The organism is Streptomyces sp. NPDC005963 (assembly GCF_040638655.1).
GTDB lineage: Bacteria > Actinomycetota > Actinomycetes > Streptomycetales > Streptomycetaceae > Streptomyces.
In genome coordinates, this window is the sequence record NZ_JBEXVD010000035.1 from 1 (window position 1) to 57,671 (window position 57,671).

The window sequence follows — 57,671 nt, forward strand, 5'->3', positions numbered from 1 at the left end:
TTTGGCACGCTGTTGAGTTCTCAAGGAACGGACGCTTCCTTCAAATCCCTCTCAGGACTCTCCGGGCTTTTCCCTCCGGTCTTGCGTTTCCAACCCTACCAGACCTTTTTCTCACTCCGTTTCCGGACTTCGAATTCGATCCAGCACCCGATTGGAAGGGCTTTTCGCCTTTCGGCTGAGCCGACTTTATCATTCCATTTCCGACTTGCTGACCAATGCTTTACAGGCATGCAAAGCAACCAGTACAAGTGGATCCAGGATTGACGAGCCGCTGCCGGCCCTCGACGGAACGTCGCAGCGGGCCCAGGCAGGAGACCGACAGTACCGGGCGCAGAGAGGCCGAGGCAAATCGCCACCACGGGGCGACGGCACCTCTGGTCATGTGCTCCACCACCCGGAAGGTTCCGGGCGGAAATAGGACTTCACATGACATACGCTGCTGAACAGTGCGCCGCCGCATACACATAGTGACGGTGTGAGACCGATTCCCCGCCTCTAGGAGGCTCCATGACCACAGTGACGTCCCCGATCGCCGGACGTGCCATCGGCCTCGCGGCGGTGCCGGACCCCGTGTTCTCCGGCGCCATGGTGGGACCGGGTACCGCAGTCGACCCGCTGCGTGAGCCTTCCGTGGCCGTCGCTCCGGTCGACGGGGTCGTCGTCTCCCTCCACCCGCACGCGTATGTCGTCGTGGACAGTGAGGGGCACGGCGTTCTGACCCACCTAGGGATCGACACGGTCCAGCTGAACGGCGAGGGATTCGAACTGCTCGTGAACAAGGGTGACACCGTCAGTCGGGGGCAGGAGATGGTCCGCTGGAACCCGGTGGCCGTCGAAGAGGCGGGAAAGTCCCCGATCTGTCCGATCGTGGCGCTGGAAGCCACCGCCGACGCTCTCTCCGGCGTCGTGGAGAGTGGGGACGTCAACGTGGGGGAAGCACTTTTCGGCTGGCAGTGACGGAGGGCATCAACCAGTGCGACGGCGCGGGCCGTCGCTCGATCGAAGACGGGTGACATGGAGACAACTCTGCGAGGCGTCGGGGTGAGCCACGGCGTGGCGATCGGCGAGGTCCGGCACATGGGTACGGCGGTTCTGGAACCGCCGGCGAAACAGAACCCGGCACAGGACACCGAGCGCGAGCAGGGGCGTGCCCACCAGGCGGTGAAGGCCGTGTCCGCCGATCTCATCGCGCGGGGGAACCTCGCCGGGGGCGAGGCTCAGGCCGTCCTCGAAGCGCAAGCGATGATGGCGCAGGATCCCGAGCTCATGGCGGACGTAGAACGTCGCATCGCCGTGGGCAGTACCGCTGAGCGCGCGGTCTACGACGCGTTCGCCTCGTACCGCGCGCTGCTGGCCGGTGCCGGGGAGTATCTGGCCGGGCGGGTCGCCGACCTGGATGACGTGCGGAACCGCATCGTGGCCCGGCTGCTCGGGGTGCCGATGCCCGGTGTACCGGACAGCGACGAGCCCTTCGTGCTGATCGCCAGGGACCTCGCCCCCGCCGACACGGCGCTGCTCGACCCCACGCTGGTGCTCGGTTTCGTGACCGAGGAGGGCGGACCGACGAGCCACAGCGCGATTCTGGCCAGGGCTCTCGGAGTTCCCGCAGTGGTGGCGCTGCCGGGTGCGGGGGAACTGGCCGAGGGGACGCTCATCGCCGTCGACGGCAGTTCCGGTGAGATCTTCGTTGAGCCGAGCGCCGAGAAGCGCTCCGCTCTTGAGCGGGTCGCGGCCGAGCGGAAAGCGGCCTTGACCGCTTCCAGTGGGCCCGGGACCACCTCGGACGGGCACAAGGTGCCGCTCCTGGCGAACATCGGCGGCCCGGCGGACGTACCGGCGGCGGTTGAGGCCGGCGCCGAGGGCGTCGGCCTGTTCCGCACCGAGTTCCTCTTCCTCGACGACAGTGAGCGCGCTCCCTCGGAGGAGAAGCAGGTCGAGGCGTATCGCCAGGTGCTGACCGCCTTCCCGGAGGGCCGGGTCGTCGTACGGGTGCTGGACGCAGGGGCCGACAAGCCGTTGCAGTTCCTCACGCCGGCAGATGAGCCCAACCCCGCACTGGGCGTACGGGGGCTGCGCAGCCTCCTCGACCATCCGGAGGTGTTGCAGACCCAGCTGACGGCGCTCGCCCGTGCCGCCGAGGGCCTGCCCGTACATCTGGAGGTCATGGCGCCGATGGTGGCGGATCGGATCGATGCACGGGCGTTCGCCGAGGCGTGTCGGGCGGCAGGGTTGCGGGCGAAGTACGGCGCGATGGTCGAGATTCCGTCCGCTGCGCTGAGGGCTCGGTCAATCCTGCGGGAGGTCGAGTTCCTCTCGCTCGGCACCAACGACCTGGCGCAGTACACGTTCGCGGCAGACCGCCAGGTGGGAGCCGTTTCGCGGCTCCAAGACCCGTGGCAGCCGGCGCTGCTCGATCTGGTGGCAATCGCGGCCGAGGCTGCGAAGGCCGAGGGGAAGAGCTGCGGGGTCTGTGGTGAGGCGGCCTCCGACCCACTGCTCGCCTGTGTCCTGACGGGCTTGGGCGTGACGTCGTTGTCGATGAGCGCGACGGCGATTCCCTATGTGAGGGCGGCACTGGCGACGTACACCTTGGCCCAGTGCGAACGGGCGGCGGCTGCGGCCCGTGCCACCGACACGGCCGATGAGGCGCGTACCGCTGCGCAGGCGGTCCTGTCCGGCGAGTAGGCGTTCTGAGACGGAGGGGACCCACAGCTCTTGGGCGGGTCCCCTCTTCGTGTGCCTCAGTGGTGGGTCTGCGGATCATCGTCGGGGATGTCGAACCCGGCGCGGTAGTCGACGCCCGGTTCGGGCGGCACCGGATCACCGGTCTCGATGTCCGTGCAGTAGGCGCTGAAGACCTGTGCCTCGGTGAGGGCGAGGAGCCGGCCGTGGTGGAGTCGCCAGCCGTGGAGGCGGTCGGGTGCGGCCGGGGTCTTGGTGCGCAGGACGAGCCCTCCTGTGGTGTTGAGGGCGATGCCTGCCGCGAGGACGGTCACGAACTCGGCGACGTCGGACGTGTCGGGTTCGGCGGGTGGCGACGGTGTGGTGGTGGGGCCCTCTGCGTGGAGCACCGCGAAGATCTGTCCGCTGGGCGTGCGGACGCTACAGACGAGGTGGTGGCTTCCGGTGCCTGCCGCGTCCAGCAGGCGGGCCAGGGTTCGGGACGCTCTGTCGAAGGCGGCTCGACCGATGTGCCGGCCGCAGTCGGAGCACTCCCCCGCTTCGGCGAGGAGGCTCGACGCGTAGTACCGGGTGGCCCGGCGTACGGATCGGTCGATCAGTTCGGGCAACAGGCTGGTGAGGGGCTCGCCGCCGTAGGTCAGGGTGCCGAAGCGCTCGGCGGCGTGTGCCGTGTAGCGGCTGCGGCTGAGGGGGGTGTCGGGATCCAGACCCTGTTCGGAACAGAAGGCGGCGAAGTCCTCCGGGTCGAAGAGGACGATGCCCGTGTGTCGTTCGTCGGTCGTTTGGGAGCGCAGGAGGGCCTGGAGGTGGCGGAGGTATTCCGGGTGGTCGTCGAAGACGAAGGTGGGATAGCGGCGCATGGCCCGGAAGTCGACGTCGTCGGCGATGACCCCGATCGTGGTGACGGCCTCCTGCCGCAGGGCCCGTCGTGGCGAGGGCCGGTTCCCCGGTCGGTTCGTGGCCCGAGGTCCACCGCGGGGGCCGCGCGTCTTGCGGCCCGGCCGTGGCGTGTGCCTGCTCAAGTTGTCGTCGTGTGCCATGTCTCCCCCTGCGGTCCGTCACTTCTCCATGACTCACCGTAGAGGGCCGCACTGACATCGCCGCCCGAGGCCGGTGCTCAGCCCTGTCTGGTGCGCCCGAGTTCGGCGTAGAAGGTGAGCAGTTCGGGATCGTCGACGGAGCCGGGGTTCACCGCCTTGGTGAGGGGCGTGCCTTGGAGCAGTCGCTTGACGGGGACTTCGAGGCGTTTGCCGGTGAGGGTGTGCGGTACTGCGGGGATCGGGATGATCTCGTCGGGCACGTGGCGGGGTGAGAGTTGTTCGCGGATGGTCCGCTTGATCCGGTCCCGCAGGGAGTCGTCGAGCGTCGCTCCGTCGGCGAGTTGGACGAACAGCGGCATCCAGTAGCCGCCGTTGGCTTCTTCCAGGCCGATGACGAGGGACTCCCTGATTTCAGGAAGGCGTTCGACGGCTTCGTAGATGTCGGCTGAGCCCATGCGTACGCCCTGCCGGTTCAGGGTCGAGTCGGAGCGGCCGTGGATGACGACGGAACCGCGCTCGGTGATGGTGATCCAGTCTCCGTGTCGCCAGACGCCGGGGAACATCTCGAAGTAGCTGTCGTGGTAGCGGCTGCCGTCGGGATCGTTCCAGAACCGGATGGGCATCGACGGCATGGGGCGGGTGACGACGAGTTCCCCGACCTCGTCGATCAGGGGGCTGCCGTGCGGGTCCCAGGACTGGAGGTCCGTGCCGAGGCAGGCGGCCTGGATCTCCCCCACGTACACGGGAAGGGTGGGTACCGCACCGGCGAAGCAACTGCAGACATCGGTTCCGCCGCTGACGGAGGCGATCCAGATGTCGTGCGCGAACTCGTCCCTGATCCAGAGGAAGCCGTCGGGGGGCAACGGTGAGCCGGTCGTCGCGATGCAGCTGATGCGGGAGAGGTCGTGGTCGCGGGCGGGGTGGACGTCGGCCTTGCGGCAGGCCATGACGTACGCGGCGGAGGTTCCGAAGAAGGTGGCTCCGGTGCGTTCCGCGATGCCCCATTGGGCGCCGATCTCCGGGTGGCCGGGGCTGCCGTCGTAGAGAACGACGGTGGTGCCCGTCAGCAGGCCGGAGACGAGGAAGTTCCACATCATCCAGCCGGTGGAGGTGTACCAGAAGAACCGGTCCTCCGGGCCGAGGTCGCAGTGCAGCGCGAGTTGTTTGAGGTGTTCGAGCAGGATGCCGCCCTGGGACTGGACGATGGCCTTGGGCAGACCGGTGGTGCCGGAGGAGTAGAGGACCCACAGCGGGTGGTCGAGGGGCAGTGGTTCGAAGTGCGGTTCCACCGTCGCCGCTGTGACGTCGCTCCAGGTGAGCGTGCCTTCGGGGGCCGGGGTGCCCAGCAGGGGGACGTGGATGACCGCGCGCAGGGTGGGCAGTTCACGGCGGAGTTCGGCGACGGTGTCGGTGCGTCGGTGTTCCTTCCCGCCGTAGCGGTAGCCGTCGACGGCGAAGAGGACGACGGGTTCCACCTGCTGGAAACGGTCGAGGACGCTGCGGGCGCCGAAGTCGGGGGCGCAGGAGGTCCAGACCCCGCCGACGGCCGCGGAGGCGAGGAGGGCGACGACGGCCTCGGGGATGTTGGGCAGATAGCCGCTGATGCGGTCCCCGGGCCGTACGCCGAGTGCGCGCAGTTCGGCGGCGAGGGCGCCCACCTGGCGGCGGAGTTCGGACCAGCTGACGGCGGTCTGCTCTGGGGTCTCGTCCACGCAGATCAGTGCCGGCTCGTCGGGGCGTTCGGCGGCGGCGCGCAGGGCGTGTTCGGCGTAGTTGAGGGTACCGCCGGGGAACCAGGTGGCGCCGGGCATGGCGGCGTCGGCGAGGACCGTTTCGTACGGAGTGGAGAAGCGGACGCCGGACCATTCGGCGAGGGCGCGCCAGAAGGTCTCCAGTTCCTGGACGGACCACCGGTGCAGTGCGGGGTATCCGCCGTCGGCCGGGGCTCCGTGGTGTTCGGCGGCCCATGCCTGGAAGCGGGTGATCCGTGCGGTGGCGATCCGTTGGGGGTCCGGTTGCCACAGGGGCTCGGGGTGCGCGGTCGCGGTCATGGGGGGTGCTCTCCCGGGTGGCTGTGCACGGTGTGTCGTTCGGCGTCGGTCGTGATCGGGTGCACGCCGGCTGCGCGTGACCCGGTTGACAGGACGATGCCATGTGATCGTCTTCGGCACCAGGCCACCCTCCGTCGGGCGCGGGAGGGTGTCGCGGAGGGCCCTCTCTCCGCTGCTGGCAGGCGGACCGGAGCATCGCCGGGGGCTCGCCCGGAGCGGGTGAACGGACGCTGAACATCCCCACGCATATGCCGCACCGGTGGCAGGGTGAGGCCCATGAAGGGTCGTGGACTGCTGCGCGCAGGTGTGGGTTTCGCAAGGCCCGGAGGATGGCGTGCGCTGGTGTCGGGGTGGCGCCACCGTCGGTTGGACGCCCGGGAGGTTCCGGGTCGGGGTGCGGAGCGCGCCAGGGTGCCGGGGGTCGTGGTGGACGCGGAGCCGCGGCCGGGCGGCGGGGACATCAGGTTCGCACGGTCCGAGTTGCGTATCCGGGTGGTGGCGGGCGGTGCGGTGTTCTGGGGGTGGGACGGGGCCGGTCCCGAGCCGTCGTACGCACTGGCCGGTGGCGTACCGGAACCGGATCCGCGGGCCACGCTCGAACCGGACAAGGACGGGGGCTGGCGCGTGGTGTCCGAGCGGCTGACGGTTCAGGTCTCGCGGGAGGGCGCGGTCGAGGTGCGCACGCCCGGTGGGGTGGTGTTGCGCAGGGATCTGCCGCCTCGTTGGTGGGAGCGGGCGGACGGCGGGGCGGCCCGGTGGGCGGTGCGCTCCGAGGTGCCCGCGGACGCGCGGTTCTTCGGTTTGGGCGGTCGCGCATCGGGGCCGCGGCTGCGGGCGGGGACGTACCGGCTGTGGAACACCGATCCGGGCCGACCGTTCACACCGGGCGACGATCCGCTGTACATCACCATGCCGGTGCAGTTGGTGGTGGCGGACGCGGGGACGCACCTGGCGTTCTACGACGACTCTTGGGACGGGCGGGTGGTGCTCCGCGAGGGGGTGGAGGGTGCTGGTTCGGGTCATGACAGCCCGGCCACGAGCGAGGTGCACATGGACGGGGGTCCGCTGCGCTGTTGGGTGGTGGTGGGGACACCGGCACGGGTGTTGTCACGGTGGACCCGGCTGACGGGGGCTCCCGCCGCGCCGCCCTCCTGGGCCCTGGGGCCGCAGCACGCCCGGTGGGGTTTCGGCAGTGAGCGCGAGGTCAGACGGGTGGTGGCCGGCTATCGGGAACGTGGCCTCCCGCTATCGGCACTGCACCTGGACATCGATCACTACGACGGGCACCGCGTCTTCACCGTCGATCCGCGCCGGTTTCCCGACCTTCCGGCGCTGGCCGAGGATCTGGCCGACGACGGGGTCAGACTGGTCTCGATCGTCGATCCCGCGGTGAAGGCGGAGGCGGGGGACATCGTGTACGACAGTGGGCTCGCGGCCGGCGCCTTCGTGCGGGACGGTCGCGGGCGCGAGGTGCGGGGGGTTACCTGGCCCGGTGCGTGCGTCTATCCGGACTTCACCGATCCGCAGGTGCGGAGTTGGTGGGGGCAGTGGTACGAGGAGCGGTTGGAGCAGGGGTTCGCAGGGATGTGGCACGACCTGAACGAGCCGGTGTCGTTCTCGGTGTTCGGTGCGAACACCCTTCCCCGCTCGGCCCGGCACGCGCTGGAGGGTCGCGGTGGGGACCATCGCGAGGCGCACAACGTGTACGGGCTGGCGATGGCGCGGGCGGGGTACGAGAGCCTGCGCAGGCTGCGTCCCCATGAGCGCCCGTTCCTGTTCTCGCGTTCGGGATGGGTGGGGATGCAGAGGTACGGCGGCACCTGGTCGGGCGATGTGGCCGGTGGTTGGCCGGGGTTGCGGGCCTCGCTGGCGCTGGTGTTGGGGCTGGGGTTGTGCGGTGTGCCCTACTCGGGGCCGGACGTGGGTGGTTTCGACGGCACTCCGACACCCGAGTTGTATCTGCGGTGGTTCCAGTTGGGTGCGTACCTCCCGTTGTTCCGTACCCATGCGGCGATCGGCGCGGGGCGGCGGGAGCCGTGGGAGTTCGGGCCGGCCGTTCTGGAACACGCCAGGGCAGCGCTGCTGGAACGAGAGCGGCTGCGCCCCTACTTCGTCACCCTGGCTCAGTTGGCGCGGTTGACGGGGGCACCCTATGTCCGTCCACTGTGGTGGGGGTTTCCCCAGGACCGGGTACTCCGGGACTGCGAAGACGCGTTCCTCCTCGGCGATGCGCTGTTGGTGGCGCCGATCCTGGAGCCGGGTGCGAGGAGTCGTACGGTACGGCTGCCCCGGGGCCGTTGGTACGACACGGGAACGGGTCGTGGCTACGAGGGCCCGGGGCAGGTGGTGGTCGATGCGCCGCTGTCCCGGATTCCGGTGCTGGCCCGGGCGGGATCGGTGCTGGCGGTCAGGGCAGCGGACGGGGGGACGGAGTTGGAAGTGTGGGCCCCTGCCCCCGGACGGAAGGGGAGTGGTGTGGTGGTGTCGGGGAGCGGTGACGGTTGGGGACGTGCGGAGGTAGAGCGGTACACGACCCGACTCGTCGACGGTGAGGTACGGGTGAAACTGATCCGGGGCGATGGCGCGGGGCCGCCGAAGCGGCCGGTGCGGGTGCGCGGGCTGGACGCCGTGCCGTAGGCGGAGCGCCGCGTCGTTCTCACTCGTAGCGGCCCATGAACCATCTGCGGACGGCGGTGGTGTGGAGTGGGAAGGCCAACTCGGTCGGTGTGCGCAGGAGGTGGCGGTCCGACGTCTCCGGGGTGGGGACCATCGGTGGCAGTTGTTCCATCCGCAGGCCGGGGAGCACTCCGAACAGCAACAGGTGTCCGGCGGGTGCGCTCATCGCGTCGGCGAGCCGGACGTCCGTGGCCGCCGCCTCGATGCCGGTCTCCTCGTGGAGTTCACGGACGACCGCCTCCTGCCAGGTTTCGCCGTGGTCGATGAAACCACCGGGGAGGGCGACCAGCCCCCGGCGGGGTTCGATGGCGCGGGTGATGACGACCAGTCCCGTGCCGTCCTCGTCGCGCACGGGCTGGATGGCGACGGCAACCGGGAGGGGATTGCGGTACGCGGTGGTCCCACAGGCGGTGCAGGTGCGGGGCCAGTCGGTGCGGGGGCCGTAGGGGGCTCCGCAATGGCCGCAGAAGGAGTCGTTGGGCACGGGCGGACTGTAACCGATGACCTGGTGTGCCGGGGTGGGAACGGGATGTGTGGTCTGTCCTGTTGCGAGCTCGTGTGGTCGTTCTCGGCCTGTTCGCCGAGCGGCCGGGGATGGCCGAGAAACACCTCAGGACTGCGGATCGTCGAGCCGTGGGGATCCGTCACCGCTCATTCGACGCGCGGTTCGGTCGCAGCAGGGGCGCAGGAGTGGTGTGTTGTGATCCGATGTGCCGGGGTGCCGGGCGATCCGTCTGCTGCTCACGGGGCTCGCTGGTGTGGAGCGGCGACCGGCCCCGGATCCGGACCGCGCAGCTGCGGCACCGACCGGGGACGACCGCCCGCCTCACGTCGTCGTGGCGTGCGGGCGCTGCCCTTCCACCCGTGCCATGGCGTGTTCCACCACGGAGACCAGCACCATCTTGGCCGACTCCCGCTCACGGGCGTCGCACTGGAGCAACGGAACCTCCGAGTCCAGGTCGAGTGCCGCGCGGACGCTCTCCGCGGGGAACCGATCCGCCCCCTCGAAGCAGTTCACCGCGACGGTGAACGGAATGCCGCGCCGCTCGAAGTAGTCGACCGCGGCGAAGGAGTCCTCCAACCGGCGGGTGTCCGCCAGCACCACGGCACCGAGCGCGCCCTGCGCCAGTTCGTCCCAGAGGAACCAGAAGCGGTCCTGCCCCGGTGTGCCGAAGAGGTAGAGCACCAGGTCCTCGCGGAGGGTGATCCGCCCGAAGTCCATGGCGACGGTCGTCGTGGTCTTGTTCTCGACCCCGGTCGTGTTGTCGACCGGGCGGCCGACTTCGCTGAGGGTCTCTTCCGTACGCAGGGGCTTGATCTCGCTGACCGCCCCCACCAACGTCGTCTTGCCAACACCGAAACCGCCCGCGACCAGGATCTTGAGGGTCACGGGTTCGACGGGCCGTCGGCTGCTAGAGCGCCCGAAGACCATCAATCACCTCGCGGAGAATACTCACATCCGGCAGCTCGGCCGGCGGAACGGGACGGGATACATGGACCAGCTCGTCCTCGACGAGATCGCCGACCAGGACCCGGACCACCCCGACGGGGAGATCCAGACCGGCCGCGAGTTCGGCGATCGACTGCGGCGCTTCGCCACAGCGCTCGACGATTTCGACGTGCTCTGGTGAGAGTGACTGGTCCCGGCCGGGATGGTCGGCCGCCGGCTCCGTGACGACCAGGGCGATCAGGTCCATCCGGTGCTGGTTCACACTGCTCGTACGACCGCGCGTCATGGCGTACGGGCGAACGACCGGGCCGGCATCGGCATCGAAGAAGTGGTGCGGGTGCTGGGCGTGATGAGTCGATTCACTCATGCCAGGACCTTCACCCGCTGGGGGCGTGACCGGTCCGCGGCGCGGTGGCGAGGTGGACTCCGACCCGCTTGACCATCAACGTCATCTCGTACGCGACCTGTCCCACGTCGGAATCCGCGTCGGCGAGGACGGCGAGGCAGCTGCCGTCACCCGCTGCGGTGACGAAGAGGAACGCCTCGTCGAGTTCGACGACGGTCTGGCGGACCTGACCGGCGTCGAAGTGCCGTCCGACGCCCTTGGCGAGGCTGTGGAATCCGGAGGCGACGGCCGCGAGGTGCTCGCTGTCCTCCCTGGTGAGTTCGCGGGAGGTGCCGGTCGCCAGTCCGTCGCTGGAGAGCACGAGGGCCTTGTGGATGCTGCCGACGCGGTCCACCAACTCGTCGAGCAGCCAGTTCAGTTCACCCGAGCCTCTGCTTGCCGGGCGGGCGCCTGCGGTGTTCGCTGCGGTATGCGGTGCGGTCATGGACCGTCCCCCTCTGATGTCGTTCGTGGTGCTGTCTGACCGGAGCCGGTGGTCGGTGCGGCGTCAGCCCCATATGCGTTTCGGAGGCGGCCCCGCTGCCACCCTCGCTGCATGGAGGCCATCCTGTTGCGCACTTCGTCCGCGTCGCGTTCGACTTCCCGACCCCTCTCACCGGCTCCCCCGGCTTCCCTCGCCGCGTTCCGCTCGGCGGCGGCGCTCTCCCGGAGTTGGGGGGCGAGGCTCGCCTGACGGACCCGCCGGGGCAGACCGTCGATCCGTGCGGGTGACGTCCCTTCGGCGCCTCGTGGGGATGCCTCGGAACGGTACGCGCGCTGGGGTTGCTCGGCGCGCACGGGCTCGGTGGTCGGGTGGTTCCGGCCTTGGTCATCCACTCTACGTCCGTGATCGCTGACGAGGGTGGGTGGTTGACGACGAGGTAGCGGCACGGTGCCCGACGTCCGTTCCGGTGTCGGGTCGTTCGCCTGTTGGTGCTGTTCGCCCGGGGTCGGCTTCCACGCCCCCCGTGCGAGCGGTCGGAGCAGGGCGTTCTCGCCACGGTCGGGGACGCCGGGGAAGCCTCCGAAGGGGTCGTCGGACGGAGTGGCTTCGAGCTGACCGCGTCCGGCGCCGAGCGGGCCGGCGCCGAGTGCGCCCAGCCCGTCGGACTGATGGTCCAGTTCCACGGGTTCGCCGAAGAACATCGAATCGTCCTGCCCCGGGGCTGTCAATGCGGACAGAGCGGTACGCCTGTTCTCTCCGCCGCGACGCGCCGCCTGGCTGTCGCTCTTGCGGTCGAGCCGGAATCCGGCGCCTCGGGTCTCCGGGGCGTCGGTGAGCAGGGCCGCGGGGATAAAGACGATCGCCGTCGTGCCCCCGTACGGTGACGGCTGGAGCGAGACCCTGACGTTCTGGCGCTGGGCGAGCCGGCTGACCACGAACAGACCGAGGCGGTCCGTGTCGGACAGTTCGAACTCGGGTGTCTCCGCGAGGCGGAGGTTGGCGTCGAGCAGGAGGTCGGACGCCATGCCGAGGCCGCGGTCGTGGATCTCCAGCGTGAAGCCGTTGGCGACCCGCTCGCCATGCACCTGGACGGCCGTGTGCGGTGGCGAGAACACCGTGGCGTTCTCCAGCAGCTCGGCTATCAGATGGGTGAGGTCGGCGACGGCAGGGCCACCGACGCCGATGCGCGGAAGCCTGCGCACCTCGATGCGCTCGTAGTCCTCTACCTCGGCGACCGCAGCCCGTACGACGTCCATCAGCTGGATCGGCTTGCGCCACTGCCGGGACGGGGCGGCGCCCGAGAGGATCACCAGACCCTCGGCGTGACGACGCATGCGGGTGGTGAGGTGGTCGAGACGGAAGAGGTCGGCGAGTTCGTCGGTGTCCTCGGTGCGGCGCTCCATCGCGTCGAGGAGGGTGAGCTGTCGGTGCAGGAGCACCTGGTTGCGACGGGCGAGGTTGACGAACACCTCCGAGACACCCCGTCGCATTTCGGCCTGGCGGACCGCTGCTTCGACGGCGGCGCGCTGGAGGGTGTTGAGGGCCTGACCGGCCTGGCCGATCTCGTCCTTCTCGTACTCCAGCCGGGGCGCTTCGGTCTCCACGTCCACCGGTTCGCCGGCCGCGAGTCGCCGCATCACGCTGGGCAGCCGCACGCCGGAAACCTCGTGGGCCTCCTTGCGCAGCCGGGTGAGGTCACGGATGAGATCACGGCCGATGCGTACGGAGACGATGATCGACACGAGCAGGGCGAGGAAGCCCAACACGCCGGCGAGGCCGGCCAGGATGAACACGTCGTACGCGGCGGGACCGACCCGGTCCTGGTAGCGCTCGTTGGACGCCTTGGCCGATTCCCTCAGTTCGTCCAGGACGGGGTTGGCGGCGGCCTGCCACTCCTTGGCCTCGGCTTCGCTCGCCTCCCTGATCGACCCCTCCTCGATGAGGCGTTCTTCGGCGTCGCGCAGCGGCTGGGTCTGGGGGCTGCGCCAGAGCCGGAGGTAGACCTCCCGCTCCTTGGCGGGCATCGCCTCCAGGTTGAGCTCGTAGTAGAGCTTGCGGTTGGCGACGAAGTCGGAGAGCTGGCGGACCTCCTTGTCGCTGACCTTCCCGGCTGTCAGCGCGGACGCGATCAGGGCGTCTTCGCGGGAGAGCAGTTCCATGGCCCGCGCAAGGCCCACCAGACCGCGGCCCTGACGTTCCATCTCCTCGTCGTGGAGGGTCTGGAGGGTGGTGAGGAAGCTGAACCCGGGGTCGACGATGCGGTTGTAGAACTCCAGCGCTTCGCCGCGTGACACCGCGGCCGACTCGACGGAGCGGCGCAGGGCGATGAGTCCGTCGAGTCCTTCCTTGAAGGAGGTCAATCGGCGCGCGGTGTCCGAGCGCAGATCTTCGCGGACCTCGGGCTTGGCGGCGTTCCTGGTGATCCGGGCGACGGCCCGGTCGGTGGCCACCCGCGCTTCGCGCAGTGCGGGCAGCGCTCCGGCAGCCCGGCGGTCGGCGAGGTAGACCAGGGTCGCCCGCCGTTCTACTTGGATGTCGTGAAGCGCATCGGCAACCGGTTCGCCGACCTCCTCGGCCACCGAACTGGCCTTGAGGAGGTGGTTGGCCTCCTGACCGGTCAGCACCGTGGCGAATCCCCACAGGGCGGTCAGGGAGATAAGCGGCACCAGCATCAACGCCACGATCTTCCGGCGGATGGACTTCCCGCGAAAGCGCATGGCCTCCCCCTGCTCAACCTCGCCCGTTCTGGGCGGAGTTCCGTCAACAAACGGCGTGAGCCTACTACTGCCGCAGGGACAACTCGAAGACTCGTCCGGACGGTTTTCAGCCTACGGCGGGCGTGTTGATCACAGGTTGTCCCGGTATTCAAGGAGTTGGTATTCGCGGCGTGTCAGACAACGACCAGGGCACATCACCTTCGAGACAGGGCGAGATGGCTGGAATTATTCGGTCTGGGCGACTGCTGGGGAATCATCCGGGCTCGTCGTTCGTCTGACATACGGGGGGATCTTGGAGGCCAGAGGGCTGTCCGGGCCGTGGACTCCGAAGCCCCCTTCGAACTTCGGCTCACTTCGGGCGGGTTGGGGCACCGCCCCTCCTCTCGGGACCGTCTCACTCCGTTTGGTTGCGGAGGTGTGGGGGCAGACGCGCAGCAGGAGTAAAGACGAGTAAAGGCATGGAATTCGGGCAGCCACCCTGAGGCCGGGCAGACATGGGGGGCGTGGGGAGTGAGTACGACCATGGATACGGATGAGCGTCCTGCCGGGACGTGGGCGACGGGCCCTACTCCGATTCCGCGACAGCTCTGGGTAGAGGAGCCGTCGACACGGAGACGGATGGCCGATCCGGTGAGAACGGCCGCGGTCAGGGCGGTGCTGATCGTCTCGCTGACCCTGATCCAGGCGATGATCGCGTTCCTGTCCACCCTGGCGGGGTCGTGGCTGGCCTTTCCGATGGTGATCAGCAGCGTGGCCAGCACGGTGGTCGCGACCTGGGGGGTGCTCGACGTGTGGGTGACCCGGCAGGTGTGGAACCAGCGCAACGGCGTGGTGTCGGAGCCCAGCAGCAGTGCCCGGCAGCTGCGGCGCGAGCGTCGCAGGGCAAGGCGAGTGGCCAAGGCCGACGCTCGTCGAAGCGCGCGCATACGGCGCCGGGGGCCGGGACGGCTTTCACGGGCCTGACCGCGCCTGGCCTGGGCGTGCCTGGCCTGGGTGTATGTGCCCAGGCGGCGAGCGTTCTCAGACCCGCCGACAGGGCTTGAGTGACGCGTCCTGGGCAGGGGCGGATCGCCCTGCGGGTCCGCTGCCCGGTCCGTGGTGACCGGGCAGCGCGACCAGGCAGTTCAACGGGCGAGTTCCTCGCCGGCAACGACGTCGAGCGGGCTATCCCGATGTGGTCGAGTCGGCGCCGGATCGCTCCGCCGCTTGGTCGGCGCTCGTCGTGCTTCGGCGGAACATCCGGGTGGCGGTGATCTCGCCGTGGACCGCCTCCCTCGCAGGGTCCTGCTGGGGCAGGCCGGGGCGCAGATGCTCCTCCACACTGATGTACTTCAGACCCGCCCGGAGATCGGCGTCGTTCCGCAGCCGGATTACCAGCGGGAACTCGGCCAGCGCCGTGGTGTCGAAGAGCCCGGTCGTGTAGAGCAGTTGGACGCCCAGGGCATCCGAAACGGCTCGCTGGAGCTCCAGCAGATAGGTGGCGTTGGCCCGTCCGATGGGGTTGTCGAGGAAGAGCGTGCCCGCATGACGATGGCGGTCCCGACCGCGGTCGTTGCTGCGCAGGGCGGCCATCGTGCAGTACAGCGCGATCGCAGCGGTGAGCAACTGACCGCCGGAGAAGACATCTCCCATCTGACCGACGGGAACGCGCTCGGCACGGAGTACCGCATCGGGCTTGAGGATCTCGACCGCGATGCCCTTCGGCTCCAGGGCCGCCTGGACTCCGCGCAGCAGGAGGGACATGCCGTCCCTGCGGCCCTCGCCGTAGGCAGCCGTGGAGTTCTTCCGTACCGCCCCGCGGGTGGCCTCGTCGATGACCTCACCCAGGCGTTCGGCCAGCGTCGCCTGGTCGGGCTCTTCGAAGCGGATGCGGAGGAACTCCTGCCCCGACCACTCCCCCAGCCCTTCCGGGAGCCTGGACAGGCGTTGCGCGGAGCGAAGGGTGGCCAGCGCGGACTCCACCAGACCGCGCAGTCGGTCGACGATGGTGTCGCGGTTGCGCTCCAGCTGCTGGAGTTCGTCGGTGAGGACACGGAGCCTGGGCGCGAATGCCTCCGCCCACTTGGCCGCGTGTTCGGGCAGGGCTGCGGCCGGCAGCTCACGGATCTGCTGTCGGGCCGGGGTGCGAACCTGCTCATAGCGGGTGGAGTTGGCGTGCCGCACCAGTACATCACTGGCTTCTCGCACCGCCGCTTCGGCCGTGGAGAGATCTGCGGCGCAGCCCCGAAGGGAGCGTCGGGCCTCGGCAGCCGAGTGACGGGCCTCGGCGAGGCTGCCCGGATAGGGTTCCGGAACCTCTGTCGTCGCCTCGTCGTCGCGCTGGTCCCGCAGGAGGTCGCGCAACAGTGCTGCGGTTTCGTCGAAGCCGCCCGCGGCGTCCTCGGTGGACTGATGGGCCCGGAGCAGCCCGGAGTGGGTGTCCTTGGCCGTGGCCAAGGCGTCCGTGCGCAAGGCCAGTTCGGTGGTGGCGCTGCGCAGCAACGTCTGGGCGTGTTCCACGTCGGACGGCGCCAGATGCTCGGGGAGCTCCGTGTGGAACTCTCCGTCGGCCGGGGCCAGCCGCTCGGCCTCGCCGCGGAGCCGCCCCAGTTTCTCGCTGGCCTCCGACGCCCGCGTCTCCAACATCTGCACCAGTGACTCCGCTCGGGAGGCTGCTGCCTGACGGGAGGGTCCGTCCGCGCCGTCGGTTGCCTCCAGGAGTTGGGCGGCTCGGGTGCGGACCTTGTTGGTCAGTCGGTCCAGCTCCGCGAGTGCGGCACTCTCGTCGCTCTCGGCGCGGGCCTGTTCGGCACGGAGGTCGGCGCCGACTCCCACCTTCTCGTACAGCTGTGAGGCGGTGCGGTACGCCTCGCGCAGGTCGGGCAACGCCGCCCGGGGGACCTCCGGATCGGGCTGGGGGAGGTTCTCGGGCGCTCCGGCGATCTCGGCGCGCTCGGCGCGCAGCGCTCGGGCCGTTCGGCGGGCGTCGTCGCCCGCCCGCTGGGCTCCTCGGCGGTCCTCGTCCGCTGCTTTCGCCCGCTCCAGGCAGACCGCGCCCCGGGCTTCGGACTCGGCTGCCTCGTCGGCCAGTTCACGCAGTTTGACCTGCCAGCCCGCGCGCTCCCTGAGGCGGAAGGCGAGTCCGGCGAGGGCGTCTGCCACCCGGCGGGCGCGTTGGGCTGCTTCCTGGCGCTCCTCGCGCACCCGGGCCGCGTCCGCGGCGGCCTCCTCGCTCTCCGTCCGTACCGTGCGGGCTTCGGTCAGTTCCGCCCGGGCGGCCTCGGCGGCTTGGCGAGCGGCCCGGCTCCGGTCCGCGAGTTCGGCGAGCATCCCGGGTGGGCAGTCGGCCCGCCAGGAGGCGAGGCGTGCCGCGATGGATCGGTCGCCCGCAAGTCGGGCGGCGAGGGTTCTGATCTCCTCGTCGCGTGCCGTCGCCCGAGCCCGAAGGGCGTGCCGTTCCTCGTCCGCGGCGTGTTCGTCGTGCATGGCCGGGTTCGGGGGAACGAGGAACACGCTGTCCGAGCCCGAGCCCGAGTCGTCGTGGGCACCGGGTGGGGGTACGGGGGCGAGAAGGGCGGCGGCGGTACCGACGGCCACGGTCGAGCGGGGCAGCAGCGCCGCACCGCTGAGGACTTCACGGGCCCGCTGGTGTGATGCGGGGTCGGTGATGACGACGCCGTCGACCAGTTCGGGGCGGGCGGCGAGGACGGCGGCGTGGTCGCTGGGGTCGACCGCTTGGGCGAGATAGCGCCAGCCGGGCAGGGCGGGGATGCCGTGCTCTCCCAGGTACTCGACCGTGGCCAGCACATCCGGGCCGGGCGGCAGCAGACCGCCGTCGCCGAGTGCGGCGAGGATGCGGGTGTCGTCGGCTGCTGCGGTGCGCAGGTCGAAGAGCTGCCGCTCGGCGGAGGATACGTGCTGGTCGAGGAGGTCGCGCAGGTCTTCCGCGTAGCGATCGAGCTCCTCCGCGGAGAGTGGGCCTTCGGTCGGACGCCGCGCAGGCCGGGCGGCGTCTTCGGCACGGTGCTGCGGGGGCGCGGGGCGGGAGCCACCGGGAGGCGTGGAGGGTTGGAGTCCACGGGGTGCGGCCGGTTCGGACTCGACTTGCAGTTCCTCGGCAGGGCAGGCTTCGCCGTCGGCATCGCCGACCGACGCGGTCGGCTCGTCCGTGGGGGGTTCCGGTTCGCTGTCGTGCCGTGCGGGCGCGGCAGGAGTCGTCCCCGGATCGGGGGCCTCGGCGGTGTTGACGCCGTCGCCGCGGTCCGGCTCCGAGGCGGTCGGGCCGTGGGGCAACGCCCCTTCGGGCTCCGTTGCGTCGTCGACCCGTGCATGGACGGCGCCCGGTTTGCGGCCCTCTGCCGCAATGCTGCCCCTGCGCGGTGAGGGGACGGGTGGGGCGGCGGCCGACGGAGGAAGGCCGAGCAGGGCGGCCAGTCGGCCGTCCTCGGCGATGGACGTTGCGGCCCGGTACTCCGCTTGGTAGGCGTTCTCCGCGGCACGGGCGGCGTCGGCGGCGCGGGCCGCGGCCAACTCGGCACGAGCCTCATCGGCTGCTGCTTCCCGCGCTCGATCGGCCGTCGTCCGGCCGGTCTCGCGTGCGACATCCCACGCTGCGACCGCGGACTTCTCCGCGTCGCTCGCGGCGAGGGCCGCCCGTGCCGGATCGGCGTCGGGTGCCGTGTCGTCGAGCCATCCGGCCCGTACCGCTTCCGTCGTCTCCTGTTCGACCTCGGTCAGGCGCTGGCGCAGATGACCGATCTCGCTGCGGGCCCGCTGGGTTTCGGTGGCGGCGGCGGTCGCGTCCCGGTGCGCCGCCTCTCCCAGTTCCTGGAGGCCGCTGGCGCGCTCCTCCTGTTCGGCGGCGACCTGTTCGCCGGCCTCCGCCGCGGAGTGCAGGGCCCGTACGAGGTCGGCCGCGGCCCTGGCCCGTGCCGCGAGGGCAGGGGCCGCATCGCGCTCGGCCTCCTGGATGGCTGCGGCGACCCTTGCTGCGCGATCCGCTGCGGCACGGTGACGCAGAACGGACTCGGCGGCCTGCCAGGCGGCGGACAGGGTCCGGGCGTCACTGAGTTCGCGGCGCTGCGCAGCGGCACCCTTCTCGGCAACCGTCAGGGCCAGGGACGCATGGCGGTAGGCCAGTTCCGCTGCGATGAGTGCGCTTCGGCCGCGCTCCCGTTCGGCGTCGGTGACGGTGTGCGCGGCTGCGGTGACCTGATCGGCGAGGTCGGCCGTGCGGGAGCGCTCCTCACCGGCACGAGCCGACAGCCGCCGCGCGAGGGTACGGGTGCGTCGCTCGGAGCCCGTGTGGATGTCGCGGGCCCGGCCCCGCGCCTCGGCGGCGGTCACGATCCGGCCGAGGAGATCGACGGACCCCGCAGTGAAGTCCCGTTCGGCGGTGAGCTCGGCACGGCGGCCGAGCTTGTTGCCGAAGCCGCTGACGAGGTCGGCGAGCCCGTCGGTGTCCCGGGTGTCGGTGACGGCGCGCAGCAGGAGATCGGTGAAGTCGGAGTCCTTCTTCACGGCGAAGAGACCGGCCGCCTCGCCCTCGTCCGCATTCATCTCACGCTGGTAGCGGAAGAGTTCCGGGTCGAGACCGAGGTCTCCGAGGTGTTCGTTCCAGCGGTCGTGGATCTCCTCCCAGGAGACCTCCAGGTGGGGATACGCCTTGCCTGCCTCGGTGATGGCGTCGCGGAAGCCCTTCATCGTGCGGCGGCGGCCACGGGCGGCGGACGCCCCCTCTGACGGGGGACGCATCGCCGTTGACTCGGCGACCGGAAGCGAATCGAGGCTCAGCCCGGGACCGGGGCGGAAGGAGTACCACGCTTCGGCGAACTTGCGCGGGTCGTTGGAGACCTGGCGGCCCCGCCACTCGCTGACCTTGCCCACGACGATCAGTTCCCCGGTCAGCGTGTGCTGCCACTCCAGGGCGACGTGACCGCAGTCGTCAGCGAGCAGGAACTTGCGCAGCACGCCGGAACTGGCGCCGCCGAGGGTGTTGCGGTGCCCTGGCAGCATCACCGAGAAGATCAGTTTGAGGAGGACGGACTTGCCTCCGCCGTTCTCCAGGAAGAGGACACCGGCCGGGGCCGGGCGCCGGGGCGGGCCGACGGGCTCCTCCTCGAAGAACTCCGCCTGGGTGGGCGCGGGGTGGGGCACCGGCGCGCCCACTCCTCGCAGGTCCAGCACGGTGTCGGCGTAGCGCGCACCGGCGGGCCCGATGGAGTAGAGGCGAACGCGGGACAGCTCGTACATGGCGGCGGACTCTCGTGGTTGGCAGGCCGGGTGGGGGGACGGTGCGGCGGACGGTGCGGGGCGGTCAGCTGTGGAACGGGAGGCCGGCGTCGGCCACCAGCTCAAGATCGTCGGCGTCCGACGGGGGGAGCAGGGTGGCGCTGCCGTCGCTGACGGGGACCACGCCGAGCTCCAGCAGTTCGGCCATGGCGGCGCTGCCCGCCATGTCACGCACCTGGAGTTGATAGCGGGCGGTGGTGCGGTAGGTGCCTCCGGCGTCATCCCCGGTGCGCTGGAGGAAGCCGGACTCCGTGAGGAAGGCCACTGCCTTGCCGATGATCCCGGTGGTCGAGCCGGCGAGTCTGCGCGCGTCCTTGGTGGCTCCGGTGGCACTGCGGCGGGTGTAGATGCGCCAGGCGGATTCCAGCCCCGGGGCGTCGGTGACGGGGTCGGTGTTCTCGCCGTGCTCCTCCGCGCGCTCTTCGAGACGGCGGCACGCCTGACGTACGAAGGCTTCCACTCCGTACACGCTGATGCGTCCGATGTATCCGTCGTCGGCGAGGTCTTCGGGCCGGGGGAACGCCAGGGCCGCGACCGCGAGATGGGCCAGGCCGTGGAGGAAACGGTCTGCGGACTCCGCGGATGCGCGTCGGGCGTACTCGCCCATGCGGACGGCGAAGACGGAGTCCTCTGCTGCGGCCAGGGCCATGCCGGCCCGGGAGGAGACTTCGAGCACGATCAGTCCGAGGCCGGTGGCCACCGCGTCGGCGAGCCGGGCGAAGGCGGGGTCTTCCCGGTAGCGCCTCAGCAGTTCGGCGTACTCAGCGTCGCGGGCGGGCACCAGTTTGGGCTGGAGCCCGCAGGAGACGAGCCGGGCGGCGTCGGCCGCGTCGGCGGGAGTGATCCTCGCCGGGCCGTCGTGCGCGGTGTGAGCGGTGTTCGAGGGGGCGTCACCGCTGTCCGGGGCACGCCAGGGATCGCGCTCGGCGTGGTGGTCGGTCACTGCGGGGGCTCCTCGTGGCGGAGAGATGGGTGGGGCGGGCGGGGCTGCTGACGGGATCTCGGCGGTCGACATCTGCGGCGGGCCTTCGAGGCCGGGCACTGCGCCGCGTCGGCGGTGACGGTCATGGGTGTCGGCAACGCCTGCGGTACGGGCGGACGCAGGGGGTGGCGCCTGGCGCTGACAGCTTCCGAGTGGGCGAGCGTCCCGGGTAGGCCGATCACGCGGCCTCCGTACGGTCCGCGGCCATGCCGGCCGCGTCCAGGAGGGCGGTGCCGACGATGAGATCAGCGCCACCGAACTCCGGATCGTCGAGTTCGGTGCCGTCGTCCACGGCGAACAGCAGCCGCTCCTCACCCTGGCGATAGGCCGTGCCGACGGGCGGGCTCGCCGCATGGACGGCCAGGAGGGCGACCAGATAGGGCAGTTCGGGATCGATGGCCCGCGCTTCGGCGAGCAGGCCCGAGAGCCGGCGCGGGGCGTCGTGTTCGAGGTCGAGCAGTTGCAGGGCGCTGGCCAGTTGGTCGTCGCTGAACCGGCTGTCGTCGGGGGTTGCGATGAGATCGGGCTCGGGCATCTCCGCGCCGAGGTGCTCGCGCTCGACGGGCGGGGTGAGCAGCAGGTCGACCAGATCTCCCAGCCTCGCGGACGAGGGGGTGCGCAGTCCGGCGCCCCCGGCGAAGAAGGCGTCCGTGACCCGGATCGCAGACCGGAGCGGGAGCGGCAGCAGCGGTGCCATCAACTGGCCGTAGAGGTCGAGGCCGGTGTGTGCGGTGGGGCGGGCGAACGCCTGTCGGTCCTGCTCGGCGCGGAACAGCGGGCCGGCTTCCAGCAGCCGGGCTTGGAGCTGGGTGTGTCGACGGATGCAGTCCTTGACGATGTCGACCAGTTCGGCGGCGCGGCGCTTGTGCTCGGGCTCCTCGGCCTCGTCTCGCGCCTTGCGGATGTTCGTCAGGATGGCGTTCTCGTGGCGGTAGCGGTCGGCGACGTGATCGAGTGCTTCGGCGATCATGTCGGGCACGGCGTTCAACCAGTCGACGGCACGGACGTTCCTCCGGGTGGACTCCAGCGTGCGCCGAAGGGTTTCGGCGTACTGGACCGTGCGGTAACGGGCCTGCTCGGCGGCGAGTTGGGCATCGGCGAGCTTGCCGCGGCTGATGAGGACCTCCAGCTTGACCTCGGCCGCGATCTGCGCGCTGGTGACGTCGGTGTCGAGGGCGCCGACGAGGACGTTGACCGCTTCGTCGGTGGTGCGGAGATAGACGCCGCCACCGGGGCCGGGTACCTCCTCGATCAGCTTGAAGTCGTAGTCCCTGCGGATGTACGCGCCGTCCGCGCCGAAGGTGCCGTACACGGCGCGGAATCCGCGATCGACACTGCCCACGTTGATCAGGTTCTCCAGGACCCAGCGGGCGACGCGCTCGTGCTCGACCGCAGGTCGCCCGGGTGCCTGTGCGGCCACTCTGGGCAGGAGTCTGGCCACTATCTGGTCGTGGTCGGCGCCGGTGTCGAAGTCCATGTGGAGGGTCACGAGGTCGATGGAGGCGAGGGCCACCTCCGCCATCGAGTAGACCGTGTACTCGCCCGCGAGATTGGCCTTGCGGGTGTCGAGGTCGTGGAGCGGGGCGGTGCAGGCGAGCGCGCGCAGCCGCCGCGCGAGCCCTTCGTCGGCGGCCGGGCCCGGTGCGGGCCGCGGCCCCGCGCTGAGCTGGGGCGGAACGAGGTCCGTCGGGGCTGGCGAAGTCACGCTGCACAGACTAGGTCCTCGCACTGACAACGGTCGAAACGGCGCAGAGCGACCGCTGTCGCCGTTGGAGAACCGGTGAGGGTGGGGGATCGGGTTCGGAAGCCCCCGCCCGGCTGCCGGTGGCTATGCGTCGTCGCCTTCGCCCGCCAGTCGGCCGTAGGTCTCGACCATGCGGGCGCGCGACTCGTGCAGATAGGCGGCGAGCAGCCGTTCCGCCGCGGTCAGGTCGCCGGCCCTGAGGGCTTCCAGTATCGCGCGGTTGCGGACGAGGAAGGGCTGGTGGAGTTCGCGCGGGTTGTCGACCGCGTGGAAGGCGAGCCGGAGTTCGGCCAGCACACTGCGCATGAGTTCGTCGGTGCGGGCGCTGCCCGCGAGGGCGACCAACTCGCGGTGGAAGTGGATGTTGGCGGTGGACACGCCCGTCCAGTCGTGCTCGCGCTCGGCCCGCTCACCGCCGCTGACGGCCTCGTCGAGCCGGTCGAGGGCGTACGGCGGCTCCCCCAGCCCATGGACCACAGCACACTCGACGAGCTGACGGGTGCGGTAGATGTCAACGACGTCCTGAACGGCGAGCATCCGGACGAAGACGCCCCGGTTGAGTTCGTGCACCAGGAGCCGTTCGTGGGTGAGCAGCCGAAATGCCTCCCGCAGGGTATTGCGGGAGACGCCGAGCGCCTTGCCGATGGCGTCTTCGGAGAGCCTCTCACCGGGCGGGAAGTACCCCTCGGCGATACGCGTCCGCAGGATGTCCGCGACCCGCTCGGCCGTGCTCGTGCGCCCCAACAGGGCCCGGTCGTCGGCGAGTCCGCCCGCGCCCGCCGGGCCGGTCGTGGCTGCCGGGCCACTGGAGGTTTTGGCGTGGGCCACCGCGTCACTGCGGCCGAGCGCCTCGGCCCGCTTGCTGCCCGGATCCTTGACGCCCACGACGCCCCTCCCTGTTCGCGTCGACCACCGGGCCGACTGTGGGGTCCCATCGTAGAAGGGGTCCCATCGTAGAACGAAGAACGGGACGACAAACCTCTTGTCGGATCGTTCAACGATCCTCTACCTTAAGGAGCGTTGGTTCCATCGGGGGCACCATCTCTCCTTTTCTGCGAGGTATGGATGAGCACGATTCAGGCAGGGCCGCACCAGGACGATTTACGCGAGGACGGCGGAGTCTCCGGCTTACTGAAAGCGCTTGCTCACCGCCTTCGAAGGCGTGTCCGGCGGCCATGTCCCTCCCTGCGAGGAGCTCTGCCCGACCGACGTGCGGGGCATCAGACAGGGAGTCACCACCAACAGCGGTCGGTGGTGGAGGTCGTTCTTCACGGCCTCGGACGGATTCCTCTCGGACGGCCGGGGAGCGGGCCGCGCTCTCGCTCTGCTCCGCTGACTGCGATCCCGCCGCGCTGGCGCTCGTCGGAGTGCCCGAGGCACCGGGCGAGGAACTGTGGCGAACCAGACCCTGAGTTCCCGCCTGCGGACACCCTTCCCGGGGGCATGTTTCCAAAGACGGTCCGTACGGGCGGCGGTAGCGCGCGGCCCGAGGCCGCGAGAGCAGAGGAGGGGCACATGACCTGGGCGTCCATCGACCTCAACGCCGACCTGGGCGAAGGCTTCGGCCCATGGCAACTGACCGACGACGAGAGCCTGCTGTCCGTCGTCACCAGCGCCAATGTGGCCTGTGGGTTCCATGCCGGCGACGCGTCGACCATGCGGCGCGTCTGCCGGCTCGCGGCGGAGCGGTCCGTACGCATCGGCGCACAGGTCTCCTACCGCGATCTGGCGGGGTTCGGCCGTCGCGCCATGGACGTTCCACCGGATGAACTGGCCGCGGAGATCGCCTATCAGATCGGGGCTCTGGAGGTGTTCGCCCGTGCTGCCGGTGCACGGGTCTCGTACGTCAAACCCCATGGCGCCCTCTACAACCGAGTCGTCCACGACGAGGAGCAGGCCGCGGCTGTCGTGGAAGGCGTACGGCTGACGGGCGAGAGGCTGCCCCTGCTGGGACTGCCGGGCTCCAAGCTGCACGACCTGGCCGAGAAGGCGGGGCTGCCCGCGATATCCGAGGCGTTCGCGGACCGGGCGTACACCGCTGAGGGCACGCTGGTGCCGCGTGGTGAGGAAGGAGCGGTCATCAGTGGAGGACCGGAGGTCGTCGAACGCTCGGTGGGCATGGCGAGGTTCGGTGTGGTGATCTCCCGGTGCGGCCGGTCCGTTCCGGTGCGGGCGCGTTCACTCTGTGTGCACGGGGACACTCCGGGTGCCGTCACGCTGGCACGCCAGGTGCGCAGACAACTGGAGAACGTGGGCGTGCGCGTGGAGTCGTTCGTATGAGGGTCCTTCCCGTGGGTGATCGCGCCCTGCTCATCGAGGTCTCGGACGGCGAGGAGGCCGGGGCCCTCCACGCAGAGCTGCTCAGGCGCCGAGCGAGGGGGGCGCTTCCTCCGGTGGACGAGATCGTGCCGGCGGCACGGACCGTACTGCTCGACGGTCTGGACGATCCCGAGCAGTTGGCGCGCGCGTTGCCCGACTGGGAGATCCCGCCGGTGCAGGCCAGCACGGCAGAGGTGCTGGAGGTGCCCGTACGGTACGACGGCCCGGATCTGGTCGAGGTGGCGGCCCGGTGGAAAGTCACGCCGGACGAGGTCGCCGCGGTGCACTCGGCGGTCGAGTTCCGTGTCGCCTTCTGCGGGTTCGCCCCCGGCTTCGGCTATCTGACCGGGCTGCCGGAAGATCTTTCGGTACCGCGCAGGGCCACCCCGCGCACGACCGTGCCGGCCGGGTCGGTTGCCCTGGCCGGGCCCTACACCGGCATCTATCCCCGTGCCTCGCCGGGCGGCTGGCAGGTGATCGGCCGGACGGACATGGAGCTCTGGGAGCCGGCTCGTCAGCCTGCAGCACTGCTCGCGCCCGGGGCGAGGGTCCGCTTCATCGTGGAGCGACGATGACGGACCGAGCCTTGGCCGTGGTGCGCGCTGGTGCGCTCACCACCGTGCAGGACCTGGGGCGGCCTGGCCATGCCCATCTGGGAGTTCCCCGCTCCGGAGCTCTGGATGGTGACACCGCCCGGCTCCTCAATCGGCTGGTGGGCAATACGGAGGGCTCGGCGGTCCTGGAGACCACGCTCACGGGATGTGCCGTGAGACCGCGGCGCTCAGTGACCATCGCCGTGGGCGGGGCGCCCTGCACGGTCACCGTCGAGGGGCGTCCGGTGGCTTGGGGAGCCCCCGTGCAGGTACCCGCGGGGGCCCTGATCGAGACGGGGTGGGCCCGGGCCGGAGTACGTACATATCTGGCCTTCGATGGCGGTATAGCGGTGGAACGCATACTCGGCAGCCGCTCCACCGATCTGCTGTCCGGGCTCGGCCCACCTCCTCTGACCGATGGGAGTGTTCTCCCCCTCGGCACCGCTACGAGAACTCCCATCCACGGCGACGCCCTGCCCTGGCCTGCGCCACCCCGCGAACTGGTGCTGAGGCTCAGGCTGGGACCACGGGCCGACTGGTTCACCGCCGATGCCCTTGGCACCCTGGCACGCGCCACCTATCGGGTGTCCGGGGCGAGCAATCGCATCGGCCTGCGTACCGAGGGGCCCGCTCTTCGGCGAGCGTGCGGCTCGGAGCTGCCCAGTGAGGGGGTGGTCCTCGGGGCGGTGCAGGTGCCACCGGACGGCCGCCCGGTGGTGTTCCTCGCCGACCATCCGACGACCGGGGGCTATCCGGTGGTGGGGGTGGTCGACGGCAGGGATCTGGGGGCGGCAGCTCAGGCCGCACCCGGCACCCCCATTCGGTTCGTGCCATGGGGGTGAGCCATGTACGAAAGCCCCGACCCAGGGTTCGTGAGAGGAGCCGCACCCGCCCGGCCACACGGTTCTGAACCGCGCCCAAGGCGGTGACCGGCGGCCCGTACCGTCCGATCACCCACATCACGGATGACCTGCTCCGCAGCGTCCCGTCCTGCGACCAACAGCAGAACGGCGACGAGGATCCGCTCCTCGTCATGCTGCGCTCCGCCGGTCGCGCCGAAGTCCGCGAGCAACTGCGCACCCAGGTCTGCTCGGGGTATGTCCAGGACCTCACCGAGCGACTCGATGGCGAGCGGCTCAAGGGTGAGTGTCCTCCTGCTCCCCGTACCCCCCGCCGCCCGGAGTCTCGATGACCAGGACGTCCTCGCGCCCCATCTCGACCGAGTCGACCCCCGCCAACCGGGCCGCCGAGCCGTCAGCGCGCCGCACCCAGTTCCTGCCCAGCGCGCCCGGCCCCCCGCCCGCCATGCCGTACGGAGCCACCCGGCGGTGCCCGGTGAGCAGCGTCGCCGTCATGGGTTCGAGGAAGCGGATGCACCGGACCACCCCCCTGCCGCCGCGCCAGCGACCGGTGCCGCCGCTGCCCTCGCGTACCGCGAAGGAGTCGACCCGCACCGGGTAACGCCATTCCAGGACTTCGGGGTCGGTGAGCCGTGAGTTGGTCATATGGGTCTGCACCGCATCGGCCCCGTCGAAGCCCTCCCCCGCCCCCGAGCCGCTGGCGACCGTCTCGTAGTACTGCACCCGGTCGTTGCCGAAGGTCAGGTTGTTCATGGTGCCCGACCCTTCGGCCTGGACGGCGAGGGCCGCGTACAGCGCACCGGTGACGGCCTGCGAGGTCTCGACGTTTCCGGCCACGGTCGCCGCGGGATAGGAGGGGGCCAGCATCGAGCCCGGTGGCACCCGTACCTCGACCGGCTCCAGACAGCCGCTGTTGAGCGGAATGTCCTCCCCGACCAGGGTCCTCAGAACGTAGAGGACTGCCGCCATGACCACGGAGGTGGGGGCGTTGGCATTGCCCGACCGCTGCGGTGAGGTGCCGGCGAAGTCGAGGACGGCGGAGCGCTCGTCGCGGTTGACGCTTACGGCGATCTGGATGATCGAACCGTCGTCGGTCTCATAGCGGTAGTCGCCCTCGCGCAGTCCGGCGATGATCCGGCGCACGGATTCCTCGGCGTTGTTCCGCACGTGCCGCATGTAGGCGTGTACGACGTCGAGCCCGAACTCGTCCACCGCACGCGCCAGTTCCTCGATGCCCTTCTCATTGGCGGCGATCTGGGCACGGAGGTCGGCGATGTTGACGTCGGGTGCGCGGGATGGGTGGGGGGCTTCGCCCAGCAGCCGACGGGTCTCCCGTTCCCGCAGCCGGCCGTCTCGTACGAGCAGCCAGTTGTCGAAGAGGACGCCCTCCTCGTCGATGGTCCGGCTGAAGGCGGGCATGGAACCCGGGGTGATGCCGCCGATTTCGGCGTGGTGACCGCGCGAGGCCACCAGGAAGCGCAGTTGCCCTTCGGTGAAGGCGGGGGTCACGACGGTCACATCGGGCAGATGGGTGCCGCCGTGATAGGGGTCGTTGATCGCGTAGACATCGCCGGGCCGCATCGTGCCCTCGTTGCGGCGCAGCACCTCCTTGATCGACTCCCCCATCGAGCCCAGGTGTACGGGGATGTGGGGGGCGTTGGCGATGAGATTGCCTTCGGGATCGAACAGGGCGCAGGAGAAGTCGAGCCGTTCCTTGATGTTGACGGAGTGCGCGGTGTTCTCCAGTCGTACGCCCATCTGCTCGGCGATGGCCATGAAGAGGTTGTTGAACACTTCCAGGAGAACCGGGTCGGCGTCGGTGCCCGCGGCGGTTCTCGGTGGCCGGGGTCGTACCCGGGTCACGATCAGTTCGCCGGTGCCCCGGGCCTCGGCCTGCCAGTCGGGGTCGACCACGGTGGTGGCATCGGGCTCGGCGATGATCGCGGGTCCCGTCACGGTGTCCCCGGGGCCCAGCGCCGTGCGGTGGTGGAGGGGCACTCTCCGCACAGCACCCGCCACGTACATGTCGACTCTCGCGTCGGGTGTGACAGCGGTCTGCGTCTCCTGTACGAGCGGTTCGCCGTGCTCGCCTGCGGTGCCCACCGCTTCGACCGAGACCGCTTCCACCACCAGGGATGTGTCCATCGTGAACCCGTAGCGGGTGCGGTGGAGGGCGGTGAAGGACTCGGCCATGGCGGTGGCGGCGTCCAGCGGTACGGGCAGGGCGGTGTCCGTACCGGCGTAGCGGACAAGTACGCGCGTACGGGTGGTGATGGCGGTGTCGGGGAGGTGGTCGGCGGTCAGGTCCGCGTGGGCCTGCTCGGCGAGTTCGGCGCTGAGGGCGCGGACGCGGGCGGTCGTGGTGTCGTCGAGTTCCGCTTCCACGGAGCGTTCGCGCATGGCGGTGGCGTCGGCCAGGCCGATTCCGTATGCGGAGAGGACTCCGGCGAGCGGTGGCACGATCACCGTGGTGATACCGAGGGCGTCGGCGACCGCGCAGGCGTGCTGGCCGCCCGCGCCGCCGAAGGAGTTCAGGGCGTAGCGGGTGATGTCGTGTCCGCGCTGGACGGAGATCTTCTTGACCGCGTGGGCCATGTTGAGCACGGCGATCTCGACGAATCCCTCGGCGACCGCCTCGGGGGTGGGGGCGCTGTCGGTCTCCTCGTCCACCCGCCGGGCGAGTTCGGCGAAGCGTTCCCGTACGGTGTCCGCGTCCAGGGGCTGGTCGCCGTCCGGTCCGAAGACGGCCGGGAAGTGGTCGGGTTGGATGCGTCCGAGCATCACCTGGGCGTCGGTGACGGTGAGCGGACCGCCCCTGCGGTAGCAGGCGGGGCCGGGCGACGCTCCCGCGGAGTCGGGGCCGACCCGGTAGCGGCGTCCGTCGAAGTGGAGGACGGAACCGCCGCCGGCGGCGACCGTGTGGATGCTCATCATGGGCGCGCGCATCCGTACGCCGGCGACCTGGGTGCCCAGTTCGCGTTCGAACTCGCCCGCGTAGTGGGAGACGTCGGTGGACGTTCCCCCCATGTCGAAGCCGATGACCCGGGGGAAGCCGGCTCGGGCTGCGGTGCGGGCCATGCCGACGACGCCTCCGGCGGGCCCCGAGAGCACCGCGTCCTTGCCGCGGAAGTGGGCCGCCTCGCGCAGCCCGCCGTTGGACTGGAGGAACATCAGCCGGATGCCGCGGAGTTCGGTGGCCACTTCGTCCACGTAACGCCGCAGGATCGGCGAGAGATAGGCGTCGACGACGGTGGTGTCGCCGCGGGGGATCAGTTTGATCAGAGGGCTGACCTCGTGGGAGCAGCTGATCTGGGGGAATCCGGCGTCCCGGGCGGCGCTGGCGATGCGCGCCTCGTGCTCCGGGTGCCTGTAGCCGTGCATGAGGACGATCGCAACGCTGTCGAACCCGTCGGCGCGGGCCGCGCGAAGCCGTTCGACGACGGTCGGCAGATCGAGGGGGCGTACGACCGTGCCATGTGCGTCGATGCGTTCGGGGACCTCGATGACGCGCTCGTACACCGCCTCCGGCAAGACGATCTTGCGGTCGAAGATACGCGGGCGGTTCTGGTAGGCGATGCGCAGGGCGTCCTTGAAGCCCTCGGTGATGATCAGGACGGTGGGTTCGCCTGCTCGCTCCAGCAGGGCGTTGGTGGCGACGGTCGTCCCCATCTTGACGACGGTGACGCGGTCGGTGGGCACGGGCGTCCCGGGGGCGAGGTCGAGGAGTGCACGGATGCCTGCGACGGCCGCGTCCGGGTACCGCTCGGGGTCGTGGGAGAGGAGTTTTCGGGTGACGAGCCGTCCGTCGGGACGTTTGCCGACGATGTCGGTGAAGGTGCCGCCGCGGTCGATCCAGAACTCCCAGCGCCCGTTCATCCTCCCATTCTGGCAAGGGGAAGGGCAGGGGACGCGGTGGCGCCCGGCGCATACGGCCAGGTGGAGGGCGTTCGGTGGGCTCGGGTGCGATGTCGGGGGCGCGCTCCCGGGCGTGTCCGCCGTTCCACAGCCATGGGGCCGTGAACAGCGGACACGCCCGGGGAGGACGGTCACGCCCGGGGAAGACGGTCAGACGACGGGTGCGTCCGGGCCGATCCGGCTGCGTACCGCCGTCTGGACTTCGGCTTCCTCGGCCGGGTCGGCGGCCAGTCGGCGCAGTCGTTCGGCGACCCGCACATCGCCGGTCTCGGCGTGCAGCGCTGCGACCTCGCGAGTGGTCTCCTCGCAGTCCCACAGGCATTCGACCGCGAACCCGGTGGGGAAGGAACCGTCCGTCGCGGCCAGTGCACGGGCCGCGCGCCCGCGCAATTGGGAGGAGGCGGTCTCGCGGTAGATGTGACGCAGCACGGGAGCGGCACAGGTGATGCCCAGCCTTCCGCTGCCGTCGACGAGGGTCCACAACATGGGTGCGTCGGGCCCGTCGGTCCGTACGGTCTCGCGCAGGGCGCCGAGGACGAGGGCGTCGTCACTGGCACCGCCTCGGCAGGCGAGGACGCCGGCTGCGGACTTCCCGAGTGCGTCCGGGCGGTGTATCCAGGTCCGCGCCCGGCTCACCACCTCCGGACCGCACATGCGCTCGAATGCCGCGGTCGCGGCTTCGGAGACGGTGCGGGAGCCATGGGAGACCGCGGCCTCGATGAGGTCGAGCACCGCGGGGTCGGACGATTCCGCGAGGTGGTGCAGGGCTGTGCAGCGGGCACCGTCGGAGCCGCTGCGGGCAGCGTCCAGGATGGCGGCGCGGTCGTCAGCGCCGGCGACCGCGGACAGGCAGCGCGCCGCGGGCACGTGCAGTGCGGTGCCGCGCTCCAGACCTTGTTCGGCCCAGTCGAACACGGCTTGCACGCTCCAGCCGGGGCGTGGCCCGGTGGGTCGCATCTGCCGCTGCCATCGGTCGAAGGACCCGGCCTCCTGTGCGGCGCGGATGCGGGGGCCGACGCTCGCGTGGGGGTCTTCCGCCCAGAGGCGCCAGGGGCGTGGCTCGAAGGCGTCCCGGACGGTGGTGGCCAGTTCGGCGTCCCCCTCCGGGGTGCTCGGGAACCTGGCGAGGACGGGGGCCGCGAGTGAGCGCAGTCCTGCGTCGTCGTCGCGCAGGGCGAGTTCGTCGAGCGCCCAGGCCCAGTTGGCACCGCTGCGGACGTAGCGGCGCAGCAGTTGGAGGGCGTCCGCCCTCCCGTACGACGCGAGGTGACCGAGCACTGCGAGGGCGAGGCCGGTCCTGGCCTCGTCGGTGTCGCAGTGGTCGTCCACGTCGCAGAGGTGGCGCTCGATCTCCTCAAGACCGCCGTGGAGATCCAGGTAGAGGCGTGCGTAGTAGAGGGAGCGGTTCTCGACCTGCCAGTCGTGGCGCGGGTCGTGGAGCACGCAGTGGTTGAGGGCGGCGAGCGCCTCGGCGCGGGGGGCCGCGAGCGCGTGCAGCGTGCCGTCGCCGCGGCCTCTCTGCAGCAGGCCGAGCAGCGTGCCGCTCGGCGCTATGACTGGATCAAACATGGGGAAAGCCTCACATCAAGCTCTCGACGCAACCGGGGACTGGGGTGCCTAGGCCGCGCAGCAACATGTAGGGCCGCCCGTGGTCTGCTGCTTGGTGTAGAGCATTTTCCTGCCTCTCGTCGGTGGCCCCAGGGGGGAATTCTCGGTGATGTCCGAGACAGGGCCCGCCGTCATGATGACCCACCCATTTCGCCACCGCGACCACATTTACGACGCCCCTTGCGGACCCGTCCACCAGGGCCGGTCGGCGGGCTCATCGGTTGCCGAACAGCTCCAGAAGCTCTGTCTTCCCAAACATCCGCGCGGTATCCACGGCGGAGGGGGTTCCTGCGGACGGATCGGCTCCGCCGGCGAGGAGCACACGGATCACTTCGTCCTCCCCCTTGAAGACGGCTCCCGCCAGGGGGGTCTGTCCCCGGTCGTTGGGGCGGTCGGGCTCGGCGCCGCGTTCGATGAGGGCTCGGACCGCGGGGGCGTGGCCGTGGTAGGCGGCCAGCATGACGAGGGTGTCGCCGCGGTCGTTGGTGAGGTTGGCGGGGACGCCTGCGTCGATGTACGCGGCGAGGGCCTCGATCTCACCGCGCCGGGCGAGGTCGAAGACCTTGGTGGCGAGTTCGATCACCTCGGGGTCGGGAACCTCCGGGTCGGGAACCTGGGGCTCGGAAACCCTGGGCTCGGACGCCTCGGGGTCGGACGCCTCGGGGTCGGGAACCTCACTCATCGGTTGGACCGCCTCTCTCGTCCCGGCGACCACGGGGTGTGGCCGACTGCGGGTGGCTGACTGCTCGCCTTCCGAGCCCTCCGGCGCCGGGCCGGGACTCCCAGGGCCGAGGGCTCCGGGAGCAGGGGAACAGTCGTACGGACGAACACGTCAGGGTACTGCCCGCAGTGCGAGCCCAGTGAGCCCCTTCGCACTCGGACGCGGGCGCCTGTGGGTCGTCGCCCGGGCACTGTGCCCGCTGACGGCGGAGTGTGCCCCTCGGGAGAGCGTGCGCTCTCCGCCAGTGCAGTGAAATTCAGGGTTTTTCACCCATTTACACCTTTTATCGCATAGATACTTCCTGTGAGGTTGGAAGAACTCGTGGTGACTGTCCCCTTCGACCAGGAGAACCTCATGATCCTTTCCATGTCAGGTGTGGTGCTGCTCGCGATCATCGTCTTCCTCTTCTTCCGCAAGGACGGCCTCAAGGCGTCCCACGCCGTCGTCTGCGCCCTCTTCGGCTTCTTCCTCGCGGGCACCGCCATCGCCCCGAGCATCGAGGCCGGAAGCCAGAGCCTCGCGAGCCTGCTCGGCGGAATCAAGTTCTGACCTCGCCGCCCGACCCGTACCCCCGGCTGATCCCCGTATCCCCCACCCCAGCACCCCCAGGAGAACGACGTGGCCCGGCGACCGCTCCCCCGCATCCTCAGCAGCGGATCCGCGCGGATCACCCGCAGCCGGGAGATCGCCCGCACGGCCGCCGACAGCGCCACCGACGTCCTCCACCCGTTGATCGTCGTCTCGCGCGGTCTGGGGAAGCTGGCGGGGTTGGCCCGACGTAAGTGGAGCGCGACCCCCAAGGACAAACGAGGTCCCACCCTCCTGGTGGTCGCGGGGTGCGGGCTGGCGGTCGCGCTCGTCCCCTACGGACCGGCCATGGCCCTCGTCTCGGTCATGGCCGCGGCGGCCTGGCAGGGGCGAGGGAGCAGCACGGTCAAGACCGGCCCCGACGAAGCCGAGGCCGGTCGGCTCACCGCGCTGTACGAGGCACTCGTGCCCTACTTCTCGACGGCCGACGACCCAGCGCCCCGCTACGCCCACGGCGGTGCCTGGACCGAGGTCTTCCACGACTACGCCTTCGACGACGACGGCCGGCTGACCGGGGTCCGCATCAGCTACCCCGCGTACTTCACCGACGGCGAGGACGAGTCCCGCGCCCGCGTCGAGCAGGTGGTGCACGCCAAGTCGGGCCGCGGACGCGAGTACCGCTTCGTCTGGGACGAGGAGGGCAACGAACTGCTGATGAATGTGCTGCCTGCGCTCTCCACCTCGATCGCGGCCCAGCGGTTCATCACCGTCCCCGGTGAGACGGTGCTGGGTTTCACCGACCCGGGCGCCGTGCAGCGCACCGTGCCCGTGGTGGACGGGGACGAGACGCGCGACGCACCACCCGTGATCTGGCGCACCGGCTCCCGGTCCACCGAACCGCACCTCCTGGCGATCGGCGGCCCGGGCAGCGGGACCACCAATCTGCTGCGGTCCATCGCCCTCCAGGCACTGCCGTACGGAGACGTCCTGATCGTGGAGGGCGCGGGGGCCGGCGAGTACGCCTGTCTCCGGGGGCGTCCCGGAGTCCTCGCCGTCGAATGCGGCCTGAGCGGGGCGCTCGACACCCTCCAGTGGGCCGTCCAGGAGACCGAGCGACGACTCGTCGCCGCGGACCGCGCCCGCCAGGCCGGTCATCCCCTGCCGGATGACATCGGCCGACCGCTGTGGATCCTGGTGGACCGGCCCAGTGTCCTCGGGCACCTGGCCGCGGCCGACGGGCGTCCGGACCCCCAGGAACTCCTCACGGTTCCGCTGCGGCACGGCCGGGGCGCCAGCATCACCGTGGTGGTGGCCGAGCAGTTCGACAGCCTGGAGACCCTCAGCGAGACCGTGTGCTCCCACACGCGTGCCCGGGTCGTCCTCGGGCCGGCCGGCTTCGACGAGATCGAGGCCGTCCTCGGCACGATCCCACCCACCACACCGACCCCCGACGTACCCCCGGGGAGGGGCTATGCGCGGCTCGGGGGCGGGCCGGTGCTGCGTGTCCAGGTGCCGGCGACGCCCGATCCGTTCGACGGTACGACAAGTGACGCGCACCGGCAGGCGGTGCTCGCCCTCCTACCGGAACACCACCAACGCGCGGAACCGGTCACGGCACCGGCGGAGGGCTAGCCCCTGAACCCCGAGAGCTCTTGCCGTCCGTCGGACGCGCGAGGGGTCAGGCGACGAAGGTCCGCGGTGCTTCGGTGCCCGTGGTGACACCCGTCTCCACCAGGCGCGCCGCCGCCGCGAGTCGTGCCGCCGCCTCGTCCGCGACCGCCCCGCCGACCGTGAACGGCAGTCGTACGAAGCCCTCGAAGGCACCATCCACCCCGAACCGCGGCCCCGACGGCACCCGCACCCCCACGCGCTCGCCCACCTCGGCGAGCCGGGATCCGGAGAGCCCGCCCGTACGCACCCACAGGGTGAGCCCACCCCGCGGTACCGCGAACTCCCACGAAGGCAACTCCCTGCGCACCGCACCCACCAGGGCATCGCGGTTCTCCCGGGCCTGGGCGCGCCGCACCGCCACGGCCTCGTCCCAGTTGCCCGTGCGCATCAGCCACTGCACCGCCAACTGTTCCAGGACGGGTGTTCCGAGGTCGGCGTAGGCCCGCGCGGCGACCAGGGATCGGATCACGTCGGGGGCCGCGCGGACCCAGCCGATCCGCATGCCCGCCCAGAACGCCTTGCTCGCCGACCCGACGGTGATCACCGTGCTCCCGGCGGGGTCGAAGGCGCAGGCGGCGCGGGGCATCTCCAGGTCGTCTTCGAGATGGAGCTCGGACATGGTCTCGTCCACGATCAGTACGGTGCCGGCGGCCCGGGCGGCGTCCACGAGCCGGCGGCGCTGGTCCTCGTCGGCGAGTGCGCCCGTCGGGTTGTGGAAGTCGGCCACGACATAGGCGAGCCGGGGCGCAGCGTCCCGGAGGACCTGCTTCCAGCGGGGCAGGTCCCAGCCGCCGAGCCCTTCCTCCATCGCCACCGGCACCAACCGGGCGCCCGCCTCCCGCATCAGCTGGAGGATGTTGGCGTACGAGGGCGACTCCACGGCGATGCGTTCGCCGCGGCCGGCGAACAGATGGCAGATGGCGTCCATCGCGCCCATGGCACCGGTGGTGACCATGATCTGCTCGGGCATGGTGGGGATGCCGCGCTGGGTGTAGCGGTCGGCGAGCATTTCGCGCAGGGCTGGGATGCCGGCCGGGTAGTCGCCGTGGGTGTGCGCATAGGGAGGGAGCTCTTCGAGGGCGCCCTGGACGCTGCGGGTGAGCCAGGGTTCGGGGGCCGGGAGTGCCGCGCAACCGAGGTCGATCATGGAGCCGAGCGACTCCGGGGGCAGTGGCTCCAGTCCGCGCGCCGGCAGGGGGTTGCCGGCCGGCACCGCCGTCCAGCTGCCCGCACCCCGGCGGGACTCCAGGAAGCCCTCGGTCCGCAGGGCCTCGTACGCGGCGGCTACCGTGGTGCGGCTCACGGAGAGCGCAAGGGCCAGTTCGCGTTCCGCAGGGAGCCGGGAAGCCACCGGAACGCGCCCCTCCAGGACCAGCAGTCGGATGCCATCGGCGAGCGCGCGGTAGGCGGGGGGCTTCCGCGTGCCGGGGCCGGCCGGCCGGGGCTGCTGCGCGGCCAGTTGCCTGGCGAGCTGGGACACGCCCACCGCTGAAGTCCACTGAGTCATGGAAATCAGTCCACCTTCCTGGAATTGGCCATGGTTGCCAAGAGTTCCCCCGCCACAGAGTGTCATGAGTCAGTCCACTTCTTCCAGAGGGGCCACCGTGTCCATAGATCCAGCCGGACCCATAGGTTCCGTCGGGCCCATAGATCCCGTCGGCTCCGGAGCAGCGGCCGGGGGAAGCAAGCCCGCACGGGCCGGCTCGAACGCGGAGGGCGCCGGCGGACGTCCGGCCTCGATCCCCCGCCGACTGGTGCAGCTCTACGTCGGACTCGTCCTGTACGGGGCCAGTTCCGCCCTGCTCGTACGCGCGGGACTCGGCCTCGAACCGTGGAACGTCCTGCACCAGGGCGTCTCCGAGCGGACCGGACTGACGATCGGCACGGTGGCGATCATCGTCGGTGCCGTGGTGCTGCTGCTGTGGATCCCGATCCGACAGCGCCCGGGACTCGGCACCATCTCCAACGTGGTGGTCATCGGACTGGCGATGGACGCCACCTTGGCCGTCGTGCCGGACATCGACGCGCTGCCGGCCCAGATCGCGCTGATGGTCACCGGCATCGTGCTCAACGGCATGGCGACCGGCCTCTACATCGCGGCCCGCTTCGGCCCCGGACCGCGCGACGGACTGATGACCGGACTGCACCGGCTCACGGGACGGTCGATCCGACTGGTGCGTACGGGAATCGAGGTGGCCGTGGTCGCCACCGGTTTCCTGCTGGGCGGTTCGGTGGGCATCGGGACGGCCGCCTACGCACTGGCGATCGGTCCGCTGGCACAGCTGTTCCTCCGACTGTTCGCCGTCCCGCAACCGGGCGCGGGGACCGTGGTCGTCGCCTCCCGTTCACCTCGGCGGGCGATACTGCGACGGTGACCGAAGCGCCCCACCCCTACCTTGAGCACCCCTCGGTGCTGGCCTTCGCCCATCGCGGCGGCGCGGCCGACGGGATCGAGAACACGGCCGCCGCCTTCCGTCGCGCGGCAGGGCTCGGCTACCGCTACTTCGAGACCGATGTCCACACCACCGCCGACGGGCGGCTTGTCGCGTTCCACGACACGACTCTGGACCGCGTCACCGACGCCACGGGACGGATAGCCCGGCTGCCGTGGAGCGCGGTGCGGCACGCCCGGGTGGACGGACGGGAGCCCGTGCCGCTCTTCGAGGAGTTGCTGGAGGAGTTCCCACAGGCCCGATGGAACGTGGACGTCAAGACCGAGGCCGCGGTCCGCCCCCTGATCGACCTCGTCCGTCGGACGGGCGCCTGGGACAGGGTCTGCATCGGCTCCTTCTCGGAGCGCCGGGTGTGTCGGGCAGTGGACCTGGCAGGTCCCCGACTGGCCACTTCGTACGGCGTCCGCGGAGTGCTGGGGCTGCGGCTGGCCTCCCTCGGACTGCCCGCGCCCGTTCGTACGGGGGCGGTGTGCGTCCAGGTTCCCGAGGCGCAGAGCCGGGTACCAGTGGTGGATCGTCGCTTCGTCACCGCCGCCCACGCCCGTGGGCTCCAGGTGCACGTCTGGACGGTGAACGACCCGGATCGGATGAGAACCCTCCTCGACCTGGGTGTGGATGGCATCATGACCGATCATCTGGAGACGTTGCGCGGAGTGCTGGACGACCGGGGGGCCTGGGCCTGAATCCGTGTGTCCCGCATCGGGGAGACCAGTGAGGGGGCGCGGATGACGACGGGGAGCACCGACGGCACCGAGACGTCGACCGACTCGGACGATCCCCTCGATCCCCGCGCTCGACGGCGCGAGCAACACGGCTGGTACTTCTACGACTTCGCCTGCTCCGTCTACTCGACGAGTGTGGTGACCGTGTTCCTCGGTCCCTATCTGACCTCGGTGGCCAAGCGGGCCGCGGACGCGGACGGATTTGTGCACCCCCTGGGCATCCCCGTCCGGGCCGGCTCCCTGTTCGCGTACTCCGTCTCGCTGTCGGTGATCATCGCGGTCGTGCTGATGCCGCTCGCCGGCGCCTGGGCGGACCGGACCGGGCGGAAGAAGCCGCTGCTCGCAGTCGCCGCCTACGTGGGTGCGGCGGCGACGACGGGCATGTTCTTCCTCTCCGGCGAGCGCTATCTCCTCGGTGCGCTGCTGCTCATCGTCGCCAATGCGGCGCTGTCGGTCTCGATGGTGCTCTACAACGCCTATCTGCCCCAGATCGCCGAACCCGCCGAGCGCGACGCGGTCTCCTCGCGCGGATGGGCGTTCGGCTACACCTCGGGCGCCCTGGTGCTGATGCTGAATCTCGCCCTCTACCTGGGGCACGAGGGACTCGGCCTGTCCGAGTCATCGGCGGTACGGATCTGTCTGGCGTCGGCGGGGTTGTGGTGGGGCGCCTTCACACTGATTCCGCTACGCCGACTGCGCGACCGCCATCTCCCGCCCGGCGGGGAGGGCTCGGTCGGTTCCGGTTGGCGGCAGCTCGTCGCGACCGTCAAGGACATGCGCAGATATCCGCTGACGCTGTCGTTCCTCCTGGCCTACCTCGTCTACAACGACGGGGTGCAGACCGTGATCTCCCAGGCGTCCATCTACGGTTCCGAGGAACTGCGACTCGACCAGTCGACCCTGATCACCGCGGTGCTGCTGGTCCAGATACTCGCGGTCGTGGGCGCGCTGGGCATGGCCCGGCTCGCCAGAACCCACGGGGCGAAGCGAACGATCATGGGCTCGCTCGCCGTCTGGACCCTCATCCTGGCCGCGGCGTACTTCCTGCCCGCGCGCTCAGCCGGGTGGTTCTTCGTCCTGGCCGCGGGCATCGGTTTGGTGCTCGGCGGCAGCCAGGCACTGTCCCGCTCGCTCTTCTCCCATCTGGTTCCCCGTGGAAAGGAGGCGGAGTACTTCTCGGCCTACGAAATGAGCGACCGGGGGCTCAGCTGGCTCGGACCGCTGGTGTTCGGACTGGCCTACCAGCTGACCGGCAGCTATCGCCAGGCCATCATCTCGTTGGTGGTCTTCTTCGCCCTGGGATTCTTCCTGCTGGCGCGGGTACCCGTACGACGTGCGGTAGTGGCAGCGGGCAATCCCGTACCGGAACGGATTTAGACGTTGAAGTGAAAGGGCGGTAGTGTACGCGTTTGGCTTGCCAGGCGGACCGTTACTGCGCAGAAGGGGAAGTGAAATCTGCGGGTGACACTTTCTGTCAGATGTGACAAACCGGTCACTGGTGGGTACCCCAACGTAGGGGAAAGCAGCGGCACGACGGGCGACGCATGACCCGGAACGGGAATCTTTACGGCCGACCGGACGTTGACCGGATGACGACGACAGCGACACCTGTCCTGTGGGCGACAAGCCCGGGAGGCACGATTCATGAGTGAGCGAGCTCTCCGCGGCACGCGCCTCGTGGTTACCAGCTACGAGACGGACCGCGGCATCGATCTGGCCCCGCGCCAGGCGGTGGAGTACGCATGCCAGAACGGACATCGGTTTGAGATGCCGTTCTCGGTCGAGGCAGAGATTCCGCCGGAGTGGGAGTGCAAGGCGTGCGGCGCCCAAGCACTCTTGGTGGACGGGGACGGCCCCGAAGAGAAGAAGGGGAAGCCCGCGCGGACGCACTGGGACATGCTCATGGAGCGGCGCACCCGCGAGGAGTTGGAGGAGGTGCTGGCCGAAAGGCTGGCGGTCCTTCGCTCCGGCGCCATGAACATCGCCGTGCATCCTCGGGACAGCCGTAAGTCTGCCTGACCTGCACTGCATCGCGTACCACCGCAGCACCGAGTAACTACATCAAGCACCAAAGAGCCGTTGGCTCGTGTTCCACCCTGAGTGGGCACGGCCCGCGGCTCTTTGCGTTTCCCTCGCGGCTCTTGCGTCTCCGGCGCCCTGACCTCCCGTGCCCTGACCTCACGAGAGGGCCCCAGGGGATGAGCGCCGCTGAGAAGGGCCCAGGGGGTGGGTCCGGCTGAGGTCGATACGAAGGCCCGCTCCTCAGCAGGGCGCGTTCACGAGGTCAGCGGAGGCTGGGGGCCGGACCTGCCCGCATCGCCGGGGCCGGGGCGCCCCTGACCGGGCTGCGACTGTCCCGTGTCCTCGCGGACGACCTCGCCGGGCACGACCTTGCCGTCGGGCCGGTGGATCCTCGCCTGCTGGAAGGCGTCGCCGAGGGTGCCGGGCGATGCGGCCCGCACGCGTCGCTCCAGCGACTTCTCCACCGAACGGCGAAGGACGGACCGCACGGGCGGAATGAGCAGTACCAGCCCGAGCACGTCGGAGATCAGCCCGGGCAGCATGATCAGCAGTCCGCCGAGCATCAGGAACCCGTTGCCGTCGCTCCTGCCGGCGGGATCGCCCGGGGCGCCCGGCTGTACGGCTCCGCCTTGTTGACGCTGGATGGTCTCCGAGAGGTTGCGGAAGGCCCGTCGACCCGCTCGTTTGATGACGGCGGCCCCCAGGATGCCGCCCCCGATGAGCAGGGCCAGTACGGTCAGGCCGCCCGCCGCGTCGGCTACGAGGGTCAGCAGCCAGATCTCCAGCACCAGCCAGGCGGCCAGGGCGAGCGGAACGAAACTGCGGGCGCGGGAGCGCTTGGGGGCTGTCGGGGGCGTGGCGCCGATCGTCATGTCACCAGTGTGCCTGGCGGTTCGACGAAGCGGCGTAAGGGGGTGATCAAGAGGATCACTGCCTCCGGGAGGGAGGGTGCGGGTTCAGTTCGCGCGCGCCCCGGGGCGACTGGATCCGCTCCTGGTGTCAGAGGGTCTTGCGACCGCGCAGGCGGTTGGTCCGGTCATTGAATCCCCAGCCGGCGACGCGCCAGAGGGCCTCCACGGCGATGTTCCGATTCATCTTGGAGTCGCCGAGTTCCCGCTCGACGAAGGTGATGGGGACCTCCACCACGTGATAACCGGCGGCCACGGCGCGACGGGCGAGGTCGACCTGGAAGCAGTAGCCCTGCGAGGCGACCTCGTCGAGGCCGAGGCCCTTCAGCGTCTCCACGCGAAAGGCGCGGTAGCCGCCCGTGACGTCGCGGATGGAGAGGCCGAGGAGCAGCCGGGAGTAGGTGCTGCCGCCCCGGGAGATGAACTCGCGGTACTTGGGCCAGTTGACCACCCGACCGCCCGGCACCCAGCGCGAGCCGAGGACCAGATCGGCGCCCTTGAGCGCGGTCAGCAGCCGGGGCAGTTCCTCGGGCTGGTGGGAGCCGTCGGCGTCCATCTCGATGAGTACGCCGTAACCGTGCTCCATGCCCCAGGCGAAGCCCGCGAGATAGGCGGCACCGAGGCCCTCCTTCCCCTTCCGGTGCAGGACCTGCACCTGTGGTTCTTCGGCGGCGATCTCATCGGCGACCTTGCCGGTGCCGTCGGGGCTGTTGTCGTCGGCGACGAGGACGTCCGCATCGGGTACCGCGGCACGCACCCGGGAGACGATCTTCTTGATGTTCTCGGCCTCGTTGTAGGTCGGAATGATCACCAAGGATCTGCCGAGCGGCCCGTACCGCTTCCCCTGGGCTTCGCTGTCCCTAGCGCCGTCGTTCACTACTGCCCCTTATTCACGTCCGTGCACAGGACCCCACCATAGCGAGCGCGCCGCGCCGGCTCACGACGGCACGGACCTGGGGTGTCGTGCCCGAGGTCGTGCTGGTTCAGCGGTGCGGGTCGGCCCGGTGGCGGCAGGTGTCACCGGTGGTCCCAGGGACGGTATCGCGAATGGTGCGGATCGGGGCCCGGCGTCCTTCGGGCCGGCCTGGGACCCGCTGGCTGCGGGTCGACCGAGAGCCGTTGTCTACTGAACGCCGGACCCCATCCGGGTCGCACCAGCCGACCGGCTGAAACCTTCCCTCGCCCCCGAGGCGCGGGTGCTGGACCTGGCTCCCAGTGGCAGTGCTCCGGTGCGGCGCACTGCCCCCTGGCCCAGCGGCGTTCAGCGACTGCGTGGAGATCCCACCGGCCGGACGTCCTGTGGTGGACTCGGCCGAACCTACCCGCCCGTGGGCGCTCCATGTCAACAGTCGTGCGATCTGCGTGGTTTGCCCATTTCAGTCGAGTCGATACCGAAGATCCGCAGGTCGTGGCCGAACGTCACGGACAGTAGCGCGCCGTACGAAATGTCCGTACGTCACTCGTTCGGCCGGTTAAACACGGTCCGTCCGGAGACCACCGTGCGCAGACAGTGCGGCAGTTCACGGCCGGGAGTGAGATCGGGCAGCCCCGGGGTGCCGGAGCGCGGATCGGTGGACCAGCGCGCCACCCGGTCGTCGGGGGCCTGGACCACCAGTTCCTCGGTGCGCCACACGGCGTAGTCGGCCGGGGCTCCGGGCACCAGGACGCCGGCGTCGTCACGGCCGGCGGCCCGCCAGCCGCCGCGGGTGTGCGCGGTGAAGGCGGCGCGCACCGAGATCCGGTGCTCGGGCGTGCGGTGGAAGGCCGCGGCCCGGACGGTCCCCCATGGGTCGAGTGGGGTGACGGGGCTGTCGGAGCCGAGCGCCAGGGGCACTCCGGCGCGCAGCAGCGCGGCGAACGGATTGAGCGTGCGTGCCCGTTCGACGCCGAGTCGCTCCGCGTACATGCCCTCGTCACCGCCCCACGCGGCGTCGAAGGCGGGTTGGACGGATGCCGTGAGACCGAACTCGGCGAACGCTGCGATGGTTTCGGGCGTGAGCATCTCGGCGTGTTCGACGCGGTGGCGGGCGGCCCTGACCCGGTTGAGGCCCACCAGTTCGGCGGCGGCGCGCATCCCCTGCGTCACGGTCGTGAGCGCCGCGTCGCCGATGGCGTGGAATCCCGCCTGAAGGCCGGCCTCGGTGCACGCGACCACGTGCGCGGTGACCGTGGCCACATCGAGGTGCGCCGAGCCGGTGTGGGCGTCGGCGTCGGCGTCGGCGTAGGGGGCGTGTAGGCAGGCGGTGTGGGAACCGAGGGAACCGTCGACGAACAGGTCTCCCGCCGCGCCCACGGCTCCGAGTTCCCGGATGCGCTGAGCACCCTTCGCATCCGCGATGCGCTCGGCCCAGTAGCCGACGACCCGCGGTCCCGTTCCCTCGGCGGCCTGGGCGAGGAGGGCGGTGAAGTCCTCCTCGTCGGAGATGTCGGGGCCCGCGCACTCGTGGAGGGTGCCGATGCCGAGGGAGGCCGCGTGCTCCAGCGCGGCCCGCTGCGCCGCGGCGCGCTGCGCGGGACTGACTGCCTCGTGGGCGGCGGCTCGTACGGCGTGGTGGGCGGCGGCGGTGAGCGGTTCGTCGGGGCGGTAGCCGGGCAGGCCCGTGACCTCGGGGACGAGGTCGAGCAGGGCGGTGGTGACGACGGCCGAGTGCACGTCGATGCGGGTCAGGTACAGGGGCCGGCCGCCGGTGGCGGCGTCGAGTTCGGCGCGGCTGGGGTGACGCCGCTCGGGCCAGCGTGCGGCGTCCCAGCCGTGGCCGAGGAGGACCTTGTCCGCGGGGTGCGCGGTGCTGTGGTCCCGTACCAGCCGCAGGGCGTCGGACAGGGTGCCGGCCTCGGACAGATCGAGTCCGGTGAGGGCGAGCCCGGTGGCGGTGGTGTGCACGTGTGCGTCGGTGAACGCGGGGGTGACCAAGGCGCCTTCGAGGTGGACGACCTCGTCGACGCCATCGGCAAAGGCGTCGGCGGCGCCTTCGGATCCCACCCAGGCGACGTGGCCCCGCTCGATGACCATCGCGGTGGCGAAGGGGTCGGCCGGGCTGTGGACTTCCCCGCCGCGCAGCAGGGTGGTGCGCTGTGCGCCGGGGGCGGTCGTGCTCTCGCTCATGGGGCCAGCCTAGGCACTGGCGTCAGATGCGCGGTGGACGGGCTTCGTAGGGAGTGGAGAGGACGACCGTGGTGCGGGTGGAGACGCCGGCGAGGGTACGGATGCGGGTGAGGAGGTTCTCCAGATCCAGGGGCGTGGAGACCCGCACCTTGAGGATGTAGTTCTCGTCGCCCGCGACGCTGTGGCACGCCTCGATCTCCGGCACGTCGGCCAGGCGTTCGGAGATGTCGTCGGGGGCGCTCGGGTCGAAGGGCTTGACGGAGATGAACGCGGTCAACGGCAGCCCCACCGCCTCGGGATCGACGACGGCGACATAGCCCCGGATGACTCCACGCTGCTCCAATCGGCGGACTCTTTGATGCACCGCGGAAGTGGACAGGCCCGTGGCCTTGCCCAGGTCGGTGTAGCTCATGCGCCCGTCTTTGACGAGCAATTCAACGATCTGACGATCCAGCTCCTCCATGCGGATCAACCTAATTCCCCAGGTCGGCTACGGCACAGTCATATGCGATCCCGGAGGGCACGGAGAGCCGCCATGTGACGAACACCACACAATTGATGCACCCTCGGCCGTGACCGGATGGTTATGCGCCCGCGCGGATGGGAAGTGCTTGCTGTGGTCGAGGCCACGTGTGCCTGATTGGCCCACCCGAGGGGGAGATCCCATGCAGAACGTCAGGAACATCAACCGTCACCAACCGGAGCCCCTCGATGCGGCTGAGCCGGGCGAGACGGATGAGCTCGATGCGTACGACACCTTCGAGATGTACCGCGTGATCTGCCCGGACTGCGTCCAGCCGATCGCCCTGCTGGCGGGCGAGGACGTACTGCCGGAGCACGCACTGTGCCCGACCCCGTGGAACCCGTTCGGACTGACCGTGTGCACCGGCACCGGCCGTACGGCAGCGCAAGCACGTCCCGCCGACGAGAGCCTCGTGGCCCAGGAGCAGGAGATGGGACTCCTGCTGACCCTGCCCCAAGGGCTCGACTGGCGGATGCAGCCCTTCTCCCACGTCGGTGGCCCGGGATCCCGCCCCGTGCGCGTGCCTCCGATGCGCAGCCGCGCGGCCTAAGTCGGGTCTTCACCGTCCCGTCGGTCTCTGCTCCGTAGCTCCCTGCCCCACACGTGCCTTCACCATGGCGGCCGACCGGCGTGGTGTGGGAGCGGTCGATACGGGCCTTCGGGCCCGGTCGCGCAATGAACTCGGCTCCACCCCGACGTGCTCCTCTCCGCCCGCGGCACCGTCCGCTGCCGGCTCGTTGTGAACGCCTCGCCCCGTCGAGCCTGCCCCCGTCTGAGCACCCCATGCCCCCGTGCACCCGGATGAGTGCAGGGTCACGTCGTTCGCCCGAATGCCCGCCCCACCGGCCGTCGCGTCCCCAACTCACACGACACAAACACGACACAAACACGACACGACACGCACGCCGCACGCCGCACGCCGCACGAACAAGACAGGGACGGGACGGGGCTCACGGCTCGGCCCCGACAGGATCTGCCGGGGCCGAGAGGGAACGCAGGACGGTCAGCGGGACTCGGGGCCGACCAGATGACGGGCGATCACCATGCGCTGGATCTGGTTGGTGCCCTCCACGATCTGAAGCACCTTCGCCTCGCGCATGTACCGCTCCACCGGGAAGTCGAGGGTGTAGCCGTAGCCTCCGAGCACCTGGACGGCATCGGTGGTGACGCTCATCGCCGCATCCGTGCAGAACAACTTGGCCATGGCGGCCTGACGCGAGAAGGGCCGCTGCTGGTCGCGCAGTCGGGCTGCGGCGAGGTAGAGCGAACGGCCCGCCTCGATGCGGGTGGCCATGTCGGCGAGGAGGAAGCGCAGCCCCTGGAAGTCCGCGATGGGGCGTCCGAACTGCTGGCGACCGGAAGCGTAGTCGACCGCCTGGTCCAAGGCGGCTTGGGCGACGCCAATGGCACAGGCGGCGATGCCCAGCCGCCCGGAGTCGAGTGCCGACAAGGCGATCGCGAAGCCCTGTCCCTCGTTGCCGATGCGGCCCGTGTCGGGCACTCGGACACCGTCGAAGTGGAGTTGCGCGGTGGGCGAGCCCTTCATGCCCATCTTCTTCTCGGGGACCGCGGCACTGAGCCCCTCGGCATCACCGGGGACCAGGAACGCGGTGATGCCCCGGGGGCCGTTCTCACCGGTGCGGGCCAGGACCGTGTAGAAGTCGGCGATCCCGCCGTGGGTGATCCATGACTTCGTGCCCGTGATCACCCAGTCGTCGCCGTCGCGCACCGCCTTGGTGCGCAGCGAGGCCGCGTCGGACCCGGACGAGGGCTCGGAGAGGCAGTAGGCACCGAGCAGTCCTCCGCCGAGCATCGCGGGGAGACGGTCCGCCTGCTGCTCCTTGGTGCCGTACCCCGCAAGCGCGTGACAGGCCAGGGAGTGGACGCTGACCCCGAGGCCCACGGTCAGCCGGGCCGCAGCGAGCTCCTCCAGGACCTGGAGGTAGACCTCGTAGGGCTGGTCCCCGCCGCCGTACTCACCGTCGTACGGAAGGCCGAGGAGACCTGACGACGACAGGAGGGAGAAGAGTTCGCGGGGGAAGTGCCCCGCCTCCTCCTCATCGGCTGCGCGGGGGGCGATCTCCCGCTGGACGATGTCTCGCACCAGGGTGATCAGGTCCCGGGACTCCTCGGTGGGCAGCTGACGTTCCACCGGCTGCGGGGCGCGGTCGGACATTGCGGCGCTCTCCTCCCTCTACGGGCGCTGCGGCGGCGCGCGCGAAGGGTGATGCGCGCCTCGCCGGTCTTGCTGCCAGGCCGGTACTGCCCCTCCGGATCACGGAAAGGCGCTGCTGACGGCGGTGGCGGGTTGAGTATGCCCGATCAGCGCAGTTCCGTCACGGGTGCGCCGGGCCGCCCTCCATCACACTCCGAGCGCGCCAGGCCCGGAGTTGTCGGGGCATCGGCGGGCGGCTTCGGATGTGGGTCAGGAGTGGCAGGGGGCCTGTCGGTCTCCCGAGGGCTGCCAGGCGTCGCGGTGTTCCAGGCGCAGCTCGCGTCCAGGGCCGAGCAGGGCGCCTTCGGGCCGGGGCGCAGGGGGGAGGTGGTGTCGGTCGTCCGAACGGCCGGGGCCTTGGCTCGCGACGTCCAGGAAGTGGCGGGCGCTCGCCCTGAAGGTCGTGGCGCTTCCGCCCAGAAAGAGCGTTTCGGCCTGGAGGTGCTGATGGATGTGGTCCCCGTTCTCGCGCGAGCGCCGACTCCTTCGGCCCATCGGCAAGGGGCTGGCGGCGCCGGACGACGCGAGGGTCACCGTCTGCACCCGCCCCGGGTCGAGCCGCCCGTTCACCTCCTGCCAGTGCGACGGGGCGAACGGGAGGGAGCGGTGGAGCAGGACGAGGTCCAACTGGCGGGTACCGGGTGCGCCCAGTGGTCGCGCGGGGTTGGGGTTGCCCCGGAGCGGCAGGTGGATGAGGGAGCGCGGTGATGTCGCCGCGAGTGTCCACAGCCCCCCGATGTACCGCGCGGCTTCCTCGTCCAGATAGGCGCCCAGATGTCGATCGTGATCGATGAGCACGGCGTGGAGCAGCCGCCCGGCGGGCCGGATGACGGTGAACTCCTGTGGTCCGATGCGCGCTTGGTGGACGGTGATGCGTAGCTTCATGGGTTCTCCGGGGACACGGTGAATCACGAGTTGGCCCGAGGACAGCCCGGTGGCCGGGGCTGAACCCGCGGAGTCTGGTCAAGGGGTGGAACGAGCGAACGTCGATGAGGTCCGGCGGCGGAATCGGCGGGGGTGGCGTACGGGTACGGAGGCCCCCGTCCACCCCAACTGTTCAACATAGCGGTGGCGTTGGGCGAGCTGACACGCGGCCGGCAGCCCGGTGGCCGAGGAGGCGCGAGTACGCGGGGACGGGCGGTGGGCACGGGCGGTGGGCTCAGAACACCCCTGGGAGTCCATGAAAAAAGGGGCGGCGTGGGTGCGAGAGCGACCCCGGTGATTGGTCCAAACCATTGACCCAATGGTCTAGTCCTCCTAACGTTTGCGGCAGCGTACAACCGCGTTCCCACCCATGCGTCAGACGGCCGAAGGTCACCCCGCCTGGCCCTCCCTCCCCCACGAGGAGACGTGATGTCCGCGCCCCACTGTCCGCGCGCCCGCTCCCGAAGGCCGATCGCCGGATACGGCCGCACGGCCTTAAGGAAAGAGCAGCTCAACAGCGCTTTCGCGGTGAGCTCCCGTTCGGTAGGGGAGTCGAAGCGCAACACCGACACCACCGCCCGGGGACGTACGGCACGGACGTCGCCCTCGGGTGCGTCGAGCAGCGCCCCTGCGGGGCGGAACGTCACCCTGGGGAATGTACGGTCGCAACCATGCCAACCAAGGCCCCGTAGCGGTTGACCTCCCGGCCAACCGCCTGCGCATGACGAGACGTGCCCGGTTGACCGGCACCGCCCGTGACAACGGTCCGGCAGGCAGCGCGCCACACCCGCGAACGTCCGGCGCCGCCCTGCCCTGCGCCGAAATTCGTTTCTGTTCCCGCCCTGGGCCGACGGAGGATCTCGGCAGCGTCGCCGACCGCCCCCCGGCCGCTTCGCGGGCTCCTCCCACGGATCACGAGCACCTGGAGAGCCGTACTCGCCCCCACGCACGGGAGACATGCCTTGCCGTTCCAGATCACCCATCTCACCGACCCCGGCCCACCGGCTGCCAGCCGCCGACTGGTCTTCCTCGCCTCCGACACCTCGGGGTTCCCCGTTGGATCCGCATCGCTCAGGCTGTTCACCCCAGCAGGTCAGAGGCATCTGGCCGAGCTGGATCTGCATGTCCACCCCGTCGACCGCCGGCTGGGAATCGGAACCCGACTGCTGGACGCGGTCGTGACCCGGGCCAAGGAGGAGCAGCGCAGAAGCGTCGTGGCGCAGGCCGACGCGGGTTCGCCCGGCGACGCCTTCCTCTCGGCCAGGGGCTTTCGCAGGGTGCTGTCGCTGACCTTCGCCCGCCTGCCCCTGCCGCACGTCGACATCGACGCGCTCGCCGAGCAGGTGGAGGAGCCGCGCCCCGGCTATCGGCTGCTGTCGTGGCTGGGCAGCGTGCCCGACGAGTTGGCCGAGGGCTTCGCCGCCTCGCGCAGTGCCATGGACGACATGCCGGTGGACAGCACGGACTACGGCACGGTGGCGTGGGACGTGGACCGGGTGCGCGCGGCTGCCGAAGTGATCGAGGAGCGGGGCGATCTGCTGCGCACCGTCGCCGCCGTGGACGAGGTCAGCAACAGGATCGTGGGCTTCACCGAACTCGTGGTGCCCGGCGACGGCCGGGGCGACGCTCAGCACTACGGTACGGGTGTCCTGCCGCAACACCGGGGGCGCGGGCTCGGCCGGTGGATGAAGGCCGAGTCGATCCGGCAGGCACGAGCCGACCACCCGGGACTCGGCGGGCTGCTGACGGACACCGCCGAATCGAACACGCCCATGCGTCGGATCAATGACGCACTCGGCTATGCACCGACCCACCGGGCGTTCGAGTACCAGTTGGACCTCTGAGGGAGGCACCCGCCTCGGGCAGTGCGGGCCCAAGGTCCCCGGGCAGCCCGTCCGGGGCCCCTCGTCGAGATCTGCCGCCCCGGCCGGATTCCGTACCCCCGGAGAGGTGACCCGGCCGGGCATCGGCCGAGGATCACTCCGTACGCAGTGCGGTGGCCGTTCGGACCCTGGCCGCCCAACCCCCCGGGACCAGCGCGCCCAGGACGGCGATCACGAGCCCGCCCAGTCCCAACAGGACGAGCTCCGGAGCGTCGTACACCTCCACGACCGACGGCGGCAGTGCGGTGCCCACCGCGCGCCCCATCACCGGCAGCACGAAGCCGTGCAGCGCGAACCCCGCTGGCACGCCGATCAGCCCGCCGAGCATGCCGATCGCCGCTACCGAGGCGAGCACCAGGCTCACCGTCTGCCGCGGCGACATCCCGAGCGCCTTGCAGACGCCCAGGTCGTGAACGCGTTCGCGGGTGTCGAGGACGACGGAGTTGAGCACGCCGAGTCCCGCGACGGAGACCAGCATCAGGGTGAGCAGCACCGCCATTGTCCCCAGCAGCATGACCGTGTTGTCCCCTCGGGAAGCGGAGTTGACCACGACGGCACCGCCGAGCGGCTGCACCGTGGCGCCGAGCCTCTCGGCGTACTCGGCAGCGTCGACGCCAGGCTTCAGTTCGATGAGGAAGACTCCGGGCTCGGCCATGGGGAAGTCTGCGATGTCCGCATGGATCTCCCATCTGTCCGAGGTGTCGAACGCCTCGCCGACGATCCGCAGCGTGGCGGTGTGGTCCAGGAGGGTCACCCGTATCGAGTCACCGATCTCGGCGCCCGACTTCTCCAGGAAGCGCGAGGGCACCACGACCTGGCCGGCACCCGTGAGCCAGTGTCCGGAGATCATCGCGTAGCTCCCGGCACGCGCATCGCCCTGGTAGAGGGTGGCTCGCACCCGACCTGCGATTCCGGGCACGGTGGTGTCCCCCTGGGTCCTCCCGTAGTACGCGGCGGTGCCCGGCTGTGCCTCGATGGCGGCGCGCACCAGGGCCGGGTCGGCGGACGGGCGCTCGGAGCCGTTGCCCCCTGGGCCCGGTTCGGGGTTGGTGATCGGCCCTCCGCCGATGGCGGTGACGGCGGCGCGATCCTCGGGGTCCTGGGCTTCGCCGACCGCGTTCAAGGACGCGGTCAACCCCAGTGCGAACGTCGCCGCGACCGTGCCGAAGGCCACCGCGAGCAGCATCGCGAGTGCACGGACCGGATGGGCGAAGGGGCTGGCGAGGCCGTACGTCACCGGTCGTGGCAGCGGCAGTCGGCCCGCTGCCCGGTGGGCCCACCGGCCGCGCCCGGTACGCGGTGCCCGGCCGACCGCGATGGCCTCCACCGTACGCAGTCTCCCGGCCCGCAGTGCGGGCACCAGCGCCGCGATCCCGACGACGACCAGTGCCACGGCCGGCACCACGAGATCCACCCACCAGGCGACCGAGAGCGAGGCGGTGCCGTACACCGACTCGGTGCTCGACAGCAGCGGCAGCGCCAGGAGGTTGCCGAGGACGACCCCCAGCGCGATGCCCACCCCTGCGGGGACGAGCGCCTGGGCGACATACGCCCGTACGACCTCGCTCGGGGTGAAACCGATGGCCTTGAGGATGCCGATGCGGCGAAGACCGGTGCCGACCGCGCCGCTGATCACACTGCCGACGATGATCACCGACATCACGATGCCGAGGACACCGAACGCGATGAGGAACGGGATGGTCGGTGCCGCGCCTCGATCGGCGGCCCGTTTGGCGTCCAACCAGGACTCGGTGCCCACGAGCGCCCCGGACGGCACCGTGGCGGCGAGCCTCGCCCGAACGGCAGAGATCTGCCCCTTCGTTCCCGCGGCGTCGAGGCGGTAGAGCATCTGGCTGGTGACCGGACTCGCCTTCGACGCCAGCGCTTCGGCCTGTGCGGGGGTCGTCCAGGCGGTGGCGGTCTCGGTGGCCGACACGGCGAAGCCCACGACCGTCAAGGGCCAGCTGTCCGCGGCCTGGGAGGACTGGAGCGTGGTGCCGATCGCGAGGGAGGGGCCGGAGAAGGATGCGGCGAGCACCATCTCGCCCGCCTTCGTCGGCCATCGGCCGGACTTCAGGTCCAGATCGTCCACATCGCTCCTCGGGGCGGGCCGTCCGACCAGGGTCACCCCCTGGAGATGCCCACCGTTCGGATCCACCGGGCTGATGCTCAGGGCCGGGAACGGCCCGGCGCTCGCGGTCACTCCGGCCACCCGTCCGGTGTCCTTGAGCTGCGCGGCGCTCGCCCGGGCGGGATCGAATCGCGCGGTGATGTGCGCGCCGCGCAGCTGGGTGAAGGCGTGGTCGAACGGTGCGTCCGCGGCGACGATGAGCGACCCGGCGACCACCGCCGAGGCCACGGCCATCATGGTGGCCAGCGCGATGACGGCCGTCTGCACCCGCCGTCGGCCCACTCCGGAGCGGACGACCCGACCGAGCGCACCGGTACCCCGACGGCTCATCGAACGACCTCCGCCCGGCTGTCCAGCGCGAGGTGACCGTCGACCAGATGGATCGTGCGGCTCGCGCACGCCTCCGCCAGTGCCGGATCGTGGGTGACCAGCACGATGGTCTGCCCGCCGCGGTGCAACTCCAACAGCAGCTCCCGTACGTCGTGGCCCGATGCGGTGTCGAGCGCGCCGGTCGGTTCGTCGGCGAGGAGCAGCGCGGGCCGGTTGACCAGCGCGCGGGCCACCGCGACCCGCTGGCGCTCACCGCCTGACAACCGGCCTGGGTAGGCGCGGGCGTGCTTGCCGATGCCCAGCAACTCCATCAGCTCACCGGCACGGGCCGCGGCCTTCCGCCGCGGGGTCCCGGTCAGTTGGGCGGGCAACTGGATGTTGTCGGCGACGGTGAGGTCGTCGAGCAGATTGAAGAACTGGAAGACCATGCCGATCTGCTCGCGGCGAAACCGTGCCAGGGCGTGCTCGCTCAGCCGGTCGATCCGGTTCCCGGCCACGGTCACCGTGCCCTCGGTGGGCTTGTCCAGGCCGGCGACGAGGTTCAGCAGCGTGGACTTTCCACTGCCGGAAGGGCCGGTCACGGCCAGTGCCTCGCCCTGTTCGACGGTGAGCGTCAGCGATCCGAGCGCGGGTGCGCCGCTGCTGTCGTACCGCTTGGCGACGGCCTCCAGTTCGATCACCTGGGTCATGGGAGTGTCCGTCCCCTCGTGGGCGTTCGTTGCTGTTTCTTCGCAGGACTCCTGCTGGTCCCGGTGAACGTAGGTGTGGGAGGTCTGCCGGCGAATCGGCCGCGGCACCGACATCAGGCCCTTCCCGCGGAGGACTTGGCCGCGGGGTCATCCCAGCGACGTACGTCTCGCGGGCAGTTCCCCCCTCGCGCAGGCTGATGCGGGCGGGACGGGCGGGCCGCACAATGAGCCGGTGGGCACAGCGGACCGACACGAATGGCGTCGACAGTTGCGCACGGCGTTGCGCCCGGAGGCGAGGGCCGCGCCGCTCTCGCGCACGGCGATCCGTGCCGATGTGGTGCTGGCCGTCGTCCTGACCGTCATCGCCGTGATCGTGGCGGCGCGCTATCCCGGCAGCGGACCGGTCAACATCAAGCAGGACGCCCCGTATCCGCTGCCGCCGATCCCTCCCCCGGGCGTCCACGTACCGGAGGTCGAGCGTCCTGCGTCGCTCTGGCCGCTCGTCGTGCTGTCGGCGCTGCCGCTGGCCGCCCGGCGTCGGTATCCGCTGGCCGCGTTCGCCGTGGTGATGTGCGCGACGCTGGCCCTGGACGAGCAAGCCACCTGGATGACCGTGGTGACCTGTGTGATCGGCGCCTACGGCGCGGTCGTCCACAGCCGCTATCGGACGGGGGCGATGGTCGGGCTGGGTGTCGCCGCGGTGCTGGCGGGCTTTGCGTTCCGCGAGACCGAACCGATCCTTCCGGGCTGGTCGAGCCCCGCCGTCGTCCTCCTGATCGCCGGGGTGTCGGCGAGCCTGATCCGGATCTGGCGGCGGCAGTTGGCAGCGGGACGGGAACGGTACGCCCGGTTGCAACGGGACCAGGACGAGGCCATGCGCCGAGCCGTCGAGGAGGAACGCTCGCGGATCGCCGCCGAACTGCACGACGTGGTCACCCACCATGTGAGCGTGATGGTGATCCAGGCGGGTGCGGCGCGCAAGGTGATGGACGTGGCGCCCGAGCGGTCGAAGGAAGCACTGCTCGTGGTGGAGGCCGGCGGGCGGGCCGCGATGGCCGAACTGCGCCAGGTGATGGGCCTGTTGGCCGCCCCGGACAACGAACGCCCGGACGGCCTTGAGCCGCAACCCGGACTCGAACGGCTCGACGCCCTGGTGGAGCGGGTGCGAGCCGCGGGAACGCCGGTGCACATCGCGGTGTCGCTGCCGCCGGACCCGCTGCCGCCCGGGGTAGACCTCACGGCGTACCGCGTCGTCCAGGAGGCGCTGACCAACACCATCAAGCACGCGCCGGGCGCCACCGCCGCCATCCTGATCGGTCACACCGAGACCTGTCTGGAGATCGAGGTCACGGACACCGGTGGTGTGCGGGCCACCGGGCCGGTGGGCGGCAATGGGCGCGGGCTGATCGGACTGCGCGAGCGGCTGGCCGTCTACCGGGGCGAACTGACGGCCGGGCCGACCCTCGCCGGGGGCTATCGGATCACGGCGCGAGTCCCCCGGAGGACCGTGTGAACCGGCAGCCCTTGAGGGCCGTCATCGCCGATGATCAGGCGCTGGTGCGCACGGGTTTCGGAATGATCCTCGCCGCCGACGGCATCGAGGTGGCGGCGGAGGCGGCGGACGGCGCCGAGGCCCTCGCCGCGGTCCGGCGCACCCGGCCGGACGTCGTCCTCATGGACATCCGGATGCCGCAGATGGACGGCATCGAAGCGACGCGCCGCATCGTCGCGAACGGCGACCACAACGACACCCGCGTCATCATCTTGACCACCTACGACCTCGATCACTACGTGTACGCGGCGATCACCGCAGGTGCCAGCGGCTTTCTCCTCAAGGACGTCAGCCCGGAGCAGTTGGTGGCCGCCGTGCGCATGGTGCAGTCCGGCGATGCGCTGCTCGCACCGACGATCACCCGTCGACTGATCGAGCGGTTCGCCGAGCGTGACGAAGCGAGCCCCGCCATCGTGCGCCGGGACCTGTCGGGACTGACCCCGCGCGAGCTCGAAGTGCTCCGCCTGCTCGCGACGGGCCTCAGCAACGCCGAACTAGCCGAGCGGCTGTTCCTGAGTCCGACGACGGTCAAGACGCATATCGGCCGCATCCTGTCGAAGCTGGACCTGCGCGACCGCGTGCAGGCCGTGATCCTGGCGTACGAGACCGGTCTGATCGCCCCGGGGGACGGTGCCCGGCCCCGCTCACCGGGGAGCGACGGCCACTCCCTGACCTAGCGGACCTGGGATCGCTCTTTCGGATCTTGCGATGGGCCCTAGAGCAGGCCGAGCTGGGTGACGAGCATCGCCAGGACGACGACCAGGGTCCATCCGACGACGTGTTCCAGCACGCGGGAGCCGTCGTCGGGTCCACCGGTGCGGGTACGGGCACGGGTCTCGCTGGCGTAGGTGTTCATGGGCGTCTCGCTCGGTCGGCGGGGTGCGCGTCGGCCACGACGGGCACGGTGACCCGACCACAGTGCCAGCGCCGCCGACCGGATGGTAGAGACGCAGATCACCCTGCCCGCGAGCGCTCTCGGACCGCTAGCGCCGCGGGCCATCCGACTCCGTGCGCCACAAGGGCGGGCTCGCGCCTTGAGCCAGGACCACGGGACGTCGCTGTGCCGCACGCCACGTCCACGAACACGGGACCGGCCTGCGGAACCATCGCCCGGAGGATGCCTGCGAGCGCCCGCCAACGGCTCGGCGAGGAGCAACGGCTCCCCCGGGCGGTCAGCGCACCCCGAGCGAGTGCAGGACCCGTCGCTGTCCCGCACTCGCGCGCTGCGGCCAGTAGAGGTAGCAGACACCGCCCGTCCCCGAGGTCACCTTCCCCTTGGCGTCGTACCGCTTGGTGCGCAGCCACACGTTCTCGAACTCGCGGCGGCGGTAGACCCGGCGCACGGCCTCGTTGTCGGGGGCGGCCGGATCATGGGCGATCACGTCTCCGTCGGGGGTGAACCCGACCACCGCCATCAGATGGCCGGCGGTGCCGTAGCCCGCACCCGTGAGTTCGTCCGCGAGGAAGGACTGCGAGGTGATGACCGGGATCCCGGCGCCGATGAGGCGTTCCAGATCGGTGAGTGAGGAGAGCCGGGTGACGACGGCGTTCATCTCGCGGTAGGTCGCCGCGTAGGCGGCGTTGAACGCCCAGTTGCCGCAGCCCTCGTACTGGTGATCGAAGGTGAACCGGGCTGCGTGGCAGATCTGGGGATCGTCGAGGTCGGGACGGACCCAGGCCAGTTGCTGCGCGGTGGGGCGGTGTCCCCAGAACTCGATGACCATCTGCGACGAGGTGGGGCTGCACCAGGCCTCTCCCCCGTTGTCGTACTGCGGGTAGCGGCCGATGTGGGTGTTCTGCGAGTAGCGCGGCACCGCCAGTTCCCGGGCGTGCCGCGGGGGTGCGGCGGGCACGGTGAATCGGTCGGGGATCGCCGAGGCCATCGCACCGAGTCGCCACACTGTGGGCGTCGCACGGGTACCGGGCCGCCGGTAGAGGGTCAGCCGCAGCCGGTACCCCTCGATCCACCGTCCGCTCGCCGGATCGTCGACGGCCAGGGTGTCCGTCCAGACCGATGCCTTTCCGTCCGTCTGTCCGTCCACCGAGGCGCGCCGGACGTCTCCGTCGTCAGCCGCCCAACGGCCCATCACCAACCAGGGGGACTCGGTGGAGTCCGAGTGGGCGGCGAGCAGTTCGACCTGGAGCCAGGTGCCGGGCGGAGTGTCCGCGTTCCAGGAGGGGATCACTTCGGTCGCGGGCACGCGGCAGCGGTGGAGGGGCGAGGTCCACGTCGCGTACTCCCAGGTCTCGGTGCGTCCGGTGTGCGGATCGGTGTGGTCCACGACTCCCACCGGCCGGGCGATGGCGACGGCCGGCCGCCGACCGGGGACGGTCCGGACTCCGGCGGCTGCTCCTCGGCGCCAGTCCAGGAAGGAGGTCCAGAACCGGTGGTCCACCTGACGGTCCCGCGATGGGTCCGCGCCCGCGGCGCCCGGTGGGTGCGGTAGCGCGGGTGCGGCGGCGGACAGCGTCCCCGCTCCCGCCGCCACCGCGACGGCGGCGCTCAGGAGGGTTCGGCGCGAGGTCGCTCTGGCCATGGGTTCCCCAGGTTGAGGTGCGTGGCATGTGCATGGATACGCGGAGGCCACTATGGCCGGTCACGGGCGGAAAATTCCAGCATCGACCCTCGCGTCCCGTGACCAATGTGAACCGGTGCCGACCGCAGGGGGCGAGGACGCGGTCCGTCCGCGACGTCTCCTAGGCTGATCCGATGCACGATCTCCCACTGCTGGCCACCGGGGTGCGCGCCCTCGCCCCCTCCTGCGGACCGGTGCGACTGGTGTCGGTCGACGGGCACGCAGGCTCGGGCAAGAGCACGTTCGCGGGCCGGTTGGCGGCGGCGCTCGGCTCGGAGTCCGAGCCGGTTCCCGTCCTCCATCTGGACGACCTCGCCAGCCATGCCGAGCCCTTCGCCTGGACTGATCGGATGCTCGCCCAGGTGATCGCACCCCTGTCCGAGGGCCGCCCGGCGCACTACGCACCGTACGACTGGGATGCACGACGCTTCACCCGACCGCGGCGCCTGGCCGCCGCACCCGTCGTCCTGATCGAGGGCGTCGGAGCCGGCAGGCGTGCCCTACGACCCCATCTGGCCGGTCTGTTCTGGATGGACCGGGACGCATCGAGTTCCTGGCAGCGGGGGCGACAGCGGGACGGAGAGGCACTCACCGCGTTCTGGGACGGCTGGACGGCGGCGGAGAGAGGGCACTTCTCGGCCGACCCGTCCCGCCCGTACGCCGCTGGACTGGTGCAGGAGCGACCCGAGGGGTATGCGGTGCTTCCCGGACCCGATATCACCTCAGAACTGAATCGTTTCATCACACTGAGTAATCGGAGCTAATCGCCCTACCGGCCGGTCGGAAATCTGCCGGAAGACTGTCTGAACTCTGCTTGACCGACCGGGCCAACAGGTCTTACGTTCTCAATGTGCGGCTTTTCAGTCGCCCAGGACTCGAAGCCCCCGGTTGTTCCCCCGTGACCGGGGGCTTCGTTCTGCCCGTCGCGCGCACCGCTTCGACCGGCAACTATCACTCTGGGTCACCAGGATCCGGATCAC

Annotated in this window: 45 protein-coding genes; 20 read left to right on the forward strand and 25 right to left on the reverse strand. The window is 70.5% G+C overall.

Translation table 11 applies throughout. The annotated features are described in order from the left end of the window. From ABZ348_RS31280 to ptsP, 3 genes are all read left to right on the forward strand, one after another. A partial coding sequence (locus ABZ348_RS31280) for a hypothetical protein (protein ID WP_358938799.1) occupies positions 1-264 on the forward strand: 264 nt, incomplete at its 5' end. A gap of 243 nt (positions 265-507) precedes the next feature. Next, complete coding sequence (locus ABZ348_RS31285) at positions 508-957, forward strand: PTS glucose transporter subunit IIA (RefSeq protein WP_358938801.1); 450 nt, start codon at positions 508-510, stop codon at positions 955-957. Positions 958-1,014: 57 nt separating this feature from the next. Further along, positions 1,015-2,685, forward strand: a complete 1,671-nt coding sequence (gene ptsP / locus ABZ348_RS31290; RefSeq protein WP_358938803.1) for a phosphoenolpyruvate--protein phosphotransferase — start codon at positions 1,015-1,017, stop codon at positions 2,683-2,685. A 56-nt stretch (positions 2,686-2,741) separates the two neighbouring features. Here the strand turns inward: ptsP and ABZ348_RS31295 are convergent, their stop codons facing one another. Together ABZ348_RS31295 and ABZ348_RS31300 are read right to left on the reverse strand one after the other, a co-directional pair. Further along, complete coding sequence (locus ABZ348_RS31295) at positions 2,742-3,722, reverse strand: hypothetical protein (RefSeq protein ID WP_358938804.1); 981 nt, start codon at positions 3,720-3,722, stop codon at positions 2,742-2,744. Positions 3,723-3,799: 77 nt separating this feature from the next. Beyond that, entirely contained in the window at positions 3,800-5,773 is a 1,974-nt protein-coding gene (locus ABZ348_RS31300) for an acetoacetate--CoA ligase (protein WP_358938806.1), read from the reverse strand. 276 nt (positions 5,774-6,049) lie between these two features. Here ABZ348_RS31300 and ABZ348_RS31305 point away from each other — a divergent pair, with 276 nt between their 5' ends. Beyond that, positions 6,050-8,410, forward strand: a complete 2,361-nt coding sequence (locus tag ABZ348_RS31305; protein WP_358938808.1) for a glycoside hydrolase family 31 protein — start codon at positions 6,050-6,052, stop codon at positions 8,408-8,410. A 19-nt stretch (positions 8,411-8,429) separates the two neighbouring features. On the opposite strand, the gene ABZ348_RS31310 is transcribed toward ABZ348_RS31305, so the two are convergent. The 5 genes from ABZ348_RS31310 to ABZ348_RS31330 form a co-directional block, all read right to left on the reverse strand. Continuing rightward, positions 8,430-8,933, reverse strand: coding sequence for an NUDIX domain-containing protein (locus ABZ348_RS31310; protein ID WP_358938810.1), 504 nt, complete (start codon positions 8,931-8,933; stop codon positions 8,430-8,432). Positions 8,934-9,275: 342 nt separating this feature from the next. After that, on the reverse strand, positions 9,276-9,881 hold the full coding sequence (locus ABZ348_RS31315) for an ATP/GTP-binding protein (protein WP_358938812.1): 606 nt from the start codon (positions 9,879-9,881) through the stop codon (positions 9,276-9,278). Beyond that, the gene (locus tag ABZ348_RS31320; protein ID WP_358938814.1) at positions 9,862-10,266 is read right to left on the reverse strand and encodes a DUF742 domain-containing protein; all 405 of its coding nucleotides are present in this window, start codon (positions 10,264-10,266) and stop codon (positions 9,862-9,864) included. Before ABZ348_RS31320 ends, ABZ348_RS31315 begins: the two co-directional genes overlap by 20 nt. A 10-nt stretch (positions 10,267-10,276) precedes the next feature. Next, the gene (locus tag ABZ348_RS31325; RefSeq protein WP_358938816.1) at positions 10,277-10,729 is read right to left on the reverse strand and encodes a roadblock/LC7 domain-containing protein; all 453 of its coding nucleotides are present in this window, start codon (positions 10,727-10,729) and stop codon (positions 10,277-10,279) included. Then, positions 10,726-13,446, reverse strand: coding sequence for a nitrate- and nitrite sensing domain-containing protein (locus ABZ348_RS31330; RefSeq protein ID WP_358938818.1), 2,721 nt, complete (start codon positions 13,444-13,446; stop codon positions 10,726-10,728). The genes ABZ348_RS31325 and ABZ348_RS31330 overlap by 4 nt, the downstream gene beginning before the upstream one ends. Positions 13,447-13,968: 522 nt before the next feature. Here ABZ348_RS31330 and ABZ348_RS31335 point away from each other — a divergent pair. After that, on the forward strand, positions 13,969-14,409 hold the full coding sequence (locus ABZ348_RS31335; RefSeq protein ID WP_358938820.1) for a hypothetical protein: 441 nt from the start codon (positions 13,969-13,971) through the stop codon (positions 14,407-14,409). 201 nt (positions 14,410-14,610) lie between these two features. Here ABZ348_RS31335 and ABZ348_RS31340 read toward each other — a convergent pair whose 3' ends face one another. The 4 genes from ABZ348_RS31340 to ABZ348_RS31355 all read right to left on the reverse strand — a co-directional run bounded on the left by ABZ348_RS31340 (position 14,611) and on the right by ABZ348_RS31355 (position 23,189). Next, a complete protein-coding gene (locus ABZ348_RS31340; protein ID WP_358938822.1) occupies positions 14,611-19,677 on the reverse strand; it encodes a hypothetical protein in 5,067 nt (1,688 codons plus the stop codon). A 64-nt stretch (positions 19,678-19,741) separates the two neighbouring features. After that, on the reverse strand, positions 19,742-20,659 hold the full coding sequence (locus tag ABZ348_RS31345; protein WP_358938824.1) for a hypothetical protein: 918 nt from the start codon (positions 20,657-20,659) through the stop codon (positions 19,742-19,744). A 217-nt stretch (positions 20,660-20,876) separates the two neighbouring features. Further along, positions 20,877-22,403 (reverse strand): hypothetical protein, encoded by a 1,527-nt coding sequence (locus tag ABZ348_RS31350; RefSeq protein WP_358938826.1) that lies wholly within the window; start codon positions 22,401-22,403, stop codon positions 20,877-20,879. A gap of 123 nt (positions 22,404-22,526) precedes the next feature. After that, positions 22,527-23,189: a GntR family transcriptional regulator gene (locus ABZ348_RS31355; protein WP_358938900.1), complete on the reverse strand. Its 663-nt coding sequence runs from the start codon at positions 23,187-23,189 to the stop codon at positions 22,527-22,529. 768 nt (positions 23,190-23,957) lie between these two features. Between ABZ348_RS31355 and ABZ348_RS31360 the strand changes: the two genes are divergently transcribed. The 4 genes from ABZ348_RS31360 to ABZ348_RS31375 all read left to right on the forward strand — a co-directional run bounded on the left by ABZ348_RS31360 (position 23,958) and on the right by ABZ348_RS31375 (position 26,546). After that, a complete protein-coding gene (locus ABZ348_RS31360) occupies positions 23,958-24,722 on the forward strand; it encodes a 5-oxoprolinase subunit PxpA (RefSeq protein ID WP_358938828.1) in 765 nt (254 codons plus the stop codon). After that, positions 24,719-25,336: a 5-oxoprolinase subunit PxpB gene (gene pxpB / locus ABZ348_RS31365; RefSeq protein WP_358938829.1), complete on the forward strand. Its 618-nt coding sequence runs from the start codon at positions 24,719-24,721 to the stop codon at positions 25,334-25,336. Before ABZ348_RS31360 ends, pxpB begins: the two co-directional genes overlap by 4 nt. Next, a complete protein-coding gene (locus tag ABZ348_RS31370; protein WP_358938831.1) occupies positions 25,333-26,196 on the forward strand; it encodes a biotin-dependent carboxyltransferase family protein in 864 nt (287 codons plus the stop codon). Before pxpB ends, ABZ348_RS31370 begins: the two co-directional genes overlap by 4 nt. 83 nt (positions 26,197-26,279) lie before the next feature. After that, on the forward strand, positions 26,280-26,546 hold the full coding sequence (locus ABZ348_RS31375; protein WP_358938833.1) for a hypothetical protein: 267 nt from the start codon (positions 26,280-26,282) through the stop codon (positions 26,544-26,546). On the opposite strand, the gene ABZ348_RS31380 is transcribed toward ABZ348_RS31375, so the two are convergent. The 3 genes from ABZ348_RS31380 to ABZ348_RS31390 all read right to left on the reverse strand — a co-directional run bounded on the left by ABZ348_RS31380 (position 26,491) and on the right by ABZ348_RS31390 (position 32,419). Next, positions 26,491-30,090, reverse strand: coding sequence for a hydantoinase B/oxoprolinase family protein (locus tag ABZ348_RS31380; RefSeq protein WP_358938835.1), 3,600 nt, complete (start codon positions 30,088-30,090; stop codon positions 26,491-26,493). The genes ABZ348_RS31375 and ABZ348_RS31380 overlap by 56 nt on opposite strands. Positions 30,091-30,279: 189 nt before the next feature. After that, positions 30,280-31,698 (reverse strand): HEAT repeat domain-containing protein, encoded by a 1,419-nt coding sequence (locus ABZ348_RS31385; RefSeq protein ID WP_358938837.1) that lies wholly within the window; start codon positions 31,696-31,698, stop codon positions 30,280-30,282. 253 nt (positions 31,699-31,951) lie between these two features. Then, complete coding sequence (locus ABZ348_RS31390; RefSeq protein WP_358938839.1) at positions 31,952-32,419, reverse strand: ankyrin repeat domain-containing protein; 468 nt, start codon at positions 32,417-32,419, stop codon at positions 31,952-31,954. Positions 32,420-32,812: 393 nt separating this feature from the next. On the opposite strand from ABZ348_RS31390, the gene ABZ348_RS31395 reads away from it, so the two are divergent. Both ABZ348_RS31395 and ABZ348_RS31400 read left to right on the forward strand, forming a co-directional pair. Further along, positions 32,813-33,007: a hypothetical protein gene (locus ABZ348_RS31395; RefSeq protein WP_329015719.1), complete on the forward strand. Its 195-nt coding sequence runs from the start codon at positions 32,813-32,815 to the stop codon at positions 33,005-33,007. A 69-nt stretch (positions 33,008-33,076) separates the two neighbouring features. Further along, a complete protein-coding gene (locus ABZ348_RS31400; protein WP_358938841.1) occupies positions 33,077-34,618 on the forward strand; it encodes a hypothetical protein in 1,542 nt (513 codons plus the stop codon). A 46-nt stretch (positions 34,619-34,664) separates the two neighbouring features. Here ABZ348_RS31400 and ABZ348_RS31405 read toward each other — a convergent pair whose 3' ends face one another. Further along, positions 34,665-36,164, reverse strand: coding sequence for a PLP-dependent aminotransferase family protein (locus ABZ348_RS31405; RefSeq protein WP_358938843.1), 1,500 nt, complete (start codon positions 36,162-36,164; stop codon positions 34,665-34,667). Positions 36,165-36,261: 97 nt separating this feature from the next. Here ABZ348_RS31405 and ABZ348_RS31410 point away from each other — a divergent pair, with 97 nt between their 5' ends. The 4 genes from ABZ348_RS31410 (at position 36,262) to ABZ348_RS31425 (ending at position 39,851) form a co-directional block, all read left to right on the forward strand. Further along, complete coding sequence (locus ABZ348_RS31410; protein ID WP_358938844.1) at positions 36,262-37,032, forward strand: hypothetical protein; 771 nt, start codon at positions 36,262-36,264, stop codon at positions 37,030-37,032. Then, positions 37,029-37,793: a glycerophosphodiester phosphodiesterase gene (locus ABZ348_RS31415; RefSeq protein WP_358938846.1), complete on the forward strand. Its 765-nt coding sequence runs from the start codon at positions 37,029-37,031 to the stop codon at positions 37,791-37,793. The genes ABZ348_RS31410 and ABZ348_RS31415 overlap by 4 nt, the downstream gene beginning before the upstream one ends. A gap of 42 nt (positions 37,794-37,835) precedes the next feature. Further along, complete coding sequence (locus ABZ348_RS31420) at positions 37,836-39,209, forward strand: MFS transporter (RefSeq protein WP_358938848.1); 1,374 nt, start codon at positions 37,836-37,838, stop codon at positions 39,207-39,209. 267 nt (positions 39,210-39,476) lie between these two features. Further along, positions 39,477-39,851, forward strand: coding sequence for an RNA polymerase-binding protein RbpA (locus tag ABZ348_RS31425; RefSeq protein WP_003959706.1), 375 nt, complete (start codon positions 39,477-39,479; stop codon positions 39,849-39,851). 257 nt (positions 39,852-40,108) lie between these two features. Here ABZ348_RS31425 and fxsA read toward each other — a convergent pair whose 3' ends face one another. From fxsA to ABZ348_RS31445, 4 genes are all read right to left on the reverse strand, one after another. Then, on the reverse strand, positions 40,109-40,726 hold the full coding sequence (gene fxsA, locus ABZ348_RS31430; RefSeq protein WP_358938850.1) for an FxsA family membrane protein: 618 nt from the start codon (positions 40,724-40,726) through the stop codon (positions 40,109-40,111). A 127-nt stretch (positions 40,727-40,853) separates the two neighbouring features. Further along, a complete protein-coding gene (locus ABZ348_RS31435) occupies positions 40,854-41,639 on the reverse strand; it encodes a polyprenol monophosphomannose synthase (protein WP_358938852.1) in 786 nt (261 codons plus the stop codon). A 579-nt stretch (positions 41,640-42,218) separates the two neighbouring features. Further along, positions 42,219-43,868, reverse strand: a complete 1,650-nt coding sequence (locus ABZ348_RS31440; protein ID WP_358938854.1) for an amidohydrolase — start codon at positions 43,866-43,868, stop codon at positions 42,219-42,221. A gap of 22 nt (positions 43,869-43,890) precedes the next feature. Next, entirely contained in the window at positions 43,891-44,331 is a 441-nt protein-coding gene (locus ABZ348_RS31445; protein WP_358938856.1) for an Lrp/AsnC family transcriptional regulator, read from the reverse strand. Positions 44,332-44,533: 202 nt separating this feature from the next. On the opposite strand from ABZ348_RS31445, the gene ABZ348_RS31450 reads away from it, so the two are divergent. Next, positions 44,534-44,941 carry a hypothetical protein gene (locus ABZ348_RS31450; RefSeq protein ID WP_358938858.1) on the forward strand — a complete coding sequence of 136 codons (408 nt, stop codon included), beginning with the start codon at positions 44,534-44,536 and terminating at the stop codon, positions 44,939-44,941. A 453-nt stretch (positions 44,942-45,394) separates the two neighbouring features. Here ABZ348_RS31450 and ABZ348_RS31455 read toward each other — a convergent pair whose 3' ends face one another. Next, positions 45,395-46,567 carry an acyl-CoA dehydrogenase family protein gene (locus ABZ348_RS31455; RefSeq protein WP_358938859.1) on the reverse strand — a complete coding sequence of 391 codons (1,173 nt, stop codon included), beginning with the start codon at positions 46,565-46,567 and terminating at the stop codon, positions 45,395-45,397. Positions 46,568-46,816: 249 nt separating this feature from the next. Continuing rightward, entirely contained in the window at positions 46,817-47,491 is a 675-nt protein-coding gene (locus tag ABZ348_RS31460; RefSeq protein ID WP_358938861.1) for a hypothetical protein, read from the reverse strand. A gap of 1,001 nt (positions 47,492-48,492) precedes the next feature. On the opposite strand from ABZ348_RS31460, the gene ABZ348_RS31465 reads away from it, so the two are divergent. Next, positions 48,493-49,374, forward strand: coding sequence for a GNAT family N-acetyltransferase (locus ABZ348_RS31465; protein ID WP_358938863.1), 882 nt, complete (start codon positions 48,493-48,495; stop codon positions 49,372-49,374). A gap of 133 nt (positions 49,375-49,507) precedes the next feature. On the opposite strand, the gene ABZ348_RS31470 is transcribed toward ABZ348_RS31465, so the two are convergent. Together ABZ348_RS31470 and ABZ348_RS31475 are read right to left on the reverse strand one after the other, a co-directional pair. After that, the gene (locus ABZ348_RS31470) at positions 49,508-51,874 is read right to left on the reverse strand and encodes an FtsX-like permease family protein (protein WP_358938865.1); all 2,367 of its coding nucleotides are present in this window, start codon (positions 51,872-51,874) and stop codon (positions 49,508-49,510) included. Then, complete coding sequence (locus ABZ348_RS31475; RefSeq protein WP_358938867.1) at positions 51,871-52,563, reverse strand: ABC transporter ATP-binding protein; 693 nt, start codon at positions 52,561-52,563, stop codon at positions 51,871-51,873. The genes ABZ348_RS31470 and ABZ348_RS31475 overlap by 4 nt, the downstream gene beginning before the upstream one ends. A gap of 232 nt (positions 52,564-52,795) precedes the next feature. Between ABZ348_RS31475 and ABZ348_RS31480 the strand changes: the two genes are divergently transcribed. Both ABZ348_RS31480 and ABZ348_RS31485 read left to right on the forward strand, forming a co-directional pair. Beyond that, a complete protein-coding gene (locus ABZ348_RS31480; protein WP_358938869.1) occupies positions 52,796-54,076 on the forward strand; it encodes a histidine kinase in 1,281 nt (426 codons plus the stop codon). Then, on the forward strand, positions 54,073-54,792 hold the full coding sequence (locus tag ABZ348_RS31485; RefSeq protein ID WP_358938870.1) for a response regulator transcription factor: 720 nt from the start codon (positions 54,073-54,075) through the stop codon (positions 54,790-54,792). The genes ABZ348_RS31480 and ABZ348_RS31485 overlap by 4 nt, the downstream gene beginning before the upstream one ends. Positions 54,793-54,830: 38 nt before the next feature. Here ABZ348_RS31485 and ABZ348_RS31490 read toward each other — a convergent pair whose 3' ends face one another. Both ABZ348_RS31490 and ABZ348_RS31495 read right to left on the reverse strand, forming a co-directional pair. Beyond that, positions 54,831-54,971, reverse strand: a complete 141-nt coding sequence (locus ABZ348_RS31490) for an SCO1431 family membrane protein (protein WP_358938872.1) — start codon at positions 54,969-54,971, stop codon at positions 54,831-54,833. A gap of 316 nt (positions 54,972-55,287) precedes the next feature. Further along, positions 55,288-56,652, reverse strand: coding sequence for a peptidase C39 family protein (locus ABZ348_RS31495; RefSeq protein WP_358938874.1), 1,365 nt, complete (start codon positions 56,650-56,652; stop codon positions 55,288-55,290). A 173-nt stretch (positions 56,653-56,825) separates the two neighbouring features. On the opposite strand from ABZ348_RS31495, the gene ABZ348_RS31500 reads away from it, so the two are divergent. Then, entirely contained in the window at positions 56,826-57,455 is a 630-nt protein-coding gene (locus ABZ348_RS31500; RefSeq protein WP_358938876.1) for a hypothetical protein, read from the forward strand. Positions 57,456-57,671 lie beyond the last annotated feature (216 nt).

Bases quoted from the DNA above. Each gene is read 5' to 3' on its own strand.
- ABZ348_RS31360 (WP_358938828.1), top strand. From the start codon at position 23,958: ATGACCTGGGCGTCCATCGACCTCAACGCCGACCTGGGCGAAGGCTTC.
- ABZ348_RS31340 (WP_358938822.1), bottom strand. From the start codon at position 19,677: ATGTACGAGCTGTCCCGCGTTCGCCTCTACTCCATCGGGCCCGCCGGT.
- fxsA (WP_358938850.1), bottom strand. From the start codon at position 40,726: ATGACGATCGGCGCCACGCCCCCGACAGCCCCCAAGCGCTCCCGCGCC.
- ABZ348_RS31490 (WP_358938872.1), bottom strand. From the start codon at position 54,971: ATGAACACCTACGCCAGCGAGACCCGTGCCCGTACCCGCACCGGTGGA.
- ABZ348_RS31380 (WP_358938835.1), bottom strand. From the start codon at position 30,090: ATGAACGGGCGCTGGGAGTTCTGGATCGACCGCGGCGGCACCTTCACC.
- ABZ348_RS31405 (WP_358938843.1), bottom strand. From the start codon at position 36,164: ATGACTCAGTGGACTTCAGCGGTGGGCGTGTCCCAGCTCGCCAGGCAA.
- ABZ348_RS31445 (WP_358938856.1), bottom strand. From the start codon at position 44,331: ATGGAGGAGCTGGATCGTCAGATCGTTGAATTGCTCGTCAAAGACGGG.
- ABZ348_RS31370 (WP_358938831.1), top strand. From the start codon at position 25,333: ATGACGGACCGAGCCTTGGCCGTGGTGCGCGCTGGTGCGCTCACCACC.
- ptsP (WP_358938803.1), top strand. From the start codon at position 1,015: ATGGAGACAACTCTGCGAGGCGTCGGGGTGAGCCACGGCGTGGCGATC.
- ABZ348_RS31475 (WP_358938867.1), bottom strand. From the start codon at position 52,563: ATGACCCAGGTGATCGAACTGGAGGCCGTCGCCAAGCGGTACGACAGC.
- ABZ348_RS31335 (WP_358938820.1), top strand. From the start codon at position 13,969: ATGGATACGGATGAGCGTCCTGCCGGGACGTGGGCGACGGGCCCTACT.
- pxpB (WP_358938829.1), top strand. From the start codon at position 24,719: ATGAGGGTCCTTCCCGTGGGTGATCGCGCCCTGCTCATCGAGGTCTCG.
- ABZ348_RS31440 (WP_358938854.1), bottom strand. From the start codon at position 43,868: ATGAGCGAGAGCACGACCGCCCCCGGCGCACAGCGCACCACCCTGCTG.
- ABZ348_RS31295 (WP_358938804.1), bottom strand. From the start codon at position 3,722: ATGGCACACGACGACAACTTGAGCAGGCACACGCCACGGCCGGGCCGC.
- ABZ348_RS31285 (WP_358938801.1), top strand. From the start codon at position 508: ATGACCACAGTGACGTCCCCGATCGCCGGACGTGCCATCGGCCTCGCG.
- ABZ348_RS31420 (WP_358938848.1), top strand. From the start codon at position 37,836: ATGACGACGGGGAGCACCGACGGCACCGAGACGTCGACCGACTCGGAC.
- ABZ348_RS31330 (WP_358938818.1), bottom strand. From the start codon at position 13,446: ATGCGCTTTCGCGGGAAGTCCATCCGCCGGAAGATCGTGGCGTTGATG.
- ABZ348_RS31495 (WP_358938874.1), bottom strand. From the start codon at position 56,652: ATGGCCAGAGCGACCTCGCGCCGAACCCTCCTGAGCGCCGCCGTCGCG.
- ABZ348_RS31390 (WP_358938839.1), bottom strand. From the start codon at position 32,419: ATGAGTGAGGTTCCCGACCCCGAGGCGTCCGACCCCGAGGCGTCCGAG.
- ABZ348_RS31300 (WP_358938806.1), bottom strand. From the start codon at position 5,773: ATGACCGCGACCGCGCACCCCGAGCCCCTGTGGCAACCGGACCCCCAA.
- ABZ348_RS31460 (WP_358938861.1), bottom strand. From the start codon at position 47,491: ATGAAGCTACGCATCACCGTCCACCAAGCGCGCATCGGACCACAGGAG.
- ABZ348_RS31315 (WP_358938812.1), bottom strand. From the start codon at position 9,881: ATGGTCTTCGGGCGCTCTAGCAGCCGACGGCCCGTCGAACCCGTGACC.
- ABZ348_RS31385 (WP_358938837.1), bottom strand. From the start codon at position 31,698: ATGTTTGATCCAGTCATAGCGCCGAGCGGCACGCTGCTCGGCCTGCTG.
- ABZ348_RS31395 (WP_329015719.1), top strand. From the start codon at position 32,813: ATGATCCTTTCCATGTCAGGTGTGGTGCTGCTCGCGATCATCGTCTTC.
- ABZ348_RS31425 (WP_003959706.1), top strand. From the start codon at position 39,477: ATGAGTGAGCGAGCTCTCCGCGGCACGCGCCTCGTGGTTACCAGCTAC.
- ABZ348_RS31450 (WP_358938858.1), top strand. From the start codon at position 44,534: ATGCAGAACGTCAGGAACATCAACCGTCACCAACCGGAGCCCCTCGAT.
- ABZ348_RS31325 (WP_358938816.1), bottom strand. From the start codon at position 10,729: ATGACCGCACCGCATACCGCAGCGAACACCGCAGGCGCCCGCCCGGCA.
- ABZ348_RS31500 (WP_358938876.1), top strand. From the start codon at position 56,826: ATGCACGATCTCCCACTGCTGGCCACCGGGGTGCGCGCCCTCGCCCCC.
- ABZ348_RS31305 (WP_358938808.1), top strand. From the start codon at position 6,050: ATGAAGGGTCGTGGACTGCTGCGCGCAGGTGTGGGTTTCGCAAGGCCC.
- ABZ348_RS31455 (WP_358938859.1), bottom strand. From the start codon at position 46,567: ATGTCCGACCGCGCCCCGCAGCCGGTGGAACGTCAGCTGCCCACCGAG.
- ABZ348_RS31320 (WP_358938814.1), bottom strand. From the start codon at position 10,266: ATGAGTGAATCGACTCATCACGCCCAGCACCCGCACCACTTCTTCGAT.
- ABZ348_RS31470 (WP_358938865.1), bottom strand. From the start codon at position 51,874: ATGAGCCGTCGGGGTACCGGTGCGCTCGGTCGGGTCGTCCGCTCCGGA.